Origin of the sequence: Pontibacter sp. BAB1700, from assembly GCF_000277005.1 — a bacterium.
Lineage (GTDB): Bacteria > Bacteroidota > Bacteroidia > Cytophagales > Hymenobacteraceae > Pontibacter > Pontibacter lucknowensis.
This window is the reverse complement of sequence record NZ_AKIS01000060.1, coordinates 1-42,070: the sequence shown is the minus strand read 5'-3', so window position 1 is coordinate 42,070 and position 42,070 is coordinate 1. Positions and strand designations below refer to the sequence as shown.

The window sequence follows — 42,070 nt, the reverse complement described above, 5'->3', positions numbered from 1 at the left end:
GTGTCCTTGTACTTGCCAAAGGGCATTTTCATACGGACCAGCTCTGTGAGCATGGATGAGTCAGGTTGCATGGGCATGGTAGTTTCCCCAAAGATAAGGTATAGCTGACAAGCACAAAAAAAGCCTCCCGAAACAGGAGGCTTTTTATTTCATCATGGCAGGGTGATGTTACATTTTACTCTAACTACAGGTGTTTTCAACTTCAGTAAAATTGTAATTTCTTCATTCTGAACAAATTCGAAATGTGTTGATCCAGCCTGAAATAGCAAAATGTTATTAGCCGTTTGGCTGCTGTGAATACGGGCGAATGTTTTAAAGGATACAGATAAACCTATATTTTCGAGAGGAAATATAGGAGGAGTTTTGTAAAGGACTGGGAAAGAGTGAAATAATTTAATGTGTCAGAATATAATTATTTCATTGTCGCGAGCAGAGCCTAACGGGAACGGGAGTTTTAATCCAGCACTTCGCTCACATGCTTGCGGATGTTGTGGCAGATCTGGTCAACAGGCAAATCGTTCGGGTCAGTGCCAAATGGGTTCTCGATCTCTTCGGCAATCAGCTCCAGACTGGCCAGGGCATACAGAATCAGGATAACGACCGGTATCACGTAATAGCTCAGGCTGAATACCCAGCCAAAGGGCAGCGTCATAACATAGAAGAAAATAAACTTCTTGATGAAGACGCTGTAGGTAAAAGGTATAGGCGTGTTCTTGATGCGCTCGCAGGCACCGCAGTGATCAGTCAGAGCTCTGATGTCTTCGTTGAGCACGAGCATCTGTGCCGTGTCAATTTTCCCCTGTTTATACATGGTATTCAGACGTACATACATGCCGGCGGCTACCTGGTTGGGCAGGTGTTTTTCTTTCTTCAGGTCGAGCACGGGATCCAGCTCACGGAAATCCTCGTTTTCGCGCAGCAGGCATTTAAGAGCAAAGGCGTAGTTCGGGATCATCAACCTGAAAAAGCGACGGTCGTCTTTGTCAGTTGCGATGGCCTGCAGTTTGATGGCCAGGTTACGGGAACTGTTGGTGATACCGCCCCATATCTTGCGGCCTTCCCACCAGCGGTCGTAGGCGGTGTTGGTGCGGAACACCAGCAAAAGCGAGATGACAAAACCCAGCACGCTATGCATCATGCCTACGTTGCGGATGTACTGCGTCTCAGAAAGGTTCAGGAAGTTCAACTCTACGTAGGCAACCAGACCGGCATAGACGCCCACACCCAGCATAAGGGGCAGGAGTTTCCTGAAGGTGTCGGCCTTCGAGAAACGGAATATGAAAACGAACCAGTCTTTGGGGTTGTAGTTGATCATAAAAAAGAATCCGCTTAGCCCGTCCCTAAGTGAGCGGGCAGGCTAAGCGGGGTTCAGCTCGGCTAAAAGTTGAGCCTAAAGATAAGTACAAATTTTTTTAATGCGCAAGCCTCTGCTCCAAAAATAAATATGGTATTTTATTTATGTGTTTGATTATCAGTTGTATATACCAACATAGGGCTCTCCAGACTGCAGGGGACTAAAAATGAGCCCCTTTCAGCACATTTTAGCCTATACCTTTGTTCTAACGATATGGAATACTTTGTAAAGCAGGGCAGTGTGGTGCGTGAGATCTGGGGAAAGGGCGATACCATCCTCTTCATTTTCGCGGGCGCCTCAGCCGAATTTGCACTCAACAAAGCGGTGGACTGGCTCTACTTCACCGGCCGGCTTCCCGCTGACCCGCTGGGCCGCTTGTTCTCGACAGTAGGCTATGCCCGCCAGATTGTGTTCTCCAGTCTTGATGGGGCCCACAAAGCGATCGATACGATGGCCAAGATTCACGCCGGGTAGAGTCTAAACGCGGGATGTCTATACCTGACTGGGCATATCGTGACGTGCTGTTTATGCTGATCGACTATTCCATCCGCTCCTTTGAGTTACTGGAGCGGAAGCTTTCTGATGCCGAGAAGGAAAGTGTGTTTGAAGTGTTCTGGCGGGTAGGTACACGCATGGGGCTTCAGGGGCTGCCGGATAGTTACCAGTCCTGGCTCCACATGCGGCAGCGCCACTTAGAGGAAAACCTGGCAGCAAGCCACTTTACCACCGATCTGTACAAACAGTATCGCAAGCACCTGGGTCCGGTCCGGTATAAGCTGTTGCTAGAGGGGCAGAAACTGATCGTGCCACCGATTGTGCGCGAGCAGCTTGCATTGGGTAAGTGGTCCGTCCTGAAACCAGTGCTGTCTGTCTACAAACTCAGCCGCCGGTTGCGTGCCGACTGGTTGATCAAGTCCCTGATCCTGCCACCGGCTTATAAGAGCGAAATAAAGGAACTGGATGTACACCCAGCCTAAAGAACTGCTGGCAATCCTTTGGTCGGTTTTTTATGTTAAATAAGTGCGTCTATACTTTTTTACCAGCTATACCTAAGTGCGTCTATACCTGCTCCAGGTGTTTTTGAATTTCCGCAACAGTTTGCCGGGCGCTCCTGCCCACTCCGATGAGGGTGGCGGAGGCGAAGCCGGTCCAGTTGCCATAGCCTACCAGCCAAAGCCCCGGCTGCTGTGTTGACCTGGAGCCCTCGACAGCTACTCTTCCTTTTTCGTCGCGCTCCAACTGCAGGCAGGCGAGGTGGTCCAGTGCATAGCGGTAGCCCGTGCACCAGATCACGGCATCAATCTTCTCTTGTTTACCATTTTGCCAGACAACACCCTGCTCATAGAAGCGCAAGAAGGGACGCACCGTGTGTAATGCTCCCCGATCACGGGCTTTCTTCACCGGCGGCACCATCACAATATTGCCGACATGAAACTGTGAGCTGTTCACCTCCCGCCCATGCTGCATGGCATAGTAACGCGCCGACGCCTGGTCAAAAAGCACACGCCCGTCCACATCGTCCGGCAGAAAGGTTACTTCCTCCAGTGTTACCCAGCTTGTATCCGCCACTTCCGATACTTCAGCCAGAATCTGCGCCCCGGAGTTACCGCCGCCTACGATCAGCACCCGCTTTCCGGAGAACGGCTCCGGTTTTTTGTAGGCAGCCGAGTGCAATTGCTTTCCTTTGAATTTATCAGCGTCTGGGATGTCAGGTATGAAAGGCTTTCGGAAGGAGCCGGTGGCACTAATGACGGTGCGGGTATAGTAAGTCTTCTCCTTGGTTTTAATCACGTAGAGGCCATCTTCAAAACAGACATCCTGTACATGTACAGGCCTTTCTACCGGTACTTTATACCTGTTCTCGTACTGCGTCAGGTAGTCGATCACCTCGTCACGGGAAGGGTACTCGTCCTTGCTCTCCGGCATCAACCAGCCAGGCAGACTGCTGAAGGCAGCAGGGGAGAAGAGGGTGAGGGAATCCCAGTAGTGTCGCCAGGAAGCGCCGGGAGCCTGCTGGTCATCCAGTAACAGGTAATTGAGATTTGCCCGGTTCAGGTAGTAGCCACAGGCCAGCGCACTTTGTCCACCGCCAATCACGATGGTGTCGTAGATCTTTTGCATGTCAGGTAAGCTGTTGATGTGGGAAGATACGGGATTTAAGCTTTTCTGTCATTTCGGACAGAGCGATAAATCCGGAGTATTGCTTCGATCTTGAAATAATTCAGATCTCTCCTTTCGTCGAGATGACAGATTAGGTAAGCTACCTGCTTTAGGGAAAGGAAGGAGACGAATTGAGGTATGCTGCGTCAGGTATAACTAATTAAAACCCAGGTATAGCCGAGGCAAAAACAAAACGCCCCGACCAGAGCCGGGGCGTTTCCTATACCTGCGGGTAGCTTATTTCTGAGCGCTTCCCTGAGTTTCTATATCTTTCAGCAGTTCGCGAACGGCTGCCTCCAGTTGCTGGTCTTTGCCTTTACTTACCAGTTCGTATTCGTTCGCCACTTTCACGTCTGGCTCAGTCTGCAGGTTCTCCAGGTACTGTCCCTGCACATCCTTTACGCCCAGTGGTGGCACGCCCCATCGCACTGATCCGTTCTGCAGCATTTCCCAGCCGGCGAAGGTACAGGTGCCCGGTACCGGCATACCTACCAACTTGCCCAGCTTCAGGTCAGCATAGCTGAAAGCGAAGCAGTGTCCGTCGCTGTAGTTGGCTTCGTTGGCAAGCGCAATACTCGGCTTGGTCCATCGGAACGAAGGCTCAATACCCATGGAGCGGGTATCGGTGGTGTAGTCGAGGAACTTCTTGCCACTCAGGAACATGGCGAGGTCTGCTACCAGGTCACCGCCGCCGTTGTTGCGGGTGTCTACCACCATACCTTTGCGGTTGGCGTATTTGCCCATTACCTCTTCATACACTGTGCGGTAGCTTGGGTCGTTCATGCCCGGTATGTGCACGTAACCCAGTTGCCCGTTGCTCAGGCGATCTACCTCCTCGGCGTTGCGGCGTACCCAGCGCTTGTACAGCAAGGCATTTTCCTCGCTTTGCGAGATAGGCTTCACGGTGATATCTCTTCTGTTTTTGCCATTGGCATCCATCACAGTGAGCAGGGTATTCTTGCCTGCTTTGCGGTTCAGGAACTGCGCCAGGTCCTTGTCCGGTGTAATGGTTTCGCCATCGATCTTCTCGATGATCATGCCTGCCTGCAGGTTCATACCCGCCTTAGTCAGCGGTCCCCCCACGATCACCTCGTCCAGTTTGATGCCGTTGCCGGTATAGGTCTGGTCGTAGAAGATGCCCAATGAGGCAGTAGCGTCACCGTTCGGATCGTTTTTGCTGTAGCTGGCGCCGGAGTGCGATACGTTCAGCTCGCCCAGCAGTTCGCTCAGCATTTCAGTGAATTCATGGTCGTTGCTGATGTGAGGTAAATAAGCCTCGTAGTCAGCCTTCAGCTCATCCCACTTAGCGCCGTGATAGCCGGCGGTGTAGAAGGTCTGCTTTGTGCGGCGCCACACGTGCTCGAACATAAAGGCACGCTCGGCGGCGGCATCCAGGTTCATCTCGCCGTCGATCTTCACGGTTTCCTGCTTCGTGCTGTTACTTGGATCCAGCTTCACGATCTTACCATCCGACTCCAGGAAAATGTTCTTCTGCTCTTTGTCCCATACCATGCTGGCGCGGTTGGCGTTGAGGGTCACCAGCATTTTGGTTTCCTTGCTGCGCAGGCTCGTGGACCATAGGTTGTAGCCTTTCTCAAACTTAGCCAGGTAGTACAGTGTTTCTCCGTCTTTCGACACCAGTGCGTCCGACAGGTTGGAAGAGTGCAGCGTCAGTTTCGCTTTGCGGTAGTTCAGGCCCTCCCAATCGATCTGCAGCTCTTCTTTTTTAGGAGCGTCGTCTTTCCTGGCTTTTTTCTTCTTGTCCTGCTCTTTTTCCTTCTCCTTTTCTTTGGCCGCTTTTTCTTCCTGTTCCTTCAGCAGGGCATAATCCTCTTTGCTGAGTCTGAACTTGTCGAAGGCGTCCTGGGTGAAGAACATGGCGTATACGTCGGCCTGTGCGCCACCGCTGTTGGCCTGGCTGCGCATACCGTCACGGGTACTGTTCCAGATCATCATCTTGCCGCCCTGCATCCATTTCGGAGCAAAGTCATTGTAGCCGCTTTCGGTCAGGTTGATCTTCTTGCCTTTGCCGTCTGCCGAAATAATGCCCACCTCGCCATTGGCGAAGCCTGGCTCAGAGTACTCGAACAGCAGCCATTTGCCATCCGGGCTCCAGGTATAATATTGGTCGTTGTCGCGCATGGAGAAGAGCTCCTGCGTCGTCAGCAGCGTGCGTACCTGCTTGCTGGCCAGGTTGAGCACCTTCAGGGTCATGCGGTCTTCCAGGAAAGCCACTTCTTTTCCGTCCGGAGAATAAAGCGGGGAGTAGTTCTCCTTGTCGTTTTCGATCAGTGGCGTTTCCTTCAGCAGGGTAGAGGCATAGAAGTAAGGCTCCTCCTCGCGTACGATGTCCGTCTTGTAGATCTTCCAGCTCTTGCCGCGCTCGCTGGCATAGAGCAGCGACTTACCGTCAGGGGAGAAGCTCACGCTGCGCTCCTGCTCCGGCGTGTTGGTGATGCGCTTGGTCACAGAACCCTCTACGGCGCTCACAAACACCTCTCCGCGGTAAATGAAGGCAACCTCCTTGCCGTTAGGTGACACGGCCAGATCACGTATGCCATTGCCCACTGATAGGATGCTCTCATTATTACTCTTGGCATCTGTCGCGATGCGAATGTTCACTTTCTGCGCCTGACCGTTCGGTTTGCGGGTATAGAGCTCGCCGTTCTGGCTAAAGGAAAGCGTCCCGTCCTTGGCAGCGGTCAGGAAGCGCACCGGGTGCTTCTCAAACCTGGTCACCTGCTCTGGTTTGGCAGGGCCCTTGGCGGCCATGCTGTACACGTTGAAGGTACCGCTGGCCTCGCTCAGGAAGTAGATGGTTTTTCTCGTTATCAGCAAAAACAGGGTTGCGATCCTCGCCTTCGTAGGTTGTCAGCTTGGTGTGCTTGCCGGATTTGGTGTCGTAAGACCAGATGTCACGTGCTACGGAGGACACGTGGTGTTTGCGCCAGCTATTCTCGCCGCCTTTCCGGTCGTGGTAGAGCATGGTACTGCCATCGCGGCTCAGCTTCACGTCCTCGGCTGGTGTAGTGAGTACCTGCTTCACGCGACCACCCGCAACAGCGACCTGGTACAGCTCCGAATGATAGGCGGTTGGGTACTGGCGGTTGCTGGCTGCGTCGAGGCGGGTAGAACCGAAGTATACCGTTTTGTTGTCGTGGCTGAACTCGTACGGGAATTCGTTTGCTGAGTGGTAGGTAATGCGCTGGGCTGTACCACCAGTGGCCGGCATCACAAAGATGTCGAAATTGCCGTAGCGGTCGCTGGCGAAGGCGATGGACTTGCCATCGTGGCTCCACACCGGCATGAAGTCATGCGCCTCGTGCAGGGTGAGTGGAACGGCCGTGCCACCCGCTGCCGGTACGGTATAAAGGTCTCCTTTGTACGTGAAAACGATGGTTTTGCCATCAGGGGAAATAGCCGGGTAGCGCATCCAGGAAGGTGCGTTCTGTGCAGCAACTGAAAGCGCCGATCCGGCGGTCAGCAATGCTGCTAAAGCATACTTTTTGATCATTGGGTTCGGATTGAAAGTCCTAATTTAAGGATTTGTGGGAAAAATATACGAGGTAATTGCTTAATGCGACTGCATCACGAGCGCCAGCACACTAAATGCGACAATCACCCACAGCGTAGGCGATATGGTTCTGGCGTTTCCGGTGGCGACCTTGAGTACAGCCCAGCTCAGAAAGCCCCAGATGATGCCCTGTGAAATAGAGTAGGTAAAGGGGATCAGCACCATGGCCAGAAAGGCAGGTATGGCTTCATCCATCTTCAGCCAGTTGATTTTGACAACCGGTCTTACCATAAAGGCACCAACCAAAACCAGGGCCGGAGCAGTCGCAATGGCCGGAATCATGGAGAGGAGCGGAGCCAGAAAAAGGAAAGGTAAAAACAACAAACCACCTACCACCGCAGTCAGTCCAGAGCGGCCGCCGGCCTCAATTCCGACCGCCGACTCCACATAGGCCGTGCCGGGGCTGGAGCCGAGCAAACCTGCAATAGTAGTAGACATGGCATCAGCTGTTAGAGAACGGGCTACATTGCGTGGTTCCCCGTGCTCATCTGTCAGGTTGGCGGCTTCGGCCAAACCTACAAAGGTGGAAAGACTGTCAAACAAATCGGTGAAGACGAAAGCGAAGATCACCGGAAAGACAGCAAACTGCAGCGAATTTATCAGATCCAATTGTAGGACCAGGCTAAAGTCGGGCGTAGAAAAGAGTCCCTGCCAGCTGATAACCGGATCAGCCTCCATGGCCCACCAGCGACCCAGCGGATAAGCCGCCAGGGTAGTCAGCACAATACCGATCAGGATGGCTCCCGTTACGTTGCGTGTGATCAGGACCGCCATCAGAAATAGCCCACCCAGAAAAGTAAGGACTGACGGCGAAAGCGGACCAAGGCCAACAGTCGTAGCCGGATTGGATACAATGAAGCCGGCATTGGCAAAACCGATGAGGGTGATGAACAGTCCTATGCCTGCGGCGATGGCGTAACGCAAAGGGCGGGGGATGGCCTTGACAATCAGGGTGCGTACCTTGAAGACCGAGAGCAGCAGGAAGATGATGCCTGACCAGAAAACAGCTCCCAAAGCCACTTGCCACGTGATGCCCATGCCCATCACCGCAGAAAAAGTGAAGAAAGCATTCAGCCCCATGCCTGGCGCCACAATAATCGGATTGCGGGCATAAATTCCCATCATCACGCTACTGAAGAAAGACACCAAGACCGTCGCCGTCAACGCTCCCGAAAAAGGCATTCCCGCCTGACTCAAAATGGATGGATTAACGACAACTATATAAGCAGTGGCCAGAAACGAGGTGAGCCCAGCCAGGACCTCTGTCCGAATGTTCGTGTTATTCTTTTTTAGCTCAAAGTATGACTCCATGCTCGGACGTGGGTTAGCAAGGTATGACGGTTTAATATTAGGCAATTTATACGGAGATATCTTAACAAAATGTTAAAGTCCGGTATTGCGCTCAACTTTTTCTTGCTTTAAAGCAACCCTTCACTTACAACACTTCTCTTTTGCTTTAAACTTGCCTGATCGGATTGTCCATTTTTAAAACACAGTGTTCATTATCAGACACATAGATAGAACAGGTGTCGGTTGAATATGGTCTAATGTGTTGAAATAAAGCATTTTATGTTGTTGGCATGCAATTAGAATAAGGATAAATAAACTATGAAAAATATTTAATCCAGTCCACATGAAAAATCCTCTATCTATCCAGTCTCAACTTAATGGCAAGGTGCTGTTGCTGGTGCCATTGTTATGTTTCATTTTCACAGCCGCCTCGGCACAGCAGGCCACCATATCAGGCAAAGTGCTGGAAACAGCTAACAAGCCGATGGGCTACGCCAACGTGCTGCTTCTGCAGGCGGCAGACTCTTCTCTCGTGAAAGGGACACTCTCTGACGAGAGCGGTGCTTTCCTGTTCGAAGGTATAGCCGTTGGCAGGTATAAGGTCGTGGCGAGTATGGTAGGTTTCGGCAAGTCAAAGGCTATGGAAGCGAATGTAAGCTCCGAGTCAGAAGCGCTGAAACTGAATCCGATTATGATGAGTCAGTCTGCCACGGCGCTGAAGGAGGTCGTGATCGAAGCACAGAAGCCGCTAATCGAGCAGCATCTCGACAAAACGGTGCTGAATGTGGAGAACAGCATTGTATCAGCTGGCAACACGGCCCTGGAAGTGCTGGAGAAGGCGCCGGGCGTGGTGATCGACCAGAATGACAACATCAGCATGCGCGGGCGCCAGGGCATGATCGTGATGGTGGACGGAAAGCAGGTACCGATGTCGGGTGCTGAACTGGCCAACATGCTGCGCGGCATGTCAGCCAGCAGCGTGGAGAAAATCGAGCTGATCACCAACCCATCGGCGAAGTATGATGCGGCCGGCAACTCGGCATTATCGACATCCGCCTGAAGCGTGATAAGAGCCTGGGTACAAACGGAACATTCAACGCTTCGTACGGACAGGGGCGCTTCGCCAAGTCAAACCAGGGAGTGCAGCTGAATCACCGTACCAAAAAGTTTAACTTCTTCGGAAGCTATAACTATGTGCTGCGCAAAGACTTCAATGACCTGGATATCTACCGCCGCTTCCTGGACGAGAACGGCAACTTCATAGGCGCTTATGATCAGCAGAACAGGTTTGACTTTACGCTGAACAATCACACCGGCAGAGTAGGGGCTGATTACTTTTTGTCTCCTAAAACAGTGTTGGGCGTAATAGCCAGTGGATTCGTGTCTGACTTAGACCGCGGAACAAACAACCGCTCCAGTGTGATCAATGCAGCTGGCGTACCCGAATCGTCTTTCATCACCACTGCCGATGTAGAGCATGGACGCCGCAACCAGGCTTATAATTTCAACCTGAAGCACACGATCGACAGTGTAGGTCGTGAGATCACGGCCGATGTGGATTATATCGCATACCGCAATACGGATGTGCAGAACTTCATTACCAATTATTACAACCTGAGCAATGAGCAGATCCGCAGTCCCTACCTGCTGTACGGTACCCTGGACGGTGAGCTGACCATCAAATCAGCACGTGCAGACTACCGTCAGCCACTGGCTGCGATCGGTGGCAATTTTGAGGCTGGTGTAAAAAGTAGTTTGGTTACGGCCGACAACAACCTGGCCTTTTTTGATCGCAGCAACGGCGGCAATGTGCCGGATACCGACAAGAGTAACCACTTCCTGTATGACGAGAACATCAACGCGGCCTACGTCAATGCGAATAAGAAATGGGCGAAAGCAGGTTTGCAGCTAGGGCTTCGTCTCGAAAATACGATTGCCAAGGGCAGACAAGTTGTAGGTGATGATGACTTTAAACGCAACTATACCCAGCTGTTCCCGAGCGCAGCGGTTAACTATAGCCTGAGCAAGAAGCATGACCTGGGGATGTCTGTAAGTCGCCGCATCAACCGTCCGTCCTACAACCAGCTCAACCCGTTTAAGAACTTCCTGGACCCAAGCACCTACGCAGCGGGAAATCCTGCCCTGAAGCCGGAGCTTTCCTACTCCTTCGAGCTGACCCACACCTTTGATCAGCGTTTCATCACCAAACTGAGCTACAGCCACACCACCGATGTGATGGTGAATGTGCTCTCGCCAGACCCGAATGCAGAGAAGCTGGTGGTGCAAACCTTCCGCAACCTGGCTACACTCGACTACTATGGCCTGACTCTGACTGCGCCTTTCTCGATCGGGAACTGGTTCAACAGCGTGAATAACGGCACACTCTACTATGGTCACTACAAAGGTTTTTTGGCTGAAACAGACCTGAGCAACGGTCGCCCTACTTTCAACTTCAACTCAAACAACACCATCAAACTGCCAAACGACTGGTCAGCGGAACTGGTAGGCGTTTACCGCAGCCGCGAGGTATATGGCTTCCTGGAAGTTGACCCGATCTGGTTTATGTCGGCAGGTGTGCAGAAGCAGTTCTGGGACAGAAAGGCAAGCGTGAAACTCAATGTGTCGGACATATTCTTTACCAACAAAGCCAACGGTTATACCGCCCTGGCCCGTTATGAAGAGAACTTCTACCAGCGCCGAGACACGCAGGTGGCCACCCTGAGCTTTAACTACCGCTTTGGTCAGGCGCAGTCTGGTCCGTCCCGCCGCCGCACAGGCAGTGCCGAGGAAGAGACAAGAAGAGCGAATTAAGTGATAAATAGTGTAAAGACTGGTTTTTGTTAGTTGATAAACCGCCCGGGCCTTGTCCGGGCGGTTTTATCTTGTGATGCGTATACCTTGGCTATACCTTTTACCTCATGTCCCACATTGCCCACTTCCGGTTTCACGGTTCCCTGAACGATTTTCTGCGCCCACGCCAGCGCAACACCAGCATCAGCTATACCTATGCCGAGCACCAAACATTGAAGGATATGATGGAAGCGATGGGGGTGCCGCATGTGGAGGTGCGGGAAGTGCTGGTGAATGGGGAGCGGTCTTCTCTAAGTCAGCGGCTGGAGGAGCAGGCGCAGGTGGAGGTATACCCTTTTGAAGGCGGGGAAGCGGAGCTGCTGGCAGGTATAGCGGAGCGTCGATTCGTGCTGGACGTGCACCTCGGCACGCTGGCCCGCTCCCTGCGCATGCTGGGCTTCGACACGGTATACGAGCAGCACCTGCACGATGCGGAACTGGTACGGCTGGCCTATGAGGAGCAGCGCATCCTGCTGACGCGGGATGTGAACCTGCTCAAGCACAAGGCTATACCTGCGGGCTACTGGCTGCGCTCACAACAAACCGAAGAGCAACTGCAGGAGGTGATCAGCAGGTATAAATTGGCGGATCAGCTTCGGCCTTTTACCCGCTGCATGGTGTGCAATGGCCACATTGTGCAGGTTGAAAAACAGGAAGTGCTGGAGCAAGTGCCGCCTAAAACCAGGCTATACTTTGAGGAGTTTTACCAGTGCCAGCAGTGCAGACGGGTATACTGGAAGGGCTCGCATTATGAGCGGATGCAGGAGTTGGTTAGGCAGATAGAAGCTCAGGGAGAGGTATAGGAGCCGGTTATTTGTTCAGGCTTGGATGGGAGTCTGATAGAATCGATGGCCTCGATTGATGGAGTAGAGAAGATCCTTTTACCTCCTGCTGTCGAACCACTTGATCAGGCTCACATACACCACTGCCTGCGGAAAGGTAATCAAAAAACTATAGGTAAATCGGGTAGCCCAGTCGGCAAAGAAGTTGACGCTGTCCTGGGAGGCGATAAAGCTGTTGACAAGGCAAAGTGGTGTAGCAACCAGCGCCACAAATCGCAGCGTAGGCTTTAGGTGTCTGAAGAAAAAATAACTCTGAAGTTTTGGCTTCAACACAAGCAGCAAATTCTTCATTTAATCAGGTATAAAAATAAAATATTCCCTCTGCTTAGCACATCTGCCAGAGCAGATTATAGCCACTAGCAGGTATACAATTTTGCCCGGCACTATGTTAATGCAATTTACAAAAAATTAAGGGTAAGCGAAGTATTTGAGTAGAGTAATAGACCCCCGATTTATACAAACAGGAAGTCCCCGCTAGCAGTAGCAAGGACTTCCTGTTTAGCCTCTGAATCTGGAGCTATACCCTGTAGCAGATCGCGTTTATGTTCATACCTGCCCCCACGGAAGCGAACAGAATGATGTCGCCGTCGTTGAGTTCGTGCTTCTCATCCTGGCCTCTGCGCACAATGTCGTAGAGCGTCGGCACGGTGGCCACGGAGCTGTTGCCCAGGTAGTGGATGCTCATCGGCATGATATCTTCCGGAATGTCGCGCCGGCCGTAGAGTTTGAAGAGCGCCTGTATCATACCCTCGTCCATTTTCTCGTTGGCCTGGTGGATGAATACCTTTTTCACGTCCTTGATATCCACGCCACACATATCCAGGCACTCCTTCATGGCCTCGGGTACCAGCTTGATGGCGTACTCGTATACCTTGCGGCCTTTCATTTTGATGTAGCGCACCCGCGGATCACCGTCCGGCATGTACGATTTGTTCATGTTGATGTAGTAGGCCTCCTCCACACTATGACTGCGGGCGCAGCTGGCCAGTATACCGCTGCCTTCTTCGGGCACTTCGCGGTACTCCACCACAGAGGCTCCGGCGCCATCGCTGAAGATCATGCTGTCGCGGTCGTAGAGGTCGATGACCCGGGAGAGGGTTTCGGCCCCGATCACGAGTGCTTTGCGGGCCATACCTGCCTTGAAAAAAGCATCGGCCTGAATTACACCCTGCACCCAGCCCGGACAACCGAACAGGATATCGTAGGCCACACAGTTCGGGCTCTTGATCTTGAGGTTGTGCTTCACGCGGCTAGCAAGTGCCGGCACGGCATCCGACTGAATCGTACCCTCAATCACGTTGCCGAAGTTGTGGGCCACAATGATCATGTCCAGCGTTTCGGGGTCGATGCCGCTGTCCCGGATCGCCTCTTCAGCAGCCAGGGTTGCGATGTCGGAGGTAGTCAGGTGAGAGGCCACGTAGCGGCGCTCGGCTATGCCTGTTATTTTCTGAAACTTCTCGACGACCACATTCGGACAGACCCCGATCGGGACGTTCTGTTCTGTGTAAAAATCGTGAGAGGTAAAATCCTGGTTGGTTTTTACTTCTGTCGGAATATAACTGCCGGTGCCAGTGATAACGGATCGCCACATATTGGTAGGTTGAAAGGTGAAGAAGTTTCAGGTAGGGACAAACCCCTACAGCTACACAATATATTGATTATCACTATATAGGCCAAGAGAAATCTATCTAAAATGTTTAAACATTATTGTGCTTTATACCGAGGTCAGGTATAGCGCAAGAAATAAGTAGAATTCTACAAGGTATAGCCTCGAATCACCTGGCCGAGCTCCTCCATAAACAGGTGCAGGTGGTAGCCGTCCGCCAGCGCATGGTGCAGCCCGACACTGATGGGCAGGTATACCTTGTCACCGCGCATTTCCAGTTTGCCGTAGCCGATCTTCGGTACGCCCGGGTCTTCCTGACCAATTGAAAAGGCATGCTCCATCCCTTTAAAAGTAAACCAGGGCAGAGTAGTCATGTGCAGCAGGTCTACACCCTGATGGCCGTTGAAGAGCTTCGTACTTTTCTTTACTTCCGCTATAATGCGTGCCCCTTCGGCACAGAAGTCCTCCAGCTTTTCGTGGTAGGGGAAGTGGGTAAAGGCGATCTGCTTGTTGTCCTTTAGGATGGTGGTGGACAAATCCAGTCCGCTATACCTAACAACCTGCCCGTTTTCGATGCGGAGCAGGAAGCTTTCCGTATTTCGGGCGGCCTGCACGGTGGCATGCATGTAAGCCAGCGAAATGGACAGGCCCTGCTGTTTGCAATACTGGTAAAGCGGCGTGATATCGGCCTCGGTGTGTACGTTAAAAAAGGGTTGGGTGAAGGTGTTGAAAAAGCGGAACGTCTCTTCGCGGTCCCATCCTTCGACAGGTATAATTTCTTTGCTGTAGCGGTTTTGCATGTATAAATCAGGGCAGGCTTTGTGCAGACTGCCATTGGTAAACTTCATTGCAAAGATAGTGGATGCCGCGCATTTCTGATTTTTTCTGTGCTTTCAATGCAAAAAGTATATGCTTTGTTATGAATATTCTTTTATATTTATAGCACAATACACCTTATCCCTGCTTTTGCCTATGAACGAACTTATACAAGCTACATTTTCTTCCGTCAACATCCTCCCAACTGCCTTACTGCTCTTCGTCATGCTGTACTGGCTTGCCGTGATCTTCGGTTTGCTGGACCTCGACTTTTTTGATGTGGAAGTAGAGCCCGATGTGGATGCTGATGGCATATCGTCCGTGAGTTGGCTCAACAACGTGCTGGCCTTCTTCAACCTGGGCAAGGTGCCGTTCATGGTGTTCCTCACTTTCCTGGCGCTGCCTTTCTGGGCGATCTCCATCCTGGCCAACTACTACTTCAACGACGGCTATACCTTACTGGGGTGGCTATACCTGATTCCCTCTTTCATTGCCGCGCTGTTTGTGTCCAAATTCCTGACCATGCCCTTTGTGGGCGTCTTTGCGGCCCTGGAGAAAAAACATGAATCAGCTGCCAACATCATCGGGCAGATCTGCACGGTCATTCTGCCGGCAAATGGCACTGACATGGGGCAGGCCGCTGTGAAAACGACCGGTGCGCCGCTCTTGCTCAATGTCAGAACCACCCAGGGCTCCGCTGTGCAGAAAGGGGAGACCGCGCTCGTGCTCGAGTACAATGCTGAAAACAAATTTTACCTGATAGAACCTTACCAAACCATTTAATTCGCATGTTAGAATCTTTATCCCTGTCTATCGTCATCATGTTGGCGGTATTCGCTATTGGCTTAATTGTCTTTGTCATCAAAATGTACCATAAAGCCATACAAGGCGAAGCCATGGTACGTACCGGTCTGGGCGATACGAAAGTGTCTTTCTCCGGCATTTTCATCGTGCCGGTCATCCATAAGCTGGAGGTGATGGACATCACCCTCAAAACCATTGTAATCTCCAGAACAGGTTCCGAAGGCCTGATCTGTAAAGACAACATGCGTGCTGACATCAAAGTGAACTTCTTTTTGCGCGTGAACAAAACGCCGGAAGATGTGATCCAGGTGGCGCAGTCGATTGGCTGTAAACGTGCCTCCGACCACTCGGCACTGGAGAGCCTGTTCGACGCGAAATTCTCGGAAGCGCTGAAGACCGTGGGCAAGCACTTCGACTTCGTGGAGCTCTACAACAGCCGCGACGACTTCAAACGCCAGATCATCCAGACCATCGGTACCGACCTGAACGGCTACATCCTCGACGACTGCGCCATCGACTACCTGGAGCAGACGCCAATCCAGAACCTGAACGAAAACAACATCCTCGACGCCGAGGGTATCAAGAAGATCATTGACCTGACCGCCAAGCAGAAAGTGCAGGCCAACCTGATCGAGCGCGAGAAGCAGAAAACCATCAAGAAGCAGGATGTAGAAGCGCAGGAGACCATCCTGGAGCTCGAGAAACAACTGGCGGAGAACGAGGAAAAGCAGAAGCGCGAGATTGCCAACATCAAGTCCCGTGAGTTCGCCGAGATGGAGAAAGTGCGCCACGAAGAGCGCCTGAAAGCAGAGAAAGCCCGCATCGCGACGGACGAGGAAGTGAAGATTGCCGAGCAGAACAAAGACCGCCAGATCCTGGTGCTGAGCGTAGCAAGCAACGCACCGACGCCATCGAAACCGAGCGTGTGGAGCAGGCACGCTTGCTGGAAGCGAACGAGAAAGAGCGCATCGTGTCTTTGGCGCAGATCGAGAAAGAGAAAGCCATCGAAGAAGAGCGCAAGAACATACAGGGCATCATCCGCGAGCGTGTAACCGTGGAGAAAGCCGTGGTGGAGGAAGAAGAGAAGATCAAAGACACCAAGGCCATTGCAGAGGCAGAGCGTGAGAAACTGGTAGCGATCAAAAATGCCGAAAAAGAGGCAGAAGAGGCGCTGGTGAAAGAAATCAAGAGCGCCGAGGCAGCCCGTCAGGCAGCAGAATACCGTGCCAAACAACTACTCATCGACGCAGAGGCAGAGCAGGTGTCGGCGAACAACCGCGCACAGGCCATCAAGACTATGGCCGAAGCCGAGGCGGCACAGGCAGCAGCGCTTGGCTTGTCAGAAGCACAGGTGATGGAGGCCAAAGCCCATGCCCGTCAGAAAGAAGGGGAGGCTGAGGCGCTGGTGATCAAAGCCAAAGCCAATGCACAGGCCGAAGCCGACGAAAAACTGGGTATGGTAACTGCCAAAGTGACCAAAGAGAAAGGTATAGCCGAAGCCACTGTGTAGAAAACATGGCAGCTGCCGAAGAAAAGCGTGGTCTGGCAGAGGCCCGTGTGATCGGCGAGAAGTTTACGGTAGACGCCAAAGGTATAGAGGAGAAAGCCGAAGCCATGCGCAAGCTCGATGGCGTGGGCAAAGAGCACGAGGAATTCAAGCTGCGCCTGGAGAAAGACAAGTCCATCGAACTGGCGCAGATCAATATCCAGAAAGACATTGCCGCTTCACAGGCCGAAGTGATCGCCGAGGCGCTGAAAGCAGCGAAGATTGATATTGTGGGTGGCGAAACCATGTTCTTCGACCAGATTGTGGGCTCCATCACCAAAGGCAAGCAGGTAGACCGCTTAGTAGGCAACAGCGAAGTGCTGAACACGGTGAAGGAAACTTTCTTCCAGCCAAACGGCAACGGCCACGTGGACTTCCGCGAAAACCTGCAGCAGTTCATCAACCAGTTCGGCATGACATCGGATGATGTGCGCAACCTGAGTGTATCGGCCCTCCTGCTGAAGATGATGCAAAACAGCGCCGACGAAAGTACGCTCAATACCCTGAAGCAGCTGACCAGCACGGCCACGGCCATGGGGATTGCGGATAAGCCGTACATTTCATTGAATTAACCTCACCCCAAACCCCTCTCCTAAGAACAGGAGAGGGGCTTTTTATTCCTGTATTAGGCAAAAGTTCAATTCATGAATAAAATTGCTAATAAAATAAAACTGAATAATAACCTGTGGTTTACGATTCTTGGGAATAAACTCGTATTTGGAAATTCATTTCTAAGTAAAGGGTTTCATTATACATTTTCGTTTGGAAACAGATCAGGAATTTTCGATCTACATTTAACTAATAGTAGGGGTGAGCATTACACAGTTTTAGAAATCTCTCACCAAAATATCTATGAGATTCTACCAAATCTATTGGTCAAGATTAAAAAATCAGTTTTTGACTTATCTGATTTTGAAGAATCTGAATGTATAAGAGAAGATATTGTGATTTATAAAATTGAACAATTCAACGACGTTGCGAATGAATTGGGCACTTTAACTAAGAAAAATAAAGTCATTATTGATAAGGATTCCTTGGAGTTCAAAACCTTTGTTGAAAAACTCACAGAGACACAAACTACAAGAATTATTGAACTATCTGATATTGAAAACGAATCTCAGTTTTTAGGACTAGTAAAATCTAGAGCGGAGAGCTATTTTATAATGAAGAGTCCTTTTCTAGAAGACCGAATATTTAGGATAAACAATTTAGACTTAGACATCAATTCAGTCTTTGAGAAAATTCTGGGTAAGGAAGTTTATGAAACTATATTAAACAGAATCAATGAAGGAATATTACAACTAAAAGAATAAGGAGGCACCAGTGGCTAACAAAAGTTATAGCGCATGGTTAGGTGTATCTAGACTTCAGGCCCACCTATTCCTACATCTATCATTGTCGACAAGAACTTGCTATGAAACTGTCACTTGCCTTAGCCTGAACGTTACCTATGCCACTAGTACAAAATAAGCCGTGAAAACAATTGGCTTTCAATGAAGCCAAAACTTACCAATCTTAAATTCTTAATCCTCCACCCACATGGAAGATACCAATACCGCCACCACCGCAACTGCCGAAAACGTGCAGCTGGAGGGGGGCACTTATGAAATCCTACGGAACCGTCTGCAGAAAAGCGGGGCTGAACTGCGCACGCAACTGGAGCAACTGAACCAGGAGCGGAAGAGCGTGTTCGGGGCGATCGAGACGAAGCTGATCACGACCGAGCGCATCACCACCGAGAACAACTGCGTGCCTTCGGACATGGTGCCGGTGGGCTATACCTTGCTTTTTGGCTACAACGTATACCTGGGCCTGAAGTCGGAGGTGGAGCTGTCGGATGTGTTTGGCGTCTATACCTACGAGGGCCACAGCTTCCACCAGCAGCCGCTCGATTTGCTGCAGGACAAGACCTTTCAGGACGACTTTCAGAAGCTTTACAAATACTACAAGAACACCCAGTTCGTCAAGTTTGCGCACATCGGCAACTACCTGTACATGGTGTTTCGGGTGGGCAAGGGCGTCAACGATATCAAGACATTTAAGTGGCTGCTCAAAGGCGATACGATCACCTACATCGACAACCGCAGCGACCACGAGTATGTCTTCCCCAACCAGCACGACTTCAGCTGGAAACGCACCACCCGCGAAGCCCAGCGCAAAGGCAAGCACCCGCACGTGTCCATCGAGGACAAGGTGTTTGTGGAGACAGTAGGCGGCGACCTCACCATCAAGGTAGAGGACAACACCGACTCGGGCCGGGGCATTTACTCGGAAGAAGTAGAGGACAAGGACCAGACGCTGGACGACTCGGAGATCTATTACGCTATTCTCGGGAACATCATCTTGTTGAAGATCCGGCCTTACCGCGAGAACAATTACCGCTACATCGTCTTCAACTCCAGGCTCAAAGAAGCGCGCCGCATCGACGCGCTGGAGCACAGCTGTGTGCTGTTGCCCGACGGGCAGGGCATTATTTATGCCTATGGTTACTACCTGCAGACGGGCGAGTTCAAGCAATTCGACAACAATCTGCAGGACATGCTGTTTGAGAAGCGCATTGCTTCCCCGAACGGCGAGGATTTCCTGTACGTGTTCTACAACAAGGAGCAGAGCATTTACCTGTTGCTGTCCTACAACCTGATCACGCAGCAGATCGAAACGCCGATCATCTGCCACGGTTACGCCATCTACGAAAACGGGGAGCTATGCTATTTCCGGGCTGATGAAGAGGCGCAGAAGCACCACGCCATCCAGCTCTGGCAAACGCCTTATATCGGACCAAACTTTACCATACCGGTCACGCAGGAGTCCTACCTCTACAAGATCGGCAATAAGGATATTGTGCGGGCGATGGCTGAGAGCAACGAGGTATTGACACTGCTCAACAAGGAGGATTCCTACGCCAACCTATACCTGGACCTGATCAAGAAAACGACGGATGTGCTGGACTCTTACCACTGGCTCAACCGTGCCGAAACCTACAACCTGGCGGCCCCGCTTTCAGCTATCCGGCAGACAGCTACGGCGGCAGTGGAGGAGTACGAAAAAGTGCTCAGCATTAAGAAAAACACGCAGGCACAGATCGGAAAGGTGCTGGGGCAGGCGGACACGCTTATCCAGACGCTGAAGCACAAAAAGGCCGAAAGCATCAACGACTATGTGCGTTACCTGGCCGACCTGCGGGGTATACGCGGCGAAGTGATCTCGCTCAAAGAGCTGCGCTACACCGACTTGCCGACCATCGAAAAGTACGAAACGCAGCTGCAGGCCTTTGCTCAGGAAACTGCCAACGGTGCCGTTGGTTTTCTGTTGCAGCCCAATGCGCTGGCTCCTTACGAGAAACAGGTAAAGGAGATCAACACGGCCATTGAAGGGATTGCCAAGGTAATCGAAGCCGACGCGACCGACAAAGAAATTGCGGCGGTGTCGGCAGAGCTGGAAATGCTGATCGATGTGGTGAGCAACCTCAAGATCGAAGACGCCACCCAGACTACGCGTATCATCGACACCATCTCGCTATTTACGCCACCTTCAACCAGACCCGGGCTGCCCTGCGCCGCAAGCGCAAGGACTTGCTGAGTCAGGAAGGAAAAGCCGAATTCAACTCCCAGATCAAACTGATCAGCCAGAGCGTAGTCAACTACCTCGACGTGTCGGACTCGCCGCAGAAATGCGAGGAGTACCTGGCCAAACTGATGGTGCAGCTGGAGGAACTGGAAGGCCGCTTCCCGGATTTCGACGAGTTCATCGAGCAGCTCACCGTTAAGCGGGAGGAGATCTACAGCGCCTTTGAATCGAAGAAAGTGCAGCTGCAGGAGGCGCAGAACAAGCGCGCCAACAGCCTGCAACAGGCGGCAGACCGTATTCTGAAAGCCGTGCAGAACCGGGCGGGCAAGCTGACTTCTGTGAGCGAGATCAACGGCTACTTCGCCTCCGACCTCATGATCGAAAAGGTGCGGAGCACAGTGGAGGAACTCTTAGGTATAGGCGACACGGTAAAGGCCGACACCATCCAGAGCCGCCTCAAAACGCTGAAGGAAGACGCTATTCGTCAGCTCAAGGACAAACAGGAACTGTTCGTGGACGGCGCCAACATCCTGAAATTCGGCAAGCACCAGTTCACGGTGAACACCCAGCCGCTGGAGTTGAGCGTGGTGCACCGCGACGAGGCCATGTACTACCACCTCACCGGTACCAGCTTTTTTGAGAAGATCACCGACGACCAGTTTTTGAGCTACCGCCCGGTATGGGAGCAGACGCTGGTGTCGGAAAACAACCAGGTATACCGCGCCGAGTACCTGGCCTTCAAAGTGCTGGAAGCGGCGCAGGACACAGGTATAAACAGGCAGCAAAACGAGAGCAGCCTGCGCTACCTGAGTATCGACGAACTGCACAAACTCACGGAGGCCGAGCTGACCGACTACGTGAACAAGTTCATGGCTGTGCGCTTCAACGAGGGCTACATGAAAGGCGTGCACGACCACGACGCAGCCCTTATCTTGGCCGCCCTGATCCGCCTGATCAAAACAGCCGACTTGCTCCGCTATACCTCCATCGACAGGGCCTGTGCGCAGCTGTACTGGCAGGTGTTTGCGCCGGAGTCGAAGAAGAAAGTACTTACCCACCAGTTACAAGGTATAAGCGTTATCCTGCAGGTCTTCCCCGACACGCATGAGTTTGATGACGTGAAAGCGGGTCTGCAGCAGGAGCTCTATACCTTTCAGCAGGAGACAGGACTGTGCAAAGAAGCCAATGCAGCCGAGGCGGGCGAATACCTGTTTTACGAGCTCACCCGTGGCAACCATTTTGTGATCGACAGTCAGGCCGACGTGTTGTATGATGGCTTCAAACATTTCCTGACGGAGCGCAAGGTGCTGGATCGTTTTGAGGAATCGGTAAAGGCGCTGGAGGAGAACGTGGTGCACCAGTTCGAGCTGATTCAGCATTGGCTCAAGGCCTACATTGCGCAGGCCGGGCAGCACGACAAAGCCGAGTATGTGGCTGAAGTGGCCACGCTCTTGCTCACCGACAGCTACAGTCCCCTGCAGGTGGTGCACACGGTCCTGAAAGAGAATCTGCAAGGTATGCAGGGTGCTCACCAGCAGGTGCAGGGACAAAGCTACCAGTTGAACTACCACCAGTTTCTGCACCGTCTCCGTGACTATACCAGTAGCACGGCTACCGCGTTCACAGCTTTTACGGAGCTCAAAAAGAACCTGACGCAGCAGGCCGAGCAGGCGCTGCGGCTGAACGAATTCAAGCCGCGGGTGCTCTCGTCTTTTGTGCGCAATAAATTGATCGACCAGGTATACCTGCCGCTGATCGGCGCCAACCTGGCCAAGCAGATCGGCACGGCAGGCGAGACCAAGCGCACCGACCTGATGGGCATGTTGCTTTTGCTCTCACCGCCAGGCTATGGTAAGACGACCATCATGGAGTACATCGCCAACCGCCTAGGCATTATCTTTATGAAGATCAACGGTCCTGCTATCGGGCACCAGGTGACGGCGCTGGACCCGAAAGAGGCACCCAACGCTGCAGCCCGCGAAGAGCTCGAGAAGCTGAATCTGTCCTTTGAGATGGGCGACAACGTGATGATCTACCTCGACGACATCCAGCACTGTAACCCGGAGTTTCTGCAGAAGTTCATCTCCCTTTGCGACGCACAGCGCAAGATCGAAGGCGTGTACAAAGGCCGCAGCAAAACCTATGACTTCCGGGGTAAGAAGGTATGCGTGGTGATGGCTGGGAACCCTTACACCGAGACAGGAGAGAAGTTCCGCATTCCAGACATGCTCGCCAACCGCGCCGACATCTACAACCTCGGCGACATCATCGGCGACACAGAAGATGTGTTCCGACTGAGCTACATCGAAAACTCCCTCACCTCCAACACCGTGCTGGCCAAGCTGGCGGCGAAGAGTCAGAAGGATATTTATGCCCTGATTCAGCTGGCAGAAACGGGCAACAGCGAAGGGCTGGAGTTTGAAGGCAACCACTCGGCAGCCGAACTCAACGAGTATGTGTTGGTGCTGAAGAAATTGCTCAAGATCCAGGACGTGATCCTGAAAGTGAACCTCGAGTACATCCGCTCGGCGGCGCAGGCAGACGAGTACCGCACCGAACCGGCCTTTAAGCTGCAGGGCTCTTACCGCAACATGAACAAGCTGGCCGAGAAGGTGATGCCGATCATGAACGACCAGGAACTGCAGACGCTGATCCTGTCGCATTACGAAGCCGAGTCGCAGACGCTCACGTCCGGTGCCGAAGCCAACATGCTCAAGTTCAAGCAGCTGATTGGTATCATGACCGAGGCCGAGGCCCAACGCTGGGAAGACATCAAAGCCACCTTCGTGCGCAACAACAAGCTCAAAGGCTTCGGCGGCAACAACCAGGTAGGGCAGGTGCTATCGGAGATGGAGAACATCTCCGGCGGACTGGCAGGTATAAAGGATGTGCTGAGTCAGTTTAAGCCAAGTAGGTTGGAGGCTACGGAAGGTTTGTAAGGTATAGCTGGAGGAATTATAAAGTATAGCTGATACCATTATCGAATCGTTCGGGTGCTAATTTGCCCTCGCTCGCGTCCCGCGAGTGTGAGCTATCCGGCGGACTCTGGCCGCTAAAACCTGAGCCTGTAGCACAAGTGGCGGGACGCCACTAGATGACTCACACTCGCGGGACGCGAGCGAGGGTTCATTCGCTACTTTGATTTGGTAATGGTAAGAGATGTAAAATAAACTTGGAGGTATAAACTGAAGGGGCTCTTACGTTTACCAAGCCGTGGCTTCAATCCTCGTGTTTTAAAATCAAGGAGCAGGAATTATTTAAAGCTTTAGCAGGTTGACTTATCTCCGGATAAGCCCGACCTTTGTACTTCTATGTCTTTAGCAATTACCTCCCTTAACTCCGGCAGCAACGGAAACTGTTACTACATCGGCAACGAGCACGAAGCTGTGCTGGTAGATGCTGGTATTTCGTGCCGCGAAACGGAGACGCGTATGCGCCGTTTGGGCCTGTCCATGCGCAAGGTAAAGGCTATTTTCGTGTCACACGAGCACTCCGATCACATCAAAGGTATACCAGTACTGGCCCGTAAGTACAAACTGCCCGTTTACATAACATCCGATACCCTGTACCGCTCCCGCATGGACCTGAGTGGGGTGGAGGTGCTGTCGTTTACTGGCTATGAGTCGGTGCAGGTTGGGGGATTGAGCGTAACAGGCTTCCCGAAATTTCATGACGCAGCTGACCCGCATAGCTTTGTGGTGGAAGGCAATGGTGTAACTATCGGCGTGTTCACGGACATCGGTACGCCTTGCGACCATGTGATCCGGCATTTCCAGCAGTGCCATGCCGCTTTCCTGGAAACGAACTACGACGACGGCATGCTGGAGCAGAGTTACTACCCCTACTACCTGAAGCGCCGCATCAGCGGCAACCATGGGCACATGTCCAACAAGCAGGCGCTAGAGCTGTTTGTGGCGCACAAACCGGCCTTCATGAGCCATGTATTCCTGTCGCACCTTTCCAAAGACAATAACTGTCCGAAGCTGGCCAAGAGCCTGTTCGACACCTGCGCCGACGGTACAGAAGTAGTAGTCGCTTCCCGCTTCGAAGAAACCGCCGTTTACCACATCCGCAGCCAGGGGGATATTTTCGGTCGGACCTTGTCTGTAGCTGATATCACACCGGCAGGGGAGCAGCTGTCGCTGTTTTAGTCAAGGGACAGCATGTAAAGGACAACAGAGTTACCTTATTAGATAAAGAAAAGGGCCAGCTGCATATACAGCTGGCCCTTTTACATTAGCAATTATTTCTGATTCAAAATACTCATATACGATTCAGACAGGTCGCGATCTGTCCCTACAAGAATTCGCACCTTTCTCCCTTTTTAACTCCTAAACGCTCAAACTCCTCGACTCTTAAACTTTCCTCAGTTCGCTCTTTTCAAATACCTATACAATTCCGAGTCTGTTGACAAAATGATACTCGTCTTGTCATCAAATGACTTCTCCAGCGTCTCCATAGAGCGGAGGAAGCCATATAGTTCACGCGCTTGTGCGTTACGGTTGTAGGCAGAGGCGTAGATGGAGGTGGCTTGTGCGTCAGCTTTACCACGGATCACTTCGGCTTCGCGGGTGGCCTGGGAGGTGATCTGGGCCAGGTCACGCTCTTTGTTACCCTGAATCTTGCGGGCCTCACCCTGACCTTCCGAACGGAACTGGTCGGCAATTCGGTTACGCTCACTGATCATGCGGTCGTATACCCTGTTGCGCACCTCGTCCACATAATTCATGCGCTTAAAACGGAAATCCAGGATCTGCACGCCTAAATCAGAGGTGCGTTCATTGGCTCGTTTCAGGATCAGCGCCTCTATTTTGTCACGTCCTACTGAAATCTTCTCGAGGTTTTCAAGGTCCTCCATAATCTCGTCTGCTATTTCCGGCTCGCGGTTGGTGGAGCGCACGATGTCCAACAGGTCGTGGCTGGCGATGGCGTTGCGGGTTTCACCGTCCAGTATGTCATCGAGGCGTGACTGGCCCGAGCGCTCGTCGCGCAGTCGGATGAAAAACTGCAGCGGGTTGGTGATCTGCCAGCGGGCGTAGGAATCTACAAAGATGAACTTCTTGTCCTTGGTCGGTACCTGGTTGGCGTCGCCGTCCCACTCAAGGTAGCGCTTGTCAAAAAACTGCACTTTCTGGATGATCGGGATTTTGAAGTGCAAACCTGGCTGCGTGCGGGGTTCGCCTACAGGTTTACCAAACTGCGTGACAATGGCCTGCTTAGTCTCATCGAGTACGAATACGCTTGTGAAAAGCAGCGTTAGCAGAAGTACAGCAGCTATGAGCGATAGTATTTTAGGAGTGTTCACAGGCTATTTAGTTGGAGTTTGAGTTTTATTCTGATTCAGGTTCAGCAGCGGCAGCACATTGTTGCCACGCTCATCTACGATCACTTTATCACCAATTTTTGGCAGAATGCGTTCCATGGTTTCCAGGTATAGACGCTTCTTGGTTACCTCAGGAGCTTTCACATACTCTTCGAAAAGGGAGTTGAAACGGGCGGCTTCACCAGTTGCCACGTTCACACGCGTCAGCGCATAGGCCTCGGCTAACTGGATCGTTTCATCGGCCTCGCCACGGGCACGCGGAATGATGCGGTTATACTCTGACTCCGCCTGGTTGATGAGTGTCTCGCGCTCCTGCTGGGCCTGGTTTACGGCGTTGAAAGACGGCTTCACAGTCTCTGGCGGATTCACGTCCTGCAGCACCACCTGGTCGATGCGGATACCGTTTTCGTACTCGTCACACATACGCTGCAGCAGTACCTCCATGCTGGTAGCCACTTCCTGGCGCCCAACGGTGAGCACTTCATTTACAGTGCGGTCGCCCACTATTTTGCGCATCGCCGACTCAGACATATCTCGCAGGGCCTTCTCAGCGTCACGCACCTTGAACAGGTAATTATAGGAGTTCACAATCCGGTACTGCACCACCCATTCTACGTTGGCCAGGTTCAGGTCGCCGGTCAGCATCAGCGACTCATCATTGAAGTCTGCTTTAGAATACTGTGTGTTTCTGCCGGCATCCAGCGTTCTGAAACCAAACTCCTGCTTGAGCTGGCGCTGCACCGGGATCTTCCGCATCTCCTCAATGCCAAAAGGCAAAATGAAGTTAAGCCCCGGCTGCACGGTGCGGTCGTAGTGGCCCACGTACATTACCACGCCTTCTTCTTCAGGACCTACCGTTTTCACGGAAGTGAGGAGGAGGATCAGCAAAAACAGTCCAAGCAAAATTTTTCGGAAGTGCTTGCTGAGCAGGAACATGTAGTATTGTAGCCGGTAGTTGGGTTCAGCCATGAGAGCGGGTTAATTGGTTGGTAGCGTTAAGATAACTAAAATATCTTAATATGTTGATGTCTTGATAGGTATAGCTACGGAACCCGGAGGGGGCTACCAGCAGGCATAGATACGTTGCTGGCATCAGAAGACAACATGGCCTAAGCCTTTTCTGATTTTCTTCGTACAGGGTAGAAGCTGAGATTCAGCCCTCAATTAGTTGAACATTCTAAGCTCCAAAACCGATATGAAACACTTCGTAGCTTTCATTTTCATGCTGCTGGTTGGGTATAGCAGCCAAGCCCAGAGCACTACTGTACCCACTCCTGAAAATCAGATCAAAACAGCCGTGCTGGCCGCCCCTGCCGATATGCGCGAGGGTGCTACTGTGCTGGGATACAATCAAAAAGGAGAGGTGGTGACATTGAGGAAAGGAACAAACGAACTGATCTGCCTGGCCGACGACCCGAACCAGCCAGGGTTTTCGGCCTCATGCTATCACCGTGACCTGGAGCCTTTTATGGCACGTGGCCGTGAGTTGCGCCGACAAGGTGTTAGCGCCAACGAGATTTTTGATATGCGTGAAAAAGAAGCCAAGAGCGGGAAACTGAACATGCCCAAACAGCCTACCACGCTCTTCGTGTACAGTGCTCCTGAGGAGCAGGTGAACATGCGAACCGGCGAGGTGGCTGACGGCTATTTGCGTTATGTGGTTTACATTCCCTGGGCTACAGCTGAGAGCACAGGTCTGCCGCTCAAGCCGGACCAAGGCTCCGTAGCCATGCCCTGGATCATGCATCCCGGCACGCACGGGGCACACATCATGATCAACCCGCCACGGAATAAAGCAGGGCAGTAGCCAGATTTGCCTTCTACAGTAGTCGCTGCTCTTTTCTTTTCAGGCGCTCCATCAGGAGCGGGGCCAGTGTCATCATTACCAAACCAATGGGTTGCAGACCGCCTTTCCGGAGGTTGTAATCGGAGAGGAGCCGCTGCCAGGAGAGGTGCAGCACCTTACGGCCAAGCACAAATTCAAAGAGCAGCGTGAGCAGAAGCCACGCTATACCCAGGCGCAGCAGCGTGCTTTTGTTGCGGCTGCCGATCCAGCTGATGGTTAGGTAGGTAATGCTCAAAATCAGGGCAGACCCCGAGAAGACACTGATCTGCCTGGCTTTAAAGTCGCCGGTCCGGGGTGCCAGCAAAGCTGTGCGGGCAATGCCGTGTATTACCTCGGCACCCATGAGCAACAGCCAGACAGCAGTACCTCTCATCAGGGTTTTCTGTAAGGAAGGCTCCCCTGCAGATGATTCCATTCCTTTCATCACGCAGCCGGGCTTATTGACGGTCCAGCATCTTGGTAACGGCTTTAACCAGCAGCAGGGCCATGACACCACTCACACCGATTATCTTTACCACCCGTTCCGGATCTGGTATGGATCTGAATTTGGTGTTCCCGTCCTTTATCTCGATGTAGCCCACGGGCTTGATGCCCACACCGCCACCGCCGCCGATTCCTTCTTCGCCTGCTTTGGAGCCACTGCCTCCCCCGAAGCCGTACATGGCCTTAGCCGCAGGTATAACCGTCACGCCATCGCGCTCTACCGGTTCACCATAAATGGTACTGGCATTCGCCGTAATGCCCAGTCGCTGCGCCAGTCGCTCAATAAAGGTGTTATCGTCCTTTTTTGATGTCTCTTCCATAGCTTTATGTTTGATTTAATTTGAAACCATTCAACAATAAGTTGTACGATAGTAGATTAAATCGTTGCAGAAAAGGAGGGGAGGAGCATCGAATAAAAGGTGAGTGGCGCTGGCATACAGGTATAGGTATAAAAAAAAACAGACCCGAAGCGAATTTCGGGTCTGTTGATGAATAGCGGGTCAGGTATACAAAACCTAGACCTTATGTTTCATGAATTTGCTTCGGCTTATACCTTAGCGCCTGCGAGTTCGCTGATCTCAGAGAGCAAGGTATAGGAGTGCAGTCGTTTAGCCGGATCGAAGATACCGGTCGAGATCATCAGCTCGTCTACCTGCGTCTCGTCCACAAAGGCCTGCAGCTCTTCCTGCACCGACTTCTTGCTGCCCACAAAGCTGTAGCGCAGCATCTGCTTCACGGCGTACTCCTCCTGCAGACTCCAGCAGCCTTTCATGCTCTCTACAGGCGGCTGCATCGGCAGGGCCTTGCCCTGAATCACGTTCAGGAAAGACTGATACAGGGAAGTTGCCAGGTGCTCCGCCTCTGCGTCGGTGTCCGCGGCCACCACGTTCACGCAGGCCATAGCGTAAGGCTCCTGCAACTGCTCAGATGGCCGGAAACTTTCGCGGTATACCTGGAGCGCTGCGTGCAGTGCGGCAGGGGCGAAGTGACTCGCAAAGGCGTACGGCAGTCCCATCATACCGGCTAGTTGTGCGCCGAAGGTGCTCGAGCCGAGTATCCAGATAGGTATGTCGAGGCCCTCGCCAGGTATAGCGCGTACCTTGGCCGTGCTGTTGTCGGCACTTAGGTATTGTTTTAGCTCTGCCACATTGTTCGGGAAATCCTCCACATTGCCCTGCAGGTCGCGGCGCAGCGCATAGGCTGTTACCTGGTCGGTGCCGGGCGCTCGCCCCAGACCCAGATCGATGCGGCCGGGGTATAGACTTTCGAGCGTACCGAACTGCTCGGCCACTACCAACGGCGCATGATTGGGCAGCATGATGCCACCAGATCCCACCCGTAAGGTAGAAGTGCCACCAGCAATGTAGCCGATTAGCACGACAGTGGCCGAACTGGCGATGCCGGGCATGTTGTGGTGCTCTGCCAGCCAGTAGCGGGTATAGCCCAGCTGCTCTACGTGGCTGGCCAGCTCCAGACTATGCTGAAAGGAGTCGTGGATGCTCTTGCCTGTGCGGATAGGCACCAGATCGAGCACGGATAGTTTGATATCACTTAGTTTTTTGTCTGCCATAGCTTTAGTTTTTTAGCACACTCCGCCTACCTCGCAGCTGTCGCCTTCTATGTCGAGCTTCTGGATGGCAGGCGCTACTTGCTTAAATAAGTTCAGGAAAGTTTCGGCAGGCTGTGCGCCGCTCACCAGGTATTGGTCGTTGATCACAAAAGCGGGCACGCCGGTTATACCTGCAGACTGCGCAAAAGCTTCCATCTGGCGCACTTCCTGTTTGCCTTCTTCGCTTTGGAAGAAGTTTTCCAGCCGCTCAGCCGGTATACCTTCGGCTATACCTATTTCCTTCAGCACGGCCAGGTCATTCATGTTACGGTTTTCGGTGAAGTAAGCTTTGAACAGCGCATTGGCAACCTCGTGCTGCACCCCGTACTGGCCTGCCAGCCAGATCAGGCGGTGACCGTTAAACGTGTTGTTCACCGTCATACCCTCTGAGAAGTTGAACTTTATACCCTCCTCAGCACCAGCCTCGGTCATGCGCTGGTCCATAGCCGGCACCTGCGACACGATCTGCTCACCGTAATTGCCTTTGAAGTAGTCGAGTCGGCCCATGCCATCCTGCGGAATGTTCGGGTTCAGCTCAAAGGCTTTGAAAGAGATCTCGGCTTCATATTGATCTCCCACCTGCTGCTGGGCTTTGTCGAGTCTGCGCTCGCCTACATAGCACCAGGGGCAGTTGATGTCGGAGAAGATGTCTATTTTGATTTTCTGCTTTGTCATAGTAATTTCTTTAAATGCGTAAGCCGACGGCTACCCGATAGAGGCAGCTGTCGGCTGAATCTGCTATTGTGAAGCCTATGCTTCCAGTACGAATTTTTCCTTCTGACGTCTTACTTTCGGCAGTTTGGCCAGCCAGTCGTTGTCGGCATCGCGGTAGCCCAGCGGCATGATGGTCACACTGCGCAGACCTTTCTCAGGCAGGTTCAGCAGTTTGTCCAAAGCGGCTGCGTCGAAGCCCTCCATCGGGGTAGCGTCTACCTGCTCAGCGGCAGCGGCTACCAGTCCCACGCCAAAGGCGATGTAAGCCTGACGGGCGGCCCAGTTGAAGTTCTGCTCCTGTGTGTTGCGATCGGCTATACCTAGCAGCGTGTTTTTGAAATCATTCAGCTGCTCGGCAGGCATGTTGCGCACCTCGGCTGTATGCCGGATGTACTCCTCGATGTGCTCCGGGTTGATATCGTCCCAGGCGGCAAACACCAGCAGGTGTGAGCTTTCCTCAATCTGCGGCTGGTTCATGGCGATCGGTCGGATCTGCTTTTTCAGCTCCTCGTCCTCGATCACCAGCACCGTGTAAGGCTGCAGACCCATGGAAGAAGGGGCCAGTCGGATGGCCTCCAAAATACGCTCTACTTTATCAGACGGCACGCGCTGGCCGTTCATACGCTTGGCGGCATAGCGCCATTTCAAAGATTCTAAGATATTCATGTCTATACAACAGTTAAATGACCAGTAACGTTTCAATACTTAGTTACTTTTGGTAACTCAAAGGTATTTGTTAAATTTGTGCTGGTCAAGCAGGCACTTCAGCCTCACCTAGTATCATGGAAGTAACTAAAGTTGAGAACCAGCGACTTGCGATTCAGAAAAAGATTGATAAAGTTTTGTGCAGCAAGGCAGAACCCGAAACCTGCTGCCCGGTTAAGGACATTCTGGCCCGTTTCGGCGACAAGTGGTCCATCTATACCATCCTGACACTGGGTAAAGAGGAAAAGCTGCGCTTCAACGAGCTGAAAAGCCAGATCAACGGCGTGTCACAGCGCATGCTCACGGTCACGCTGCGCTCTCTGGAAGAGGACGGCCTGGTAAGCCGGCAGGTATACCCCGAAATTCCGCCCCGGGTAGAGTACAGTCTGACACCGCTGGGGCAGGGGCTGCTGCTGCAACTCCTGCAGCTTGCCGACTGGGCAAAGCTCAACATCGACCAGATTCTGGAGGCGCGGGAACGGTACGCGAAAAAGGAAAAACAGGCACAGCTTGCCTAGCAGCGAACCGGTCAAAACCGGCTGACTTTAAATTTGTTAGATGCCATACCTGCTAACATATATTTTCAGGTATATTTAAACTTCGATGAGTCTTTTTCATCTAAGTTTAAATGGCATCTGCATGAAAACTTTAGCACGCGAACAAAAGCTGCAGCACCTCTACTGGAGGGCAGGCTTTGGTATACCTTTCAGGCCTGATCAGGCTAGTCCCGGAATCAAAAGTGCCGTTCGTGAACTGCTTCGCCAGTCGGGGCAGGCAGTGCCATTGGAGGTAGCGCTTCCGCGCACAGAAACAACACTGCAGGCCGACGCACAGAATGCCGAAATGCGCCTGCTGCGGCAGCGGGAACGGCAGCAGGGATTCGTGCTGCTCAACAACGTGTGGCTACAGCAAATGGCCACCTCCGAAGCCCAGCTGCGTGAGAAGATGACGCTTTTCTGGCACGGGCACTTTGCCTGCCGCCTGCGAGAACCCCGATTTGCGCTGCAGCAGCACAACACTCTCCGGGAGCACGCTTTGGACAAATTCCCGGACCTGCTGCTGGCCATCTCCAAAGACCCCGGCATGTTGCAGTTCCTCAACAATCAGCAAAACCGCAAACAGCGCCCCAACGAAAACTTCGCCCGCGAACTGCTCGAGCTCTTCACGTTGGGCCGGGGACACTATACCGAACAGGACATAAAAGAAGCTGCCCGCGCCTTTACCGGCTGGTCTTACAACCCGCAGGGGGAGTTCGTGTTTCGTGCGCGACAGCACGACCGGGGCAAGAAAACCTTCATGGGGAAACGGGGAAATTTCAGCGGGGAAGAGATCCTGCAAATTGTCGTTGAAAACCCACGCACTGCCGAATTCCTGACGGAGAAAATCTACGCTTTTTTCGTGAGCGATACCCCGCACCCGGAGCGCATCCAAAGCCTGAGCAGCTACTTCTACGAGACAGGCTACGATATACCGAAGCTGCTGGAGAAGATCTTCACGGCCAAGTGGTTTTACGGACCGGATGTGGTGGGAAGCAAAATAAAATCGCCGATCGAGCTGCTGGCTGGTTTGCAGCGGCAGTTTGACGTGCGTTACAGCGATGGCCGTAGTCCGCTGGTATTACAGCGGGCGCTGGGGCAGGAGCTGTTCAGGCCCCCAAATGTGAGCGGCTGGGCCGGCGGACGAAACTGGATCGACAGCTCCACACTCGCTTTCCGGCTGCGCATCGGGCCAGCCCTGCTGCAGGATGCGGCACTGGAGGTGAACCTGAAACCCGACGATGACACCGAACCGACCGCACCACGCAGGCGCCGGCAGGATGGAATCCGGGTTGTACGTGCCAAAGCCGACCTGAACGGACTGCAGCAGCAATTGCAGAAAGTGAAGGACCGGGAACTGATCGACAGGCTGAGCCAGAAGCTGCTGCAGGTACCGTTACGCCCGGAAACAGCGGCACTGCTCACGCAGCACATACCCTCGGGAGCTGCTCACGCCGACAAAGTGACGCTGCTGACGCTGCGGCTGCTTTCTTTACCTGAGTACCAGTTATGCTAGTTTTCCACCGCTCACTTTCGCACTATGGCAAAAAGTTCCAGAAGAGAATTCATTAAAATGTCGGCGCTGGCCTCCGGTATGCTGCTGGTACCCAATTTTCTGCACGGCCTTGACCGCGGCGGACTGTCCCTGCTGGCTAATTCCAACGGCAAGAGGCTGGTCGTAATACAGCTTAGCGGCGGCAACGACGGTCTGAACACGGTGGTACCTTACCAGAACGATCTCTATTACAAAGCACGCCCTTCCCTGGCTATACCTTCCCGCGAAGTGCTCACCCTGGGAAAAGGTCTCGGATTGAACCCGGCGATGGAAAAGATGCGCCTGCTTTACGATCAGGGCTATGTTTCTATCCTGAACAGTGTCGGCTATCCCGATCCGGACCGCTCACACTTCCGCTCGATGGACATCTGGCACTCCGCCAGCGCCTCCGACGAATACCTGAGCACCGGCTGGCTGGGCCGCTACCTCGACAGTCTTTCCGGCCCTTCGGCCAACTACGCAGCCATTGAGGTGGACGATACGCTTAGTCTGGCGCTGAAAGGAGCACAGTATACCGGTATAGCGGTACAGGATGTGAAACGCTTTTTTCAGGCGACGAACGACCAGTTCCTGAAGCAGGCGGCGCAGTTGCACGCGGAGGAGCACACGCACCACCAGGTAGATTACCTCTATAAAACACTGATCGATACACAGCAATCGGCTGGCTACCTGCAGGAGAAAACCAAGGTATACCGCAGCAAAAAAGAATACCCGAACGGTGAGTTTGCCCGCCACCTGAAGACCATCGCGGAGCTAATCGCTTCGGGCGTGGAGTCGCGGGTATACTACGCCTCCCTCACCGGTTTCGACACGCATGTGCGGCAGGCGGGGCAGCAGGCGAACCTCTTGCGCGAACTCTCAGAGGGACTCTATAGCTTCGTGGAAGACCTGAAGCAGCAGCAGGAGTTTGACAATACCGTGATTATGGTGTTTTCGGAGTTTGGCAGGCGCGTAGCCCAGAATGCGAGCAACGGTACTGATCACGGCACGGCGAACAACCTTTTCCTGATCGGCGGGAAACTAAAGCAGGCAGGTATTTACAACGAAGGCCCCAATCTGCAGGACCTAGACCAGGGCGATCTCCGGTATAGCATCGATTTCCGGGACATTTACGCCACCCTGCTGCACAACTGGCTGGACGGAAACGCGGCAGGTATACTGGGCGGCAAAACCCAGGTACTAAGCGGGCTCGTGTAAAGTATAGGCACAAAAAAACCGCCGCTCAGGAATAAGCGGCGGTTTTTATGGTAGTCTTACGGGTTCGCTTTTCCCAGACTCACACCAAAGGTTGTGACACCCCGGCCAGGCTTACCGGCATCGGATATACCTTCGGCAATGGCTCTGTAAGTCGTATTGCGATCGGCGGCGTAGAACGTAACAGTTGCTTTGCCTGCTGCGTCGGTCTGCACGCTCGGGTTCCAGTACAGCGTCGTGCGCAAATCGGGCTCACGGCTGGCCGGTGTTTTGCCGTCGTAAGCAGGACTGTAGAACTCCCGCACCTTGCTGTAGCCCTGTGCCCGGTGTATGATGATGTACTTACCAGGCTCCACTTCCTGCATCGCCTCACCACCCTGACGGGTATACAGCGCAATCACACCACCCGAAGCACGACCACCATATAAACTGGCGCTGGCCGGATCTTTCAGGATCTCGATGCGGCTGATGTCGAACTGGTTCAGCTGCGAGGTGATGCCCTCTTCCACAGGCATGCCATCGATCAGGTATAGCGGAGCGGTTCTGCTACCCCGGATGCGCGCCCTGTAATCATTCGGACCGGCACGGTATACCTGCACGCCTGCTACTCGCCCCTGTAAGGATTCTATTACATTGCCGGAAGGGGCAATCGGTAAGTCCTTCACATCAATAACCGCATCTGCCTTTCGGTGCAGCTTAAAGGGCTGTACCATGTCGCTTCGCCCTGAATCTCCACATCCTTCAGCAGAATGCCTTTCAGTGTCAGGTCAGCGTTTACCTCGTCAGCCGCTGCCATCTCTACTTTACCGGCGGTCAGCAGATCCGGGCTGGCGCTGGCCACCAGTTCCTCGCTTTGCGGGGCAGGTATAGCCGGCAGTTTGGGCTGGTATTCCTGCTCGTCGATCTTCACCTGCAAATGCTTGCGACGGCCGCGGGCATCGGTACCCTGCACCACCATGTCAGCGGGGCCTGTATAGTCAAATCCTTCGAAGGCGAACCTGCCGTCTTTATCTGTTTCGGTGGTAATGAAAGCCAGGTGCTGCCCCTTCAGGTATAGCAGTGCTTCGCCGCCTTTCACCGGTTTGCCTCTGTCGGTAAGCAAAGTACCGCGCACGGCAAGATCCGTTTCCGGACTGTGTTTCAACTCAGGGAATTCCCCTTTGGCCGCCTGCTGCCAGGCAAAACGGCGCCAGCCCTGCGTCATCAGCAGGTAGGAGAGGGCTTCTTTTCGTGCGGCATTATTCTCCTCAAAGTAGTAGCCCGGATTCTGTACATGGCCGCGCAGGTCGGATGTTAGCAGGAGGTAGGTGTTGATATTAAGCCCTTGCAAATCCGGCGTCACCAACTCGTCGTCAGTGATCGCCAGCGAAAAGTCCGTAGACACCGGCTTGCCTTGCTTGTCGCGGGCCAGCACCTGCATGGTCACACGCTCACGTCCCGCATAGGTTTTCTTGTCGGTGCTCAGGCTGATGTCCATGTTGTCCTGATTGTCGATAAACACGAGTCGCTCTGCCAGCGGCTCCCCGTTGGCGGTGGCCAGGTTGAAGCGGGCTATACCTGTCGGGAAATCCGCCTTGGCGACCTGCTTGCTAAATGTCTGGCCTGGCTGCAGGTTGAACTGCTCGGCGTATTGCACCGCGTCGCGGCTTATACCTGTCAGCACCAGCGACTGCCGGCCTGAGGCATTGCCGGCAATGCTCACCTGTACCTGCTCCGGGTTGGCTGTTTCATTCACGCTGAGCACATAGCCCGTCGCTTTAGCTTCCGGCAAGGTATACTCGGCCTTGCTGCCATCTTCAAACGTTACCCGTGCCTGGTAGCGCTGGCTCTGCTGTGGTTGCAGTGTAAAGGCACCCATTCCCAGGTGCGTGTCTTTGATGTCGAACAGCTTCTGGTTCTGCGCGTCATACACAGCACCTGTCACGGCTATACCTGTTCCGTCGGGTTTGGTGGCTTTAAAAGCGACGCGGCTTTGCAGCCCCTGTACCAGGTCACCGCCCTCCGGGAAAAACTGCAGGTCGATCTGCTGCGCGGTCTTATCCTGCTTTTCTGTCGTCGCCTTTTCGCCTATGATACTGATCTCTTTCCGGAAGAAGCTCTCTTCCCCGAAATTGCGCATCCACTGGGTATAGGCGGTGAGAGTATACTGCCCCACTGGCAGGTTAGCCGGCAGCACAATGTCGCCGTTGGCTTTGCCGTTCTCAGCCTTCAGTTTCAGGCGCTGCACGGCTTCGTTGTTGGCGTTGAGCAGGTCCACGTACAGCACGTTGCTTTTGGAAGTCGGCTGCAGACTGGCGGCATCTACTACATAACCTTTGAGCCAGATTTGCTGGCCTGGTGTGTAGCGCGGCTTATCTAAGTGCAGGTATACCTTCTCGGGGGCATATTGCGTGCGCCAGCTCGCCAGGTGCTTCTCTAACTGCTGGAGCAGGTCCGTTTGCGGACTGACAAAGGCAAGCGACACAAATGCCAGCAGCAGTGCCGGCACCAGGTAGGCCCATTTTTTAGTTATTTTATATCTGATCATATCGTCCTCTCTTTCTAAAACATCTCTTCTTTATCAACAAAAACGAGTGCAATAATCATTCCTTAAAATCATATGGCGGGGACTTTACGGGAGGGAGAAACACCGTGATTTATGCCGCTAGAGCAGCAGGGAATCAATGCGGTTGGCCTGTACCATGTTCTCGCAATCAGACCAGCTGAAGATGGTGAACCTGCCATCCTGTGAAGCGACCAGTGCAATAGCGTCCCGCTGGTCGTGCACGAACTGGGCGGCTGACAAATGCCTGGTGCCACCGCTCAGGGCGGGTTGGTCGATCATGGCTTCACCCCCGATCACAGGTTCTGTCAGAATCAGCTTATCTACCGGCGTGCTGCCTTGTTTGCGGGTTATTTTGGCGCCGAAAGCATACAATTCATATTTGTCGCTGATAATTGTGGCGCCATCCACGGCTGTAAGGCCGGCCATAGCCTCTATGGCTCTTCCGAGCTCGTCCTGCCAGTTGGAGTTTTCGCCGTCCTTTTCTTCTTTCTGTTTCATCAGATCAGTCAGTTCGGAGTATGCTGGGCCCACGGCATACCGCATAGGGTGCCGGATAGAGGTGCGCCAGGTATCAGAGCCAGCAGGTACCACCAGCAGGATGCCGCCTCTCTTGTGGGAGCGCATCGACACGGCCAATTGTACCAGTACGTTGAGCGACTTGTTCCAGACGCTCAGGGAGCTGAAGCCCAGCAATGAAGTCAGCACATCAGGACAGTTCGGCAAATGGGAGCTTTGTTCGTTCACGATCTTCACCTGATCGCCCATCAGTACGGCCACATTCACAAACTTGCCAAAGCCATCCTGCCGGCGGTGCTTGATCACCAGCAAGCCAGGCTCTGACACATCCAACACAAAGCAAAAGTTGGGGATGCTGCGGGTTGTCCCCCAGATATGGAGGTAGTCTCCCTCGTACCATACGCCCAGGTGAATGCCCTGCCGCTCCACACCCGGACCAAGCTTGGTCAGCACGGCAGGGGACAGGGTGAGGTGATGCTCGAACAACAAGGGCTGTTCGGTCTGTTCGGGCGGCAGAAAGGCAAGGGATATTTTAGGGGATTGGCCTTCTTCACGACGCAGGCTAGCCCAGAAAGCGGCATCGATCATGGTTTCGATGATGCGGGCAGGCGGTACGGTGGCCAGGTTGTTACCGTTTAATTTTTTTGCTGCTTCTATCTGGGTTGTGAAATGGTCTTCTGCTATCTGAGCCACCTCACGTGCGGCCTTGTATGTCGATTTGCCAATCATGTCTGTTCTCGCTTTACAGGTATAGCTGGTAGGGTTCTGGTTTTTTATACGGTGCATAGTCCAAAAAACCGACAGATTCCTTCAGATGCGAGAGTTGACGTAGCCAGGTATAGCCATAAAAAAAGCACAGCCGCTGCAGAACATCTGCAACGGCTGTGCTGAAATAAACCAGGTATATTACCTGCTTTTGTATGTCTTAGTCAAGACCACCTTTACGGGTAGCAGGTCTGGCCTGTGGCCAGCTCATCTGCTCACCAGTGCGTGGGTTCACCGGCATCACACTGCGCTCACGCGGTACCAGTTCCGGCTCTTCGCTGGCCATGTAAGCCAGGATAGCGGTCAGGATCACGTTGCTGCGCACATCGTCGAACACGATCTTGTCGTATGTGTCGCGGTTGGTGTGCCAGGTATAATTGCCATAAGACCAGCTTAGGGAGCTCAGCATGAAGGCAGGTACATCATGCGGAATGAAAGAAGCATGGTCAGAACCGCCACCGCCAGGGAAGCCAGGGTAAGAGGTCTGGATGTCTTTGGTGATCTCACGCGGAACAGCGTTCAGCCAACGACCCATGTAGTCGTAAGCATGCAGAAAGCCCTGGCCAGAGATGTTGGCCACGCGACCAGTACCGTTGTCCTGGTTAAGCACCGCCTGTGTGTTCTTTACAATTTCCGGATGATCTTCCACGAAAGCACGAGAACCATTCAGGCCCTGCTCTTCGCTACCCCAGTGACCTACCAGGATCGTACGCTTCGGATTCGGGTATACCTGCTTCAGAATGCGCATTACTTCCATCATCAGGATCGTGCCGGTACCGTTGTCTGTAGCGCCGGTAGCGCCATCCCAGGAGTCAAAGTGAGCCGACAGGATCACATATTCGTCAGGCTTCTCAGAGCCCTTGATCTCAGCGATAGTGTTGAATGTAGGAACCGGCTTCTTAGAGTGCTTCGACTCCGCTACCACTTTGATACGTGGCTTGCTGCCGTTTTCGGCCAGGCGGTATAGCATACCATAATCTTCCAGAGATATATCTACAGTAGGAATCTTCTTGGTATAGGCACTGAAGATTTTGTTCACGCCGAAACCTTGTGACCAGTTCGACATCACGATACCGGCAGCACCGGCGTTCTCCAACGCAACAGGAAGCGTACGGGCGGTTTTGCCAGTAGCGGCAATGCGCTTGCGGTAAGCCTCGTTCTGCTCGTCACGCACTTTTTTCATTTTCTCGAAAGACTCTTCCGTCGCAAACTCTTTCCAGTTGTACTCCGGACGGCCACTTGGCTGGTTCATCGAGATCATCACTATTTTGCCTTTCACACTTGGCAGCCAGCGCTGGAAAGCAAGGGAGTCAGCAAAATCAGGCATGGTGATCACCTCAGCCGTTACACCTTTAGAAGACGTAGACGGGCTCCAGGCCAGCTGCATACCCTCCAGAGACTGTACACGCGGGTGCACCATATCGATGTGCGTGATGCCACGCTCCCAGCCGCGCCATTCGCCGTAGTTTTCAATGCGGGCATCGATGCCCCAGCCTTTGTACTTGTTCACGGCCCAGTCGGCGGCTTCCTTCATCTGCGGTGTACCTACCAGACGTGGTCCCACGCCGTCCATGAGTTCATGGCCCAACTGCTCGAGTTGTGAGTTCTCGGTAGCCATTTTGATGATGTTCTGGATAACAGGATCCTGCTTTTGTTGTGACTGTGCCTGCTGCTGCGGTCGTTGCGCGAGCGTTGCGCTGCTCACACCGCCTGAAAGCATAAGGGCCAGGGCCAAAATGCGAATAGGGTGTTTCTTCATGGTTAATGTAAGGTATGGATTGTTTGTATGATATGTTAAGGTATATCCGTTTAATATAGTAAATAAGTGCTATAGATACCGAAACCGCTCAATAGACTCATCATGACGGCTTTGGTTTAAAGTCACGAAGAAATTTCGCAGGTATAACACAGGTTTTTATCCCAAATCGAAGCTTTCAACTTCTGATACACTCCCCGGTACAAACTCCTGCAAGCGCATATTGCCGATCCGCACACGCACGAGTCGCAGTGTCGGAAAGCCCACGGCGGCAGTCATTTTGCGTACCTGCCTGTTCTTCCCTTCCGATATCGTGATCGACACCCAACTGGTAGGCCCGTGGCGGTCACTGCGGATACGGCGGCTGCGCTCCGGGAAATCCGGTGCGGCCTCGAGCCGGAAAGCAGTGCAGGGACGGGTACCGTACTGTTCGCCGTAAATGCCGATCGAAACACCAGCTTGCATCTGAGTAATGGCTTCATCGGTGATCAGGCCGTCTACCTGCGCATAGTATTCCTTTTCGACATGCTTGCCACGTACCTGTTCGCTCACTTTGCCGTCGGTGGTGAGCAGGAGCAGACCCTCGCTGGCCTCATCCAGCCGCCCAATAGCCATTGTTCCTTCCGGGAAATCATACAACTCCCCCAGTAATTTCTGCTTTTTCTTATCGGTCACGAACTGGCTGATGTAGCCATAGGGTTTGTGCAAAATGAAATGCCGGTGCTGCATGTAAACGAAAGTATAAAATCAGGGATAGATCGTCCCGCAAATTAGACAAAATGCCTGATTTTATCGGCGAGCGCTGTAAAGTATAGTGCCCTGCCACCGTAATAGGACAATGAAAAGATGCGTTCGGGTACAATTGGTACAGGAGGCTATACCTGGCCCTTATTCAGCCTGAACTCTCGTTAGCCCCAGGTGTAGGTTCCGCGTATAGAAGAAAGAAAAGGCTGGGAGCGAGGCGCAAAACAGGTGATCAGGAGAATCATCCAGCTGTTTCAGGCCCCATCCGCTTCACTAATACTTGATTACATCAATTTATTTTGCTTCATTACATAGTTAATTAAGCGTCAAACTTTATAAACGCAATGCTTATTTTTTGGACATTCCTGATAGCGGCTCTTCTGGGCTACATCGTGGGGCACTATGTTATCCCGAACCGACAACTGCGCAAAGCGCTGCAGGATGTACGGCAGCAATGTGCCCTGGCGCTTGACGAAGGCAATAAGGGCGTGTACAAAACCATGGTGACAGAGGACGGCAAATCCTCAGAACTGGTGGTGGAAGTGCGCGAGCTGGCTATAACAAAAACCGGACAGGTGAAGGTGGAATACCTGAGTGCGCAGTACCGCAACCCCGAGTTCAGAACCCGTAAAGGCGATGCGCTGCTAAAAGAAGTGCGTGACCTCCTGGGCGAGTATCTACCGCTCAACGAAATAGAGTGGTACGAGCAGACCGACCGGCACGAGCGCATCAAAAAGTATTTAGACTCTTTAGACCTAATCAATCACAACCTTTTTAGGTAATAAAACAAGATGGAAAAAACAGAGAAAACAGAGATTACGATCGCAGAGAATCAAGAGAAAATAAAAGAGAAAGCCCTGGCAATCTCTAAATCCATAGATCCGGGCAATCCGGAAAGCCTGAGCAATTTTGGCGTGGAAACCCAGCGCAAACTCGGTCACTACTCAAACGAACTGCTCACCAAAGTAAAAGCCAAAGATTCTGGCGAAGCTGGTGATGCCATCAATGAACTGCTCAACCAGATCAACATGATCAAGATTGATGAGCAGGAGAAGGGTGGTTTCTTTTCACGCCTGCCTTTCGTGAAAAAGTTTTCAGATAAGTCGAAGCAGATTGCCTCGCAGTATAACTCCGTGTCGGCCAACGTGGACGATGTGGTGGTGAAGCTGGAGCGCACCCGCCAGAGCATCATGAAAGACTCCACTTCACTGGAAGTAATGTTCAACCAGGCGGTGGAGTACATCCACGAGATACGCTCTGTGATTGCGGCCGGAAAGATGAAGATCGAGGAGATCGAAACCGATATCATACCGAAGCTGCAGGACGAGGTGGAGAACAGCGGGCAGGACGAACTGGCCGTACAGCGCCTG

Annotated in this window: 39 protein-coding genes; 18 read left to right on the top strand and 21 right to left on the bottom strand. The window is 52.8% G+C overall.

Annotated features, from left to right (window positions below; translation table 11 throughout):
- On the bottom strand, positions 1-71 hold a 71-nt coding region (locus tag O71_RS23790; protein ID WP_255345365.1), incomplete at its 3' end, for a putative quorum-sensing-regulated virulence factor.
- Between the two features lie 383 nt (positions 72-454).
- Complete coding sequence (locus O71_RS08010; protein ID WP_007655208.1) at positions 455-1,315, bottom strand: bestrophin family protein; 861 nt, start codon at positions 1,313-1,315, stop codon at positions 455-457.
- Between the two features lie 252 nt (positions 1,316-1,567).
- Between O71_RS08010 and O71_RS27165 the strand changes: the two genes are divergently transcribed.
- Both O71_RS27165 and O71_RS27160 read left to right on the top strand, forming a co-directional pair.
- Positions 1,568-1,828, top strand: a complete 261-nt coding sequence (locus O71_RS27165) for a hypothetical protein (protein ID WP_369750898.1) — start codon at positions 1,568-1,570, stop codon at positions 1,826-1,828.
- Positions 1,829-1,842: 14 nt separating this feature from the next.
- A complete protein-coding gene (locus O71_RS27160; RefSeq protein WP_369750897.1) occupies positions 1,843-2,331 on the top strand; it encodes an oxygenase MpaB family protein in 489 nt (162 codons plus the stop codon).
- Between the two features lie 82 nt (positions 2,332-2,413).
- Here the strand turns inward: O71_RS27160 and O71_RS08000 are convergent, their stop codons facing one another.
- From O71_RS08000 to O71_RS07990, 4 genes are all read right to left on the bottom strand, one after another.
- Entirely contained in the window at positions 2,414-3,475 is a 1,062-nt protein-coding gene (locus tag O71_RS08000) for an ArsO family NAD(P)H-dependent flavin-containing monooxygenase (protein WP_007655207.1), read from the bottom strand.
- A 276-nt stretch (positions 3,476-3,751) separates the two neighbouring features.
- Positions 3,752-6,352, bottom strand: a complete 2,601-nt coding sequence (locus tag O71_RS07995) for a S41 family peptidase (RefSeq protein ID WP_369750896.1) — start codon at positions 6,350-6,352, stop codon at positions 3,752-3,754.
- Entirely contained in the window at positions 6,240-7,028 is a 789-nt protein-coding gene (locus O71_RS27155; RefSeq protein ID WP_369750895.1) for a hypothetical protein, read from the bottom strand. Before O71_RS27155 ends, O71_RS07995 begins: the two co-directional genes overlap by 113 nt.
- A gap of 60 nt (positions 7,029-7,088) precedes the next feature.
- Entirely contained in the window at positions 7,089-8,399 is a 1,311-nt protein-coding gene (locus O71_RS07990; RefSeq protein ID WP_040574002.1) for an NCS2 family permease, read from the bottom strand.
- A gap of 322 nt (positions 8,400-8,721) precedes the next feature.
- Between O71_RS07990 and O71_RS21610 the strand changes: the two genes are divergently transcribed.
- The 3 genes from O71_RS21610 to O71_RS07980 all read left to right on the top strand — a co-directional run bounded on the left by O71_RS21610 (position 8,722) and on the right by O71_RS07980 (position 12,031).
- The gene (locus tag O71_RS21610) at positions 8,722-9,438 is read left to right on the top strand and encodes a carboxypeptidase-like regulatory domain-containing protein (RefSeq protein ID WP_007655205.1); all 717 of its coding nucleotides are present in this window, start codon (positions 8,722-8,724) and stop codon (positions 9,436-9,438) included.
- Positions 9,439-9,518: 80 nt separating this feature from the next.
- Positions 9,519-11,189, top strand: coding sequence for an outer membrane beta-barrel family protein (locus tag O71_RS07985; RefSeq protein ID WP_007655204.1), 1,671 nt, complete (start codon positions 9,519-9,521; stop codon positions 11,187-11,189).
- A 107-nt stretch (positions 11,190-11,296) separates the two neighbouring features.
- Complete coding sequence (locus O71_RS07980; protein ID WP_007655202.1) at positions 11,297-12,031, top strand: Mut7-C RNAse domain-containing protein; 735 nt, start codon at positions 11,297-11,299, stop codon at positions 12,029-12,031.
- Between the two features lie 78 nt (positions 12,032-12,109).
- Here the strand turns inward: O71_RS07980 and O71_RS07975 are convergent, their stop codons facing one another.
- The 3 genes from O71_RS07975 to O71_RS07965 form a co-directional block, all read right to left on the bottom strand.
- On the bottom strand, positions 12,110-12,361 hold the full coding sequence (locus tag O71_RS07975; protein ID WP_007655196.1) for a hypothetical protein: 252 nt from the start codon (positions 12,359-12,361) through the stop codon (positions 12,110-12,112).
- A 226-nt stretch (positions 12,362-12,587) separates the two neighbouring features.
- Positions 12,588-13,661 (bottom strand): 3-oxoacyl-ACP synthase III family protein, encoded by a 1,074-nt coding sequence (locus tag O71_RS07970; protein WP_007655194.1) that lies wholly within the window; start codon positions 13,659-13,661, stop codon positions 12,588-12,590.
- A gap of 164 nt (positions 13,662-13,825) precedes the next feature.
- On the bottom strand, positions 13,826-14,524 hold the full coding sequence (locus tag O71_RS07965) for a CatA-like O-acetyltransferase (protein WP_007655193.1): 699 nt from the start codon (positions 14,522-14,524) through the stop codon (positions 13,826-13,828).
- Positions 14,525-14,648: 124 nt separating this feature from the next.
- Here O71_RS07965 and O71_RS07960 point away from each other — a divergent pair, with 124 nt between their 5' ends.
- The 7 genes from O71_RS07960 to O71_RS07940 all read left to right on the top strand — a co-directional run bounded on the left by O71_RS07960 (position 14,649) and on the right by O71_RS07940 (position 24,560).
- A complete protein-coding gene (locus tag O71_RS07960) occupies positions 14,649-15,275 on the top strand; it encodes an OB-fold-containig protein (RefSeq protein ID WP_007655192.1) in 627 nt (208 codons plus the stop codon).
- 5 nt (positions 15,276-15,280) lie between these two features.
- Positions 15,281-16,348: a flotillin family protein gene (locus O71_RS25450; RefSeq protein WP_237717767.1), complete on the top strand. Its 1,068-nt coding sequence runs from the start codon at positions 15,281-15,283 to the stop codon at positions 16,346-16,348.
- A 463-nt stretch (positions 16,349-16,811) separates the two neighbouring features.
- Entirely contained in the window at positions 16,812-17,414 is a 603-nt protein-coding gene (locus tag O71_RS25445; protein ID WP_237717766.1) for a hypothetical protein, read from the top strand.
- Between the two features lie 72 nt (positions 17,415-17,486).
- Positions 17,487-18,155 (top strand): hypothetical protein, encoded by a 669-nt coding sequence (locus O71_RS21605; protein ID WP_007655191.1) that lies wholly within the window; start codon positions 17,487-17,489, stop codon positions 18,153-18,155.
- 226 nt (positions 18,156-18,381) lie between these two features.
- Positions 18,382-20,421, top strand: a complete 2,040-nt coding sequence (locus O71_RS25440; protein ID WP_237717765.1) for a DNA repair ATPase — start codon at positions 18,382-18,384, stop codon at positions 20,419-20,421.
- A complete protein-coding gene (locus tag O71_RS25435) occupies positions 20,415-23,348 on the top strand; it encodes an ATP-binding protein (RefSeq protein ID WP_237717764.1) in 2,934 nt (977 codons plus the stop codon). Before O71_RS25440 ends, O71_RS25435 begins: the two co-directional genes overlap by 7 nt.
- Positions 23,349-23,720: 372 nt before the next feature.
- Complete coding sequence (locus tag O71_RS07940) at positions 23,721-24,560, top strand: MBL fold metallo-hydrolase (protein ID WP_007655186.1); 840 nt, start codon at positions 23,721-23,723, stop codon at positions 24,558-24,560.
- Positions 24,561-24,775: 215 nt separating this feature from the next.
- Here the strand turns inward: O71_RS07940 and hflC are convergent, their stop codons facing one another.
- Positions 24,776-25,714, bottom strand: a complete 939-nt coding sequence (hflC, locus tag O71_RS07935; RefSeq protein WP_007655185.1) for a protease modulator HflC — start codon at positions 25,712-25,714, stop codon at positions 24,776-24,778.
- 3 nt (positions 25,715-25,717) lie between these two features.
- Positions 25,718-26,701 (bottom strand): FtsH protease activity modulator HflK, encoded by a 984-nt coding sequence (gene hflK / locus O71_RS07930; protein WP_007655184.1) that lies wholly within the window; start codon positions 26,699-26,701, stop codon positions 25,718-25,720.
- Between the two features lie 226 nt (positions 26,702-26,927).
- Here hflK and O71_RS07925 point away from each other — a divergent pair, with 226 nt between their 5' ends.
- Positions 26,928-27,539: a hypothetical protein gene (locus O71_RS07925; protein ID WP_007655183.1), complete on the top strand. Its 612-nt coding sequence runs from the start codon at positions 26,928-26,930 to the stop codon at positions 27,537-27,539.
- A 13-nt stretch (positions 27,540-27,552) separates the two neighbouring features.
- Here O71_RS07925 and O71_RS07920 read toward each other — a convergent pair whose 3' ends face one another.
- From O71_RS07920 to O71_RS07900, 5 genes are all read right to left on the bottom strand, one after another.
- On the bottom strand, positions 27,553-28,002 hold the full coding sequence (locus tag O71_RS07920) for a hypothetical protein (RefSeq protein ID WP_007655182.1): 450 nt from the start codon (positions 28,000-28,002) through the stop codon (positions 27,553-27,555).
- A gap of 13 nt (positions 28,003-28,015) precedes the next feature.
- On the bottom strand, positions 28,016-28,381 hold the full coding sequence (locus O71_RS07915; protein WP_007655181.1) for a spore germination protein GerW family protein: 366 nt from the start codon (positions 28,379-28,381) through the stop codon (positions 28,016-28,018).
- A 227-nt stretch (positions 28,382-28,608) separates the two neighbouring features.
- The gene (locus tag O71_RS07910) at positions 28,609-29,631 is read right to left on the bottom strand and encodes an LLM class flavin-dependent oxidoreductase (protein ID WP_007655180.1); all 1,023 of its coding nucleotides are present in this window, start codon (positions 29,629-29,631) and stop codon (positions 28,609-28,611) included.
- 12 nt (positions 29,632-29,643) lie between these two features.
- Positions 29,644-30,345: a DsbA family protein gene (locus tag O71_RS07905; RefSeq protein ID WP_007655179.1), complete on the bottom strand. Its 702-nt coding sequence runs from the start codon at positions 30,343-30,345 to the stop codon at positions 29,644-29,646.
- A 75-nt stretch (positions 30,346-30,420) separates the two neighbouring features.
- Positions 30,421-31,050 (bottom strand): nitroreductase family protein, encoded by a 630-nt coding sequence (locus O71_RS07900; RefSeq protein WP_007655177.1) that lies wholly within the window; start codon positions 31,048-31,050, stop codon positions 30,421-30,423.
- 116 nt (positions 31,051-31,166) lie between these two features.
- Between O71_RS07900 and O71_RS07895 the strand changes: the two genes are divergently transcribed.
- From O71_RS07895 to O71_RS07885, 3 genes are all read left to right on the top strand, one after another.
- Complete coding sequence (locus O71_RS07895; RefSeq protein WP_007655175.1) at positions 31,167-31,607, top strand: helix-turn-helix domain-containing protein; 441 nt, start codon at positions 31,167-31,169, stop codon at positions 31,605-31,607.
- Between the two features lie 121 nt (positions 31,608-31,728).
- Positions 31,729-33,141: a DUF1800 family protein gene (locus O71_RS07890; RefSeq protein ID WP_007655174.1), complete on the top strand. Its 1,413-nt coding sequence runs from the start codon at positions 31,729-31,731 to the stop codon at positions 33,139-33,141.
- A gap of 24 nt (positions 33,142-33,165) precedes the next feature.
- The gene (locus O71_RS07885; RefSeq protein WP_155800705.1) at positions 33,166-34,377 is read left to right on the top strand and encodes a DUF1501 domain-containing protein; all 1,212 of its coding nucleotides are present in this window, start codon (positions 33,166-33,168) and stop codon (positions 34,375-34,377) included.
- 56 nt (positions 34,378-34,433) lie between these two features.
- Here the strand turns inward: O71_RS07885 and O71_RS07880 are convergent, their stop codons facing one another.
- The 5 genes from O71_RS07880 to O71_RS07860 all read right to left on the bottom strand — a co-directional run bounded on the left by O71_RS07880 (position 34,434) and on the right by O71_RS07860 (position 40,664).
- Positions 34,434-35,087 (bottom strand): TonB-dependent receptor plug domain-containing protein, encoded by a 654-nt coding sequence (locus O71_RS07880; protein ID WP_071530859.1) that lies wholly within the window; start codon positions 35,085-35,087, stop codon positions 34,434-34,436.
- Entirely contained in the window at positions 35,036-36,901 is a 1,866-nt protein-coding gene (locus tag O71_RS07875; protein ID WP_040573997.1) for an MG2 domain-containing protein, read from the bottom strand. Before O71_RS07875 ends, O71_RS07880 begins: the two co-directional genes overlap by 52 nt.
- A 117-nt stretch (positions 36,902-37,018) precedes the next feature.
- Entirely contained in the window at positions 37,019-38,221 is a 1,203-nt protein-coding gene (locus O71_RS07870; RefSeq protein WP_007655169.1) for a putative sensor domain DACNV-containing protein, read from the bottom strand.
- A 139-nt stretch (positions 38,222-38,360) separates the two neighbouring features.
- Positions 38,361-39,959 carry a M20/M25/M40 family metallo-hydrolase gene (locus O71_RS07865; protein WP_007655168.1) on the bottom strand — a complete coding sequence of 533 codons (1,599 nt, stop codon included), beginning with the start codon at positions 39,957-39,959 and terminating at the stop codon, positions 38,361-38,363.
- A gap of 156 nt (positions 39,960-40,115) precedes the next feature.
- Positions 40,116-40,664: a pseudouridine synthase gene (locus O71_RS07860; protein ID WP_237717763.1), complete on the bottom strand. Its 549-nt coding sequence runs from the start codon at positions 40,662-40,664 to the stop codon at positions 40,116-40,118.
- Positions 40,665-41,044: 380 nt separating this feature from the next.
- Between O71_RS07860 and O71_RS07855 the strand changes: the two genes are divergently transcribed.
- The gene (locus O71_RS07855; RefSeq protein WP_007655164.1) at positions 41,045-41,482 is read left to right on the top strand and encodes a hypothetical protein; all 438 of its coding nucleotides are present in this window, start codon (positions 41,045-41,047) and stop codon (positions 41,480-41,482) included.
- 9 nt (positions 41,483-41,491) lie between these two features.
- On the top strand, positions 41,492-42,070 hold a 579-nt coding region (locus tag O71_RS07850), incomplete at its 3' end, for a toxic anion resistance protein (RefSeq protein WP_007655162.1).

Excerpts from the sequence above, each read along its gene's own strand:
- O71_RS08010 (WP_007655208.1), bottom strand. The coding sequence starts at position 1,315 with ATGATCAACTACAACCCCAAAGACTGGTTCGTTTTCATATTCCGTTTC.
- O71_RS27165 (WP_369750898.1), top strand. The coding sequence starts at position 1,568 with ATGGAATACTTTGTAAAGCAGGGCAGTGTGGTGCGTGAGATCTGGGGA.
- O71_RS27160 (WP_369750897.1), top strand. The coding sequence starts at position 1,843 with ATGTCTATACCTGACTGGGCATATCGTGACGTGCTGTTTATGCTGATC.
- O71_RS08000 (WP_007655207.1), bottom strand. The coding sequence starts at position 3,475 with ATGCAAAAGATCTACGACACCATCGTGATTGGCGGTGGACAAAGTGCG.
- O71_RS27155 (WP_369750895.1), bottom strand. The coding sequence starts at position 7,028 with ATGATCAAAAAGTATGCTTTAGCAGCATTGCTGACCGCCGGATCGGCG.
- O71_RS07990 (WP_040574002.1), bottom strand. The coding sequence starts at position 8,399 with ATGGAGTCATACTTTGAGCTAAAAAAGAATAACACGAACATTCGGACA.
- O71_RS21610 (WP_007655205.1), top strand. The coding sequence starts at position 8,722 with ATGAAAAATCCTCTATCTATCCAGTCTCAACTTAATGGCAAGGTGCTG.
- O71_RS07980 (WP_007655202.1), top strand. The coding sequence starts at position 11,297 with ATGTCCCACATTGCCCACTTCCGGTTTCACGGTTCCCTGAACGATTTT.
- O71_RS07975 (WP_007655196.1), bottom strand. The coding sequence starts at position 12,361 with ATGAAGAATTTGCTGCTTGTGTTGAAGCCAAAACTTCAGAGTTATTTT.
- O71_RS07970 (WP_007655194.1), bottom strand. The coding sequence starts at position 13,661 with ATGTGGCGATCCGTTATCACTGGCACCGGCAGTTATATTCCGACAGAA.
- O71_RS07965 (WP_007655193.1), bottom strand. The coding sequence starts at position 14,524 with ATGAAGTTTACCAATGGCAGTCTGCACAAAGCCTGCCCTGATTTATAC.
- O71_RS07960 (WP_007655192.1), top strand. The coding sequence starts at position 14,649 with ATGAACGAACTTATACAAGCTACATTTTCTTCCGTCAACATCCTCCCA.
- O71_RS25450 (WP_237717767.1), top strand. The coding sequence starts at position 15,281 with ATGTTAGAATCTTTATCCCTGTCTATCGTCATCATGTTGGCGGTATTC.
- O71_RS25445 (WP_237717766.1), top strand. The coding sequence starts at position 16,812 with ATGGCAGCTGCCGAAGAAAAGCGTGGTCTGGCAGAGGCCCGTGTGATC.
- O71_RS21605 (WP_007655191.1), top strand. The coding sequence starts at position 17,487 with ATGAATAAAATTGCTAATAAAATAAAACTGAATAATAACCTGTGGTTT.
- O71_RS25440 (WP_237717765.1), top strand. The coding sequence starts at position 18,382 with ATGGAAGATACCAATACCGCCACCACCGCAACTGCCGAAAACGTGCAG.
- O71_RS07940 (WP_007655186.1), top strand. The coding sequence starts at position 23,721 with ATGTCTTTAGCAATTACCTCCCTTAACTCCGGCAGCAACGGAAACTGT.
- hflK (WP_007655184.1), bottom strand. The coding sequence starts at position 26,701 with ATGGCTGAACCCAACTACCGGCTACAATACTACATGTTCCTGCTCAGC.
- O71_RS07925 (WP_007655183.1), top strand. The coding sequence starts at position 26,928 with ATGAAACACTTCGTAGCTTTCATTTTCATGCTGCTGGTTGGGTATAGC.
- O71_RS07920 (WP_007655182.1), bottom strand. The coding sequence starts at position 28,002 with ATGAAAGGAATGGAATCATCTGCAGGGGAGCCTTCCTTACAGAAAACC.
- O71_RS07915 (WP_007655181.1), bottom strand. The coding sequence starts at position 28,381 with ATGGAAGAGACATCAAAAAAGGACGATAACACCTTTATTGAGCGACTG.
- O71_RS07910 (WP_007655180.1), bottom strand. The coding sequence starts at position 29,631 with ATGGCAGACAAAAAACTAAGTGATATCAAACTATCCGTGCTCGATCTG.
- O71_RS07905 (WP_007655179.1), bottom strand. The coding sequence starts at position 30,345 with ATGACAAAGCAGAAAATCAAAATAGACATCTTCTCCGACATCAACTGC.
- O71_RS07900 (WP_007655177.1), bottom strand. The coding sequence starts at position 31,050 with ATGAATATCTTAGAATCTTTGAAATGGCGCTATGCCGCCAAGCGTATG.
- O71_RS07895 (WP_007655175.1), top strand. The coding sequence starts at position 31,167 with ATGGAAGTAACTAAAGTTGAGAACCAGCGACTTGCGATTCAGAAAAAG.
- O71_RS07890 (WP_007655174.1), top strand. The coding sequence starts at position 31,729 with ATGAAAACTTTAGCACGCGAACAAAAGCTGCAGCACCTCTACTGGAGG.
- O71_RS07885 (WP_155800705.1), top strand. The coding sequence starts at position 33,166 with ATGGCAAAAAGTTCCAGAAGAGAATTCATTAAAATGTCGGCGCTGGCC.
- O71_RS07880 (WP_071530859.1), bottom strand. The coding sequence starts at position 35,087 with ATGGTACAGCCCTTTAAGCTGCACCGAAAGGCAGATGCGGTTATTGAT.
- O71_RS07875 (WP_040573997.1), bottom strand. The coding sequence starts at position 36,901 with ATGATCAGATATAAAATAACTAAAAAATGGGCCTACCTGGTGCCGGCA.
- O71_RS07870 (WP_007655169.1), bottom strand. The coding sequence starts at position 38,221 with ATGCACCGTATAAAAAACCAGAACCCTACCAGCTATACCTGTAAAGCG.
- O71_RS07865 (WP_007655168.1), bottom strand. The coding sequence starts at position 39,959 with ATGAAGAAACACCCTATTCGCATTTTGGCCCTGGCCCTTATGCTTTCA.
- O71_RS07855 (WP_007655164.1), top strand. The coding sequence starts at position 41,045 with ATGCTTATTTTTTGGACATTCCTGATAGCGGCTCTTCTGGGCTACATC.